At 74.0% G+C, this 57,671-nt stretch carries 45 protein-coding genes and 1 pseudogene (1 of these 46 running past the window's edge); 23 read left to right on the forward strand and 23 right to left on the reverse strand.

The features are described from left to right. Nucleotides 1–285 (reverse strand): annotated as a pseudogene (locus ABZ951_RS14800) (esterase); the annotation flags it as partial. A 190-nt stretch (nt 286–475) separates the two neighbouring features. Here ABZ951_RS14800 and ABZ951_RS14805 point away from each other — a divergent pair. Beyond that, a complete protein-coding gene (locus ABZ951_RS14805) occupies nt 476–1,447 on the forward strand; it encodes a LuxR C-terminal-related transcriptional regulator (RefSeq protein ID WP_344092112.1) in 972 nt (323 codons plus the stop codon). A gap of 168 nt (nt 1,448–1,615) precedes the next feature. Next, nucleotides 1,616–3,841 (forward strand): NACHT domain-containing protein, encoded by a 2,226-nt coding sequence (locus ABZ951_RS14810; protein ID WP_344092110.1) that lies wholly within the window; start codon nt 1,616–1,618, stop codon nt 3,839–3,841. A gap of 281 nt (nt 3,842–4,122) precedes the next feature. On the opposite strand, the gene ABZ951_RS14815 is transcribed toward ABZ951_RS14810, so the two are convergent. Continuing rightward, nucleotides 4,123–5,250, reverse strand: a complete 1,128-nt coding sequence (locus ABZ951_RS14815; RefSeq protein WP_344092108.1) for an NADH:flavin oxidoreductase — start codon at nt 5,248–5,250, stop codon at nt 4,123–4,125. Between the two features lie 646 nt (nt 5,251–5,896). Here ABZ951_RS14815 and ABZ951_RS14820 point away from each other — a divergent pair. From ABZ951_RS14820 to ABZ951_RS14835, 4 genes are all read left to right on the forward strand, one after another. Next, the gene (locus tag ABZ951_RS14820) at nt 5,897–7,324 is read left to right on the forward strand and encodes a family 2B encapsulin nanocompartment shell protein (RefSeq protein WP_344092106.1); all 1,428 of its coding nucleotides are present in this window, start codon (nt 5,897–5,899) and stop codon (nt 7,322–7,324) included. Between the two features lie 34 nt (nt 7,325–7,358). Next, complete coding sequence (locus ABZ951_RS14825; RefSeq protein ID WP_344092104.1) at nt 7,359–8,567, forward strand: family 2 encapsulin nanocompartment cargo protein terpene cyclase; 1,209 nt, start codon at nt 7,359–7,361, stop codon at nt 8,565–8,567. 55 nt (nt 8,568–8,622) lie between these two features. After that, nucleotides 8,623–9,480: a geranyl diphosphate 2-C-methyltransferase gene (locus ABZ951_RS14830; protein WP_344092102.1), complete on the forward strand. Its 858-nt coding sequence runs from the start codon at nt 8,623–8,625 to the stop codon at nt 9,478–9,480. Nucleotides 9,481–9,573: 93 nt separating this feature from the next. After that, nucleotides 9,574–10,167 (forward strand): DUF4291 domain-containing protein, encoded by a 594-nt coding sequence (locus tag ABZ951_RS14835; RefSeq protein WP_344092100.1) that lies wholly within the window; start codon nt 9,574–9,576, stop codon nt 10,165–10,167. Between the two features lie 155 nt (nt 10,168–10,322). Here the strand turns inward: ABZ951_RS14835 and ABZ951_RS14840 are convergent, their stop codons facing one another. The 7 genes from ABZ951_RS14840 to ABZ951_RS14870 all read right to left on the reverse strand — a co-directional run bounded on the left by ABZ951_RS14840 (nt 10,323) and on the right by ABZ951_RS14870 (nt 19,289). Continuing rightward, nucleotides 10,323–10,682, reverse strand: a complete 360-nt coding sequence (locus ABZ951_RS14840) for a hypothetical protein (protein ID WP_344092098.1) — start codon at nt 10,680–10,682, stop codon at nt 10,323–10,325. A gap of 279 nt (nt 10,683–10,961) precedes the next feature. Then, entirely contained in the window at nt 10,962–13,295 is a 2,334-nt protein-coding gene (locus tag ABZ951_RS14845) for a collagenase (protein WP_361279962.1), read from the reverse strand. A gap of 333 nt (nt 13,296–13,628) precedes the next feature. Beyond that, a complete protein-coding gene (locus ABZ951_RS14850; protein WP_344097817.1) occupies nt 13,629–14,609 on the reverse strand; it encodes an ABC transporter ATP-binding protein in 981 nt (326 codons plus the stop codon). Continuing rightward, nucleotides 14,606–15,616: an ABC transporter ATP-binding protein gene (locus ABZ951_RS14855; RefSeq protein WP_344097818.1), complete on the reverse strand. Its 1,011-nt coding sequence runs from the start codon at nt 15,614–15,616 to the stop codon at nt 14,606–14,608. Before ABZ951_RS14855 ends, ABZ951_RS14850 begins: the two co-directional genes overlap by 4 nt. Continuing rightward, nucleotides 15,616–16,602: an ABC transporter permease gene (locus ABZ951_RS14860; protein ID WP_344097819.1), complete on the reverse strand. Its 987-nt coding sequence runs from the start codon at nt 16,600–16,602 to the stop codon at nt 15,616–15,618. The genes ABZ951_RS14855 and ABZ951_RS14860 overlap by 1 nt, the downstream gene beginning before the upstream one ends. Next, entirely contained in the window at nt 16,599–17,528 is a 930-nt protein-coding gene (locus ABZ951_RS14865) for an ABC transporter permease (protein ID WP_344097820.1), read from the reverse strand. The genes ABZ951_RS14860 and ABZ951_RS14865 overlap by 4 nt, the downstream gene beginning before the upstream one ends. A gap of 12 nt (nt 17,529–17,540) precedes the next feature. Next, complete coding sequence (locus tag ABZ951_RS14870; RefSeq protein ID WP_344097821.1) at nt 17,541–19,289, reverse strand: ABC transporter substrate-binding protein; 1,749 nt, start codon at nt 19,287–19,289, stop codon at nt 17,541–17,543. A 130-nt stretch (nt 19,290–19,419) separates the two neighbouring features. Here ABZ951_RS14870 and ABZ951_RS14875 point away from each other — a divergent pair, with 130 nt between their 5' ends. From ABZ951_RS14875 to ABZ951_RS14920, 10 genes are all read left to right on the forward strand, one after another. Then, nucleotides 19,420–20,790, forward strand: coding sequence for an aminopeptidase P family protein (locus ABZ951_RS14875; protein ID WP_344097822.1), 1,371 nt, complete (start codon nt 19,420–19,422; stop codon nt 20,788–20,790). A gap of 58 nt (nt 20,791–20,848) precedes the next feature. Further along, nucleotides 20,849–21,997, forward strand: a complete 1,149-nt coding sequence (locus ABZ951_RS14880) for an FAD-binding oxidoreductase (RefSeq protein ID WP_344097824.1) — start codon at nt 20,849–20,851, stop codon at nt 21,995–21,997. Between the two features lie 36 nt (nt 21,998–22,033). Continuing rightward, nucleotides 22,034–22,348 carry a (2Fe-2S)-binding protein gene (locus tag ABZ951_RS14885; RefSeq protein ID WP_344097825.1) on the forward strand — a complete coding sequence of 105 codons (315 nt, stop codon included), beginning with the start codon at nt 22,034–22,036 and terminating at the stop codon, nt 22,346–22,348. Continuing rightward, nucleotides 22,329–23,792: an NAD(P)/FAD-dependent oxidoreductase gene (locus ABZ951_RS14890; protein WP_361279966.1), complete on the forward strand. Its 1,464-nt coding sequence runs from the start codon at nt 22,329–22,331 to the stop codon at nt 23,790–23,792. The genes ABZ951_RS14885 and ABZ951_RS14890 overlap by 20 nt, the downstream gene beginning before the upstream one ends. Nucleotides 23,793–23,835: 43 nt before the next feature. Further along, entirely contained in the window at nt 23,836–24,744 is a 909-nt protein-coding gene (locus ABZ951_RS14895; protein ID WP_344098201.1) for a dihydrodipicolinate synthase family protein, read from the forward strand. Nucleotides 24,745–24,774: 30 nt separating this feature from the next. Then, nucleotides 24,775–25,779: a proline racemase family protein gene (locus ABZ951_RS14900; protein WP_344098202.1), complete on the forward strand. Its 1,005-nt coding sequence runs from the start codon at nt 24,775–24,777 to the stop codon at nt 25,777–25,779. Beyond that, on the forward strand, nt 25,776–27,152 hold the full coding sequence (locus tag ABZ951_RS14905) for an aldehyde dehydrogenase family protein (RefSeq protein WP_361279969.1): 1,377 nt from the start codon (nt 25,776–25,778) through the stop codon (nt 27,150–27,152). Before ABZ951_RS14900 ends, ABZ951_RS14905 begins: the two co-directional genes overlap by 4 nt. A 57-nt stretch (nt 27,153–27,209) precedes the next feature. Then, nucleotides 27,210–27,929 carry a GntR family transcriptional regulator gene (locus ABZ951_RS14910; RefSeq protein ID WP_344095806.1) on the forward strand — a complete coding sequence of 240 codons (720 nt, stop codon included), beginning with the start codon at nt 27,210–27,212 and terminating at the stop codon, nt 27,927–27,929. A gap of 233 nt (nt 27,930–28,162) precedes the next feature. Further along, entirely contained in the window at nt 28,163–28,780 is a 618-nt protein-coding gene (locus ABZ951_RS14915; RefSeq protein WP_344095808.1) for a helix-turn-helix domain-containing protein, read from the forward strand. 124 nt (nt 28,781–28,904) lie between these two features. Further along, nucleotides 28,905–30,254: an FAD-dependent oxidoreductase gene (locus ABZ951_RS14920; RefSeq protein ID WP_361279971.1), complete on the forward strand. Its 1,350-nt coding sequence runs from the start codon at nt 28,905–28,907 to the stop codon at nt 30,252–30,254. 39 nt (nt 30,255–30,293) lie between these two features. Here the strand turns inward: ABZ951_RS14920 and ABZ951_RS14925 are convergent, their stop codons facing one another. Further along, nucleotides 30,294–30,656, reverse strand: a complete 363-nt coding sequence (locus tag ABZ951_RS14925; protein WP_344095812.1) for a helix-turn-helix transcriptional regulator — start codon at nt 30,654–30,656, stop codon at nt 30,294–30,296. A gap of 171 nt (nt 30,657–30,827) precedes the next feature. Between ABZ951_RS14925 and ABZ951_RS14930 the strand changes: the two genes are divergently transcribed. The 4 genes from ABZ951_RS14930 (at nt 30,828) to ABZ951_RS14945 (ending at nt 34,831) form a co-directional block, all read left to right on the forward strand. Next, entirely contained in the window at nt 30,828–31,928 is a 1,101-nt protein-coding gene (locus tag ABZ951_RS14930) for an NADH:flavin oxidoreductase/NADH oxidase (RefSeq protein ID WP_344095814.1), read from the forward strand. Between the two features lie 105 nt (nt 31,929–32,033). Beyond that, nucleotides 32,034–32,711, forward strand: coding sequence for a uracil-DNA glycosylase (locus tag ABZ951_RS14935; protein WP_344095816.1), 678 nt, complete (start codon nt 32,034–32,036; stop codon nt 32,709–32,711). Between the two features lie 31 nt (nt 32,712–32,742). Next, complete coding sequence (locus tag ABZ951_RS14940; protein WP_344095818.1) at nt 32,743–33,783, forward strand: BadF/BadG/BcrA/BcrD ATPase family protein; 1,041 nt, start codon at nt 32,743–32,745, stop codon at nt 33,781–33,783. A gap of 106 nt (nt 33,784–33,889) precedes the next feature. Beyond that, entirely contained in the window at nt 33,890–34,831 is a 942-nt protein-coding gene (locus tag ABZ951_RS14945) for a hypothetical protein (protein WP_344095820.1), read from the forward strand. 115 nt (nt 34,832–34,946) lie between these two features. Here the strand turns inward: ABZ951_RS14945 and ABZ951_RS14950 are convergent, their stop codons facing one another. The 3 genes from ABZ951_RS14950 to ABZ951_RS14960 all read right to left on the reverse strand — a co-directional run bounded on the left by ABZ951_RS14950 (nt 34,947) and on the right by ABZ951_RS14960 (nt 38,702). Then, entirely contained in the window at nt 34,947–36,020 is a 1,074-nt protein-coding gene (locus ABZ951_RS14950) for a lactonase family protein (protein ID WP_344095822.1), read from the reverse strand. A 95-nt stretch (nt 36,021–36,115) separates the two neighbouring features. Beyond that, the gene (locus ABZ951_RS14955) at nt 36,116–36,631 is read right to left on the reverse strand and encodes a pyridoxamine 5'-phosphate oxidase family protein (protein ID WP_344095824.1); all 516 of its coding nucleotides are present in this window, start codon (nt 36,629–36,631) and stop codon (nt 36,116–36,118) included. A 31-nt stretch (nt 36,632–36,662) separates the two neighbouring features. Next, nucleotides 36,663–38,702 (reverse strand): APC family permease, encoded by a 2,040-nt coding sequence (locus ABZ951_RS14960; RefSeq protein WP_344095826.1) that lies wholly within the window; start codon nt 38,700–38,702, stop codon nt 36,663–36,665. Between the two features lie 331 nt (nt 38,703–39,033). Between ABZ951_RS14960 and ABZ951_RS14965 the strand changes: the two genes are divergently transcribed. After that, on the forward strand, nt 39,034–40,542 hold the full coding sequence (locus tag ABZ951_RS14965; protein WP_344095828.1) for an FUSC family protein: 1,509 nt from the start codon (nt 39,034–39,036) through the stop codon (nt 40,540–40,542). A 163-nt stretch (nt 40,543–40,705) separates the two neighbouring features. Continuing rightward, nucleotides 40,706–41,371, forward strand: coding sequence for a class I SAM-dependent methyltransferase (locus ABZ951_RS14970; protein WP_344095830.1), 666 nt, complete (start codon nt 40,706–40,708; stop codon nt 41,369–41,371). A gap of 69 nt (nt 41,372–41,440) precedes the next feature. Here the strand turns inward: ABZ951_RS14970 and ABZ951_RS14975 are convergent, their stop codons facing one another. Together ABZ951_RS14975 and ABZ951_RS14980 are read right to left on the reverse strand one after the other, a co-directional pair. Further along, nucleotides 41,441–42,364, reverse strand: a complete 924-nt coding sequence (locus ABZ951_RS14975; protein ID WP_344095832.1) for an RNA polymerase sigma-70 factor — start codon at nt 42,362–42,364, stop codon at nt 41,441–41,443. Nucleotides 42,365–42,504: 140 nt separating this feature from the next. After that, nucleotides 42,505–42,981: a carboxymuconolactone decarboxylase family protein gene (locus tag ABZ951_RS14980; RefSeq protein WP_344095833.1), complete on the reverse strand. Its 477-nt coding sequence runs from the start codon at nt 42,979–42,981 to the stop codon at nt 42,505–42,507. 247 nt (nt 42,982–43,228) lie between these two features. Between ABZ951_RS14980 and ABZ951_RS14985 the strand changes: the two genes are divergently transcribed. Then, a complete protein-coding gene (locus tag ABZ951_RS14985; protein ID WP_344095835.1) occupies nt 43,229–44,197 on the forward strand; it encodes a helix-turn-helix transcriptional regulator in 969 nt (322 codons plus the stop codon). 40 nt (nt 44,198–44,237) lie between these two features. Here the strand turns inward: ABZ951_RS14985 and ABZ951_RS14990 are convergent, their stop codons facing one another. The 8 genes from ABZ951_RS14990 to ABZ951_RS15025 all read right to left on the reverse strand — a co-directional run. After that, a complete protein-coding gene (locus ABZ951_RS14990; protein ID WP_344095837.1) occupies nt 44,238–44,588 on the reverse strand; it encodes a darcynin family protein in 351 nt (116 codons plus the stop codon). 183 nt (nt 44,589–44,771) lie between these two features. Continuing rightward, entirely contained in the window at nt 44,772–45,836 is a 1,065-nt protein-coding gene (locus tag ABZ951_RS14995; protein WP_344095839.1) for a DUF4034 domain-containing protein, read from the reverse strand. 46 nt (nt 45,837–45,882) lie between these two features. Then, on the reverse strand, nt 45,883–47,502 hold the full coding sequence (locus ABZ951_RS15000; RefSeq protein WP_344095841.1) for a M48 family metalloprotease: 1,620 nt from the start codon (nt 47,500–47,502) through the stop codon (nt 45,883–45,885). A gap of 146 nt (nt 47,503–47,648) precedes the next feature. After that, a complete protein-coding gene (locus ABZ951_RS15005; protein ID WP_361279978.1) occupies nt 47,649–50,825 on the reverse strand; it encodes a DUF4157 domain-containing protein in 3,177 nt (1,058 codons plus the stop codon). A 4-nt stretch (nt 50,826–50,829) separates the two neighbouring features. Next, nucleotides 50,830–53,910 carry a hypothetical protein gene (locus ABZ951_RS15010; RefSeq protein ID WP_344098027.1) on the reverse strand — a complete coding sequence of 1,027 codons (3,081 nt, stop codon included), beginning with the start codon at nt 53,908–53,910 and terminating at the stop codon, nt 50,830–50,832. Beyond that, nucleotides 53,907–54,833, reverse strand: coding sequence for a hypothetical protein (locus ABZ951_RS15015; protein ID WP_344098028.1), 927 nt, complete (start codon nt 54,831–54,833; stop codon nt 53,907–53,909). The genes ABZ951_RS15010 and ABZ951_RS15015 overlap by 4 nt, the downstream gene beginning before the upstream one ends. Then, on the reverse strand, nt 54,830–56,389 hold the full coding sequence (locus ABZ951_RS15020; protein WP_344098029.1) for a hypothetical protein: 1,560 nt from the start codon (nt 56,387–56,389) through the stop codon (nt 54,830–54,832). Before ABZ951_RS15020 ends, ABZ951_RS15015 begins: the two co-directional genes overlap by 4 nt. After that, nucleotides 56,386–57,671, reverse strand: partial view of an AAA family ATPase gene (locus ABZ951_RS15025; protein WP_361279981.1) — the 3' portion only. 736 nt of this gene lie beyond the right edge of the window; 1,286 of the gene's 2,022 nt are visible here — the last part of the coding sequence; its start codon lies beyond the right edge, outside the window; the stop codon is at nt 56,386–56,388. The genes ABZ951_RS15020 and ABZ951_RS15025 overlap by 4 nt, the downstream gene beginning before the upstream one ends.

Below are 57,671 nucleotides of genomic sequence, written 5' to 3' on the forward strand. Positions count from 1 at the left end.
CACCGGGTAGCGCTTGCCGGGGTTGTCCGCGTAGTCGCGCGGCAGCAGGATCCGGATGCGGTGCTCACCGGCGACCTCCGGAGTGGTCACGGTGATCACGAAGTTGGTGGCGGAGCCGGTGGCGGCGCCCACCTGGGTCAGGCCGAAGCCGTCGGCCGTCTTCGGCGGGCGCGGGGCCGGCTCCTCGGCGTGCGCGGAGGGTGCGCCCCAGAGCAGGAACGCGGCGGCCACGACGGCTCCCACCGCCTTCACGCGCAGGAGCCGGGCGGGCAGGGCTGATCTCATCGGGTGTCCTCGGGGTGGGCTGGGTGCCGGGGGACGGGCGGTGCGGCCGGTCACCGAAAATCTCATCGCAGCACTCCGCGTGACGCCATACGGGACGGGTGGCGCACGTGGGCCGTTGGCGCACGTGCGCCACCCGCCCAGTAGGCTCCGGTGGCCGGGCGGGCCGGCACCGGTACGGGGAGGGGAAGCCGTGCACGACGTGTTGGACCCGGACTCCGACCGCGGGCGGGTCTACCGGTCGCTGGTCGGCCATCCGCGCGAGCCCGTGGGCCGGTTGGCGGCCCGGGCCGGGCTGAGCGAGACCGCCGTGCGGGCGGTGCTCAAGGAACTCGCCGCCGCCGACATCGTCACGACGGCGGATCCGGACGCCGAGGACGCGTCCTGGGAGGCGGCACCGCCCGGCCAGGTGGTCGAGGCGCTGCGGCAACGCGACGCCGCCCTGTGGACGGCCCTGCGGCAGACCGGGGCGGAGCTGGAACGGCTCTACCGTTTCGCCAGGAGGGACACCGGTCACTACGGCGCGCTCGAAGTCGTCGAGGACGCCGCGCGCGTCCTGGCCGTCAGCCGGCAGCTCCAGCAGTCGGCGCGCCATCAAGTCCGCGTCATCGACGTGCCGCCGTACTCCGGAACGTCCGACTATTACTCGGAACAGGAAGTGCTGCAGCGCGAGCGCATGGCCGCCGGAGTCGTCTACCGCGCCATCTACCACGGGTCCGCGTTCGACGACCCCGTCTCCTGGCCCAACATGGCGCGCATGATCGAGGCCGGGGAGCAGGCGCGGACCCTGGACGACCCGCCGATGAAGCTCGCGATCGGCGACGACGAGCTGGCGGTGGTCACCCTCGCCGCCGACGACCGGCCCGGTGTCGTCTCCCTCCTGATCCGTCCGTCCAGCCTGTTCCAGGCGCTGTCCAACGTCTTCGAGTCCCTGTGGAGGCTCGCCGTTCCGGTGTCGGCGACGGGCATCGGCACCCAGATCGACGCCCGGGACCGGCAGATCCTCACGCTCATGGCCAGTGGCGCGACCGACGACGCGATCGCCCGGCGCCTGGGCCTGGGGCGCCGCACCGTCGTGCGCCGCGTCTCCGCCCTCCTGGCCATGCTGGGCGCCACGACCCGCTTCCAGGCGGGGGTCCAGGCGGCCCGGCGCGGCTGGCTCTGAGAGCGGCGCACCGGTTCGTTCACCGGTTCGCCCACCGGTTTGTCCTTCCGACCCCGGTGCACCTTCCCGGAGAGCCGCCAAGATGGTGCTATGTGGGGCCCTTGGGGAGACCGGCGTCCGGGATGGGTACTGGCGGGGCTGGCCGCCGCGTCGGCCGCTGTCGCGGCCGTGGCCTGGAGGATCTCGGACAACGAGACGGCGGAGTTCGTGGTGGGCGCCGTCTCCATGGTGTCCGGGGTCGCGGCGGTGTGGCTGGCGTGGGCCGGCTTGCGCGGCGTGAACCGGGCGAAGCCGACGGCGGCGGCGATGGCGGACGAGATCGCCGTGGCGGTGCGCCGTCGCTGGGAGGCCGAGGTGGAGCTGCGGCGGGTGAACGACCCGTACACGATCCCGGTGAGCTGGGAGCCGGCCGACGCGGCCCTGGTCCCGGACTGGTCGTCGCTGCGGCGGACCGCCGGTTCGGCGGGCTGGCCGGTGCCGGACCGGTCGCGGTGGGCGGCCGGGCCGGGCGCGCTGGCCGGCAGCGGCGACAGCATCGCCGAGGTGCTCGGCCGGGTGCCGAGCGGCCGGCTGCTGATCCTCGGCGAACCGGGCGCCGGCAAGACCATCCTGGCCGTCCGGCTGGTGCTGGACCTGCTGGCCCGGCGTGCCCCGGGCGGGCCGGTGCCGGTGCTGGTACCCCTGGCCTCCTGGAACCCGCAACGCGAGCACCTGTGGAGCTGGTTGGAGCGGCGCCTGTGCCTGGACCACTCGGCGCTGCGGGCCCACGCGCCCGGGGCCCGGGGCACGAGCTGGGCCCGGGCCCTGTGGGACGCGGGCCTGTTCCTGCCGGTGCTCGACGGCCTGGACGAGATCACCGGGCCGGCCCGGTCCCTGGCGATCGCCGGGCTGAACGAGGCGCTGCGGCCGGGGGTCGGGCTGGTGGTGACGGCCCGGACGGGCCCGTACCGGGCGGCGGTGGGCGCCGACGACCACGGGTCCGGCGGCGTACAGCTCTCCGGTGCCGCCGGCATCCGGCTGCGTCCTCTCGACGCCGGTGTGGTGGCCCACTACCTGCGGGCGGCGGCGGGCGGGCCTGCGCGCCGGGCGCTGTGGGGTCCGGTCCTCGCGTCCCTGGCCGACCCGGCACACCCGTTGGGGCAGACGCTGACCACGCCGCTGATGGCCGGCCTGGCGCGGGTGGTGTACGGCCCGCGTCCCGGCGAGCCGGCCACCGGTCTGCCCGACCCCGGCGAACTCCTCGGCGCCGGGCTCGACAGCCGGGACGCGGTCGAGCGGCACCTGTTCGACGGGTTCCTCCCGGCGGTCTACCGGCCGCACCCGGACCCGGCGTTCCGCTGCCCGTGGCGGCCCGCCGACGCCGAGCGCTGGCTGGTCTTCCTCGCCGGTCACCTGGAGTACCGCGCGGGGGGCACCACCGATCTGGCGTGGTGGCAGCTGCACAGCGCGGCTCCCCGTTCCCTCGCCGGCTCCGGGGCCGGGGCTCTGGCCGGGGTTGCGGGCGGGATCCTCGTCGGGCTCCTGCTCGGACCGGTGGTCGGGCTCTGGTTCGGGTTGCTGTTCGGGTTCACGTTCGGCGTCCCGGCGGTGTTCATGGGGGTCCCGAACAGACCCGCGCAGGGCCTGCGCTGGTCCCCCACCCGGGGCGGGCTCGTGGCGGGGGTCGTGGCCGGACTCGCGGGCGGGCTCACGGCCGGACTCGTGGCCGGGTTCTCGGTGGGGCCCGTGGCCGGAGTCGGCGGCGGGCTCGGGCTCGGCCTGGCGGCCGGGCTCGGGGCCACGCTCGTGGGCGGACTCGGTCCCCGCCTGCTGGAGCCGGCGAAGGCCGCCGACCCGCACACCGTTCTCGGCCTCGACCGCAGCGCCTTCCGCAACATCGTGCTCGCGTTCGTCCTCACCGGCGGGGCCATGGGCCGGCTCGCGGGCTGGCTCGCGGACGGGTCCGCGGCCGAGTCCGCGAGCGGGATCATGATCCAGGTCACGGTCGGGCTCGCCGGCGGTCTGGTGGCCGGGCTCGCGGCCGGGCTGGTGGGCGGGCTCGCCCCCGGGCTGGCGGCCGGCCTCCCCGCCGGCCTCGCGTGCGGGCTCGTCGGCGGGCTCGTGCCGGGCTCCACCTACGAGTTGGTGCCGGGGTTCGCGGGCGGGCTCGCGGGCGGACTCGCCGGAGGACTCGCGGCGGGCCTGGCGGCCGGGCTGTCGCAGACGGCGTGGGGACGGTACACCGCCGCCCGGACCTGGCTGGCGCTGCGCACCCGGCTGCCCTGGCGCCTGGCGGGCTTCCTCGCGGACGCGCACCAGCGGCGGGGCGTGCTGCGGCAGGCCGGCGCGTCCTACCAGTTCCGCCACGCCGAGCTGCAACGGCACCTCGCCGAAAGGGCCGGCCCGCGGGCTTAGCGGGGATCGCACGGGAGCGGGGGCCGACTGACGGCCGGAGTCCGGCTGAGGGCCGGGATACGGCTGAGGGCCGGGATCCGGCTGGGGGCCGGGGCCCGCCCACCGGGGCCGCCGCGGCTGCCGTGGTGGGGCCGCGCCGTGCCGGGAGGCGGCCCGCGCACCTGACGGTGCATTAGGCCACTCGCCAACGGGGCGGCCGGGCCGAACGCGCCCGGTGCCGAGCGCTCGACTCCCCCACCCGCCTCTCCGGCACATCTCCGGCACATCTCCGGCACGGGACGCTAGCTCAGCGTCTTCAGCGCCGCCGCGTCGTACGGCTTCAGCTCCCCGACCCGGCCCGCCAGGACCTTCGCCGCCCACTGCGGGTCCTGGAGCAGGGCGCGGCCGACGGCGACCAGGTCGAACTCGTCGCGCTCCAGCCGGTCGAGGAGGTTGTCGATGCTGCCGATCGCGGCGCCCTCACCCGCGAACGCGCGGAGGAAGTCGCCGTCGAGGCCGACCGAGCCGACGGTGATGGTCGGCCTGCCGGTGAGCTTCTTCGTCCAGCCCGCCAGGTTCAGGTCCGAGTCCGCGAACTCCGGGAGCCAGTAGCGGCGGGTGGAGGCGTGGAAGGCGTCGACGCCTGCCGCGGCCAGCGGGGCCAGGACCGCCTCCAGCTCCTCCGGGGTCCGGGCGAGCCTGGCGTCGTAGGCTTCCTGCTTCCACTGCGAGTAGCGGAAGATCACCGGGAAGCCGGGCGAGACGGCCTCGCGGACCGCGGCCACGACCTCGGCCGCGAACTTCGTGCGGGCCACGAGGCCGCCGCCGTAGGCATCGGTACGACGGTTCGTCCCCGCCCACAGGAACTGGTCGATGAGATAGCCGTGGGCGCCGTGCAGTTCGACGCCGTCGAAGCCGATCCGCTCCGCGTCCGCGGCGGCCTGCGCGAAAGCGCCGATGACATCGTCCAGGTCCTTGCGGGTCATCGCCTTGCCGGCGCCCTCGGTGCCGTCCACGCGGATGCCGGAGGGACCGACGGCGGGGGCGTCCGCGTAGGGTGCGTCACCCTGCTTGCGCACCATGCCGATGTGCCACAGCTGCGGGACGATCGTGCCGCCCGCCGCGTGCACGGCCTCGGCGACCTTCGCCCACCCCGCCAGCTGTTCCTCGCCGTGGAACCGCGGCACCCGGTCGCTCTGCCCGGCCGACTCGTGGCCGACATAGGTCCCCTCGGTGACGATCAGGCCCACGCCCGCGGCGGCGCGGCGGGCGTAATACGACCGCACATCCTCACCGGGGACGCCCCCCGGGGAGAACATGCGCGTCATCGGCGCCATCACGATGCGGTTCGGGACGGTCAGGCCGTTCAGCGCGACGGGCCGGGAGAGGATCCCGGCCGCGCGGGAGGCGGAGGACGCGGTGGCGGTCACGGTGGTGCTCCTCGCAGTACTTAAAGACCTTGATGGTTAATGACTCAAACAACAAGACGGTAGATATAAATATTTTAGATTGTCAAGCTTTCTGGCGTACGCCGCTCGCGGCAGCCCGAAGGGGCCTGATCGACGACCGAGGACCCGCATGAACGTCCCCCCCTGCCACCCCGCGCGCGATCACTCCCTCGGCCGACCACGTCACCGTCTCCCCGAACGCGACGATGACCGGCCCGGCGGCCCCCCGCCGTGGCACCCGCGAACCGCCCCGGGCCCGGTGACCGCCACTGCCGCGCACCCGAGCCGACCGTCCTCCCCGACGGGACGTTATCGGCCACCTCGGACCCGGCACAGCCACGTCAACAGACGCGGCAGCTCCGCCCCGGCTTGTTCGACATAGCAGGTCATCGCCGGTATAGCGGGCGTGATCACCGTCTCTGGCCGCCCTTCGCCGATCCCGCGGGCCGGTGCGTCCCGCCTCACCCCGTCCCGCCCCGTGGCGCGAATGCATCGGTGCCACCCCGGCCGTCTCGACCAACATCATTAAGCGCTGATTCACTGGCGCCTCGGGAGCCCCTGAAACCGCTCGATCGGGCGATTTCAGGGGCTCCCTCTTGACGCATGTGCCCCAAGAGGAGGGACCGGGATGTCGACCGCAGCGCACCGGCAGCAGCCGGAGCAGTTCGAACAGCACGCCGGCCGGGCCCAGCTCGGCCTGGGGATCGCCGCTGCGCGGAACCTCGCGACCACCACCAAGAGCGTGCCGCAGATGCAGGGCATCAGCTCGCGGTGGCTGCTGCGCATGCTGCCCTGGGTGGAGGTGAAGGGCGGCACGTACCGGGTCAACCGGCGTCTGGCGTACGAGGTCGGCGACGGCCGGGTCACGTTCGTCCAGGAGGGGGCCGCGGTCAGGGTCGTCCCCGCGGAGCTGGGGGAACTGCCGCTGCTGCGCGGTTTCCACGACGACGAGGTGCTGCGGGCGCTCGCCGAGCGGTGCCGGCAGCGGGAGTACGCGCCCGGCCAGGTGATCGCCGAACGGGGCCGGGCCGTCGACCACGTCTATCTGATCGCGCGCGGCAAGGTGGAGAAGGCCGGCGCCGGACACTACGGCGAGGAGACCCGGCGCGGCATCCTGGCCGACGGCGGCTTCTTCGGCGGGGAGGCGGTGGCCGAGGAGCCGGGCGCGTGGGGGTTCACGGCGCGCGCGATGACCTCGTGCACCGTCCTGGCCCTGCCCCGCGCCGCGTACGAGGAGGTGGCGGCCCGCAGCGAGGGCCTGCGCGCCCACGTCCGGCGGCGCGAGGCCGAGAAGGCACAGCCGCAGAACCGGAAGGGGGAGGCGGACATCGCCCTCGCCGCCGGCCACACCGGCGAGCCGGTCCTGCCGGGCACCTTCGTCGACTACGAGCTCGCCCCCCGCGAGTACGAACTGAGCGTCGTCCAGACGGTCCTGCGGGTGCACAGCCGGGTCGCCGACCTCTACAACGACCCGATGGACCAGGTCGAGCAGCAGCTGCGGCTGACCATCGAGGCCCTGCGCGAGCGCCAGGAGTCCGAGCTCGTCAACAACCCCGACTTCGGTCTGCTGCACAACGCCGACCACAGCCAGCGCATCTCCACCCACTCCGGGCCGCCCACCCCCGACGACATGGACGAGCTGCTGAGCATGCGCCGGGGCACCAAGGCGTTCTTCGCCCACCCCCGGGCCGTCTCCGCCCTCGCCCGCGAGTGCAACAAGCGCGGCCTGTCCTTCGACAGCGCCGAGGTGGGCGGCCACCCGGTCCCCGCCTGGCGGGGCGTGCCGATCCTCCCCTGCGGCAAGATCCCCGTCTCGGACGCGGGCACCTCCGCCATCCTCGCCATGCGGCTGGGCGAGGCGGAGCAAGGGGTGGTCGGTCTGCGGCAGACCGGGATCCCCGACGAGTACGAGCCGGGCCTGAACGTGCGGTTCATGGGCATCAACGACCAGGCCCTCATCTCCTACCTGGTGAGCACTTACCACTCGGCCGCCGTGCTCGTCCCCGACGCGCTCGGCGTCCTCGAGAACGTCGAGGTCTTCCACACCCCGTCCTGACGGGCACCACCCCCAGGAACGGAGGGAAGAACCTGTGTCACTGCTGTCCCGGGTCACCGCTCCCCCGGCCCGCCACGACGTGGCGCGGCTGGTGGCCACGCTGCTCACCCACCACCAGGGCGCGCGCCGCCCCGCGCCGCGGACGCTGCCCGGCACCGGTGCGCACCCGGTGCGCGCCGCCCTGCCCACCGGCGCCCTGCCCACCGGGCCGACGGGCCTGGGTACCTCGGCCGCCCGCATCACCGCCGGGAAGACCGCCGGGGGCGCCTCCGACGGGCCCGGCACCGGTGTCCCGGAGCTGTACTGCCCGCCTGCCCTCCGGGACGACCCGGCCCTCGGCGGGGAGGTCAACGACCGGCTGGTGGAGTGGGCCGGCGAGGTCGGCATCTACGCCGGACGGCTCGACCGCGTCCGGGCCGCCGACTTCGGGCGCCTGATGATGCTGGCCCACCCCGACACCGACGACCCGGACCGGCTGCTGGCGGCGGGGAAGTGCGCGCTGGCGGAGTGGTCCACGGACGACTACTACTGCGACGACACGACCGTGGGCTCCGCGCCGGACCTCCTCGGCTCGCACCTCGGCCCGGCCTACGCGGCCCTCGACCCCGCCCACCTCCCGGCCCGCTACGCGCCCGCGTGGGAGCGGGAGATGCGCAGCGACCCGGTGCGCGTCGCCCTGCGCTCGGGCCTCGCGCACCTGGCCCGGTACGCGGAGCCCTCGCAGGTGGCCCGGCTGCGGCACGAGGTCGCCGTCCTCTTCGTGGGCTACGGCCAGGAAGGCTCCTGGCGGTCCCGCGGCCACCTGCCCGGCGTCGCCGAGTACCTGGCGCACCGTCAGATCAACAGCTTCCTGCCCTGCATCGCCCTGACCGACGTGGTCGGCGGCTACGCGCTGCCCGCCACGGAGTACGCCGATCCGCGGGTACGCCGCGCCGTCACGACGGCCGCCACGGCGAGCACGCTCGTCAACGACCTGTACTCCATGACGAAGGAACACGACTCCTCCGCCGTGGAGTTCAACCTGCCCCTCGTGATCGCCGCGGAGGAGCGGTGCTCGCCGCGCGAGGCGATCAAGCGGAGCGCGGAGATCCACGACGAGCTGGTGCGCGCCTTCGAGGCAGAGGCCGCGGCCCTCGCCCTCACCGGATCGCCCGAGCTGCGCCGGTTCCTCGCCGGGGTGTGGGCCTGGCTCGGCGGCAACCGCGCCTGGCACAGCGGCAGCCCCCGCTACAACGGCACGTAAGCCCCGCCTTTCTTCGATACCGCACACTTTCTTCCGCACGTCCAAGGAGCACCCCATGACGACCACGCCCGCGTCCGCCGGCGTCCTGCGCACCGCCTACCAGAAGTCCGTGGCGGAGTACTGGAACAACGAGAAGGACCCGGTCAACCTGCGCCTGGGGGACGTCGACGGCCTCTACCACCACCACTACGGCCTCGGCGACTACGACCCCGCCGTCCTGGAGGGCCCCCTGGAGACCCGGGACGAGCGCGTCATCGAGGAGCTGCACCGGCTGGAGTCGGCACAGGCCGACGTCCTCCTCGACCACCTGGGCCCCATCACCCCCGACCAGCGGCTGCTGGACGCCGGCTGCGGCCGGGGCGGCACCAGCATCATGGCCAACGCCCGCTTCGGCTGCGAGGTCGACGGCCTCTCCATCTCCCGCGCCCAGGTCGACTTCGCCAACGAGCAGGCCCGCAAGCGCGGCGTGGACGACAAGGTCCGCTACCACTTCGGCAACATGCTGGACACCGGGCTGCCCTCCGGCGCCTTCCAGGGCATCTGGAACAACGAGTCCACCATGTACGTGGACCTGTTCGAGCTCTTCGCCGAGCACGCCCGTCAGCTGGCGTACGGCGGCCGCTACGTCACCATCACGGGCTGCTCCAACGACGTGACGGGCCTGCGGTCCAAGGCGGTCAGCCGCATCGACGAGCACTACACCTGCAACATCCACCCCCGCAGCGCCTACTTCAAGGCCATGGCCGCCAACGGCCTCGTGCCGATCAACGTCGTCGACCTGACGGCCGCCACGATCCCGTACTGGGAGCTGCGTGCGCAGTCCTCCCTCGCGACCGGCGTCGAGGACCCGTTCCTGACCGCGTACCGCGAGGGCAGCTTCCACTACCTCCTCATCGCCGCCGACCGCATCTGACAGCGCGCCACCGGGGGCGGGGCGCGGGCGCCGCCCCCGGGCGGCACCGTAATTCGATGGCGCGTGCCGGGCGGGATGTCCATCCTGATCACCGTGTCAGAACCCCAGCATCGCATCCGCGCCCTCCACACCGCCTCCACGATCACCGTCTACCAGGCGTACCGACGGGAGATCGGCCTGCCCGCCGCCCGGGACGGCCGGTTTCCGGCGGCGTGGTCACGGGACCGGATGACATGGATCAAGCCCTCGTTCCTCTGGATGATGTACCGCTCCGGGTGGGGCACCAAGGAGGGGCAGGAGACCGTCCTCGCCGTCGAGATCACCCGTGAGGGCTTCGAGTGGGCGCTGGAGCACTCCTGCCTGTCCCACTACGAGCGCGGCCTGCACTCGGACCACGACAGCTGGAAGCGCCGGTTGAAGCGGGCCCCGTCCCGGGTGCAGTGGGATCCCGAGCGGGATCTGTCCTTGCAGCCGCTGCCTCATCGGTCACTCCAGCTCGGCCTCACCGGCGAGGCCGCGCACCGTTATGCCGACGAGTGGATCGTCGGCATCACCGACGTCACCGCGCTCGCCCGTACGGTCCACGCCCATCTGCGGGACGGGGAGCCGGACGCCGCCCGGCGGCTCCTGCCGCGGGAGAGCCCTTACCCCGTGGACGCACGGCTCCTGGCCCACCTCCACCGGTGAACCGAGAGGGTGCCGTCCGGTCCGGCACCGGGAAGCAGGTGGCGGACTCGACGGGCCGTGGGGGGGGGACCGGGCCGACGCGCGATGCTCGCGCCCGAGGTCTTCGGCCTCACCGCACGCCCCGGCGGGCGACCGGGTGAGCGGGGACAGGCGCGTCAGGCGAGCTGGTCGCTGTACCCGCACACCCAGGCGAGGGCGTCGTGCGCGCCGCGGACGTACTCCCGGTTGCTGTCCTGGCCGGTGCGGTCGTCCAGCTGCACCACCGCCGCGTCCACTTCGGCGGTCAGCAGGTGCAGATCCGGCTTCCCCGGGGCGCTGGCGCCGGTGACGGGCGAGGAGTGGGCGCGGCCCGCGGCCCACCGGTAGGCGGCCGACGCCCCCGCGGAGAAATGGGGTGACCGGTCCCGCCCGGCTTCGGGGGCCGTGAGGCTCTCGGCCGCCAGCTCGACCTCGGCGTAGGCCCGCACGCCCACCCGTCGTACGGCTCCCTGCTGTGACTTGCCTACCGCGGTCACGGTCACTCACCCGCCCTCACTCGCGTCTACCGGTGTGCTGCCGGCCGGGCCCGCCGTACCGTCCCGGCGGTCCCCTCCGTCGCGCCCGTCGCGTCCTTCGCGTTCGGTTACCCGCGCGGTTTCCCGGCTCCGCCGGCCGATCCGGCGCACCGGCCTTGTGACTGCCCTTTTGCCCCGGCTTCGGCAGACCGAAAACAGGCACGCGCCGCGGATGTGCGGCCACGCCCGGCACCCGGGACCCGGCGGCTGCCGGGTCCCGGGTGCGCGCGGCAGGGGCCGTCAGCCGCGGAGGGGGCCTTCACAGGTGTAGTCCGCCGAGCCCGCGGGGCGGTCGGGCCAGAGGTCGACCGTGCCGAACGAGCAGTTCATGTCGGCGAAGTTGTTGGTTCCCTTCGTCTTCGTCCGGCCGAGGATGAAGTAGTCGACCGTCGCGGACATGTCCTTGAAGACCCGGTCGGCGTCGCCCGGGCTGCTCAGGTTGGCGGTGATGCGGCCCGTGCAGGTGAACCGGGGGCGTTCCGGCGCCTCGTTGGTGCGGCACTCGGGCGTGATGCCGGTCGTGGCGGCGAAGGACGCGCGGACCGTGGCGGGGTGACCGGCGTCCAGCCGGCCGACGGGGGTGAACGTGGTGTCCGGTACGTACAGGTCCTTGACCTTGGCGATCTGCTGGTCGAGGAAGGTGTCGTAGGCGCGCTGCGTCCCGGGGTCCCCGCCGAGCCGGGCGCGCCAGGCGTCGAAGCCCGCCACGTCGTTCGCCCGGGTGTAGCCGTACATCTCCTTGAGCTGCGCCGGGCGCTCCGTCCAGAGGAACTCGAAGAACGTCCCGGCGTACGAGTAGAAGCGGAAGCCGTCGCCGTCGTAGGTCGCGTGCAGCAGCCGGTTCACGCTCATGCGCGGCTTCGTGCCGCCGGCCGTGTCGTTGATGATGCTCTGGACGAGGGATTTGCGGACCTTGACGCCCTGGTCGCGGGTGGCGCCGTCGAAGAACTCCGCCGTGCCCTCGTCCATCGCGGTGGTGCGGTCGCCCTGGTACCACGGGCCTTCGCCGAAGAGGCCGGGCACGGCCCAGCGGCCGTTGAGGTAGTGCGTGTACTCGTGGCGGAACAGCTCCTCCAGGGTGAGGGTGGAGTCCTGCGGGACCCGGCGCTCGTAGGTGTAGAAGGTGGCGCCCTTCTCGATGTAGATGCCGCCGTTGTCCGTGCTCATGCCGGTGAGCAGCGGGTGGTAGGTCTCGTAGTCGGAGCGGGAGGCGTACAGCACGATGTTCAGCGAGGTGTTGGTGTCGCCGGCCAGCGGCTGCTCGGTGCCCAGGACGCGGTGGAACTGCGCCTTGACCTGCTTGCCGGCGTAGTAGAGGCGGTCGACGGTGGTCCGGGGCAGGCCGGTGCGGACCTTGATGCCGGCGTTGTCGTACGCGTAGGCGCCGGGGAAGAGGCGGCGCTCGATGTCGGCCTTGCAGACGCCGTGCCGCTCGCAGGCGCCGAATTCGTTCAGCCAGGTGACGACCTTGGCCCAGGGCTGGCTGCCCTCGCCGAAGTTGGCGGTGACGGTGGCCAGCAGGGTGCCGAGGCCGGTGGTGATCTCGTCCCGCAGCGGGTCGATCTGGCCCATGCGTCCGTACTCGCTGACGGCGTCGCGCACCACCCAGGCGTTGGCCGTGCCCTTGAGGTGGGTGTGGCCGGCGAAGGCCCTGAAGGCGGCGCGGTAGGAGGGGTCGGCGGTGACGGCGGCGTGGAAGGCGCTGTCCTGGTTGCCGGGGTAGACGCCGAGGTAGTTGAGGGAGAGTGCGGCGAGCGCGGCGCCGCCCCAGGAGGTGTCCCCGGCGGTGCCGGGGTGCGCGGCGTCCATGGTGACGAGGACCCGTTTGACCAGCGGGAGTTGGTGGTGGCGCAGGCCGGGGGCGCCGGCGGCGTAGAGGGCCTCGCGCAGGGTTTCGGCGTTGGTGCGGGTGGGGTCGAAGGTGCGGGCGGCGCCGCCGAAGGCGTCGACCGCGCGGCGTATGGCGCCCGCGGTCGGGGCGTCGGTGGTGTCGATCTCGTCGCGGGAGAAGTCGTGGTAGGCCACGGCGTGGAGGTAGGTGAACATCTCCAGCAGGTGGCCGCCGTTCTTGCCGTCGTGTGCGGAGGCGAGTCCTTGGGCGCGCCGGGAGACGGCCTGGACGTGGGCCTTCGACATGACGGGGACCAGGCGCTGGTCCCAGGTCCAGACGAGGCCGCGCAGGCAGCCGTCGGCGGTGACGGCCGGCGTGGCGAGGAAGTCGGCGAACTGCTCGGGGGCGAGGCCCGTGACGCCGTCGAGGGTGCAGGGGACGGCGGCGCCGCCGAGCGTGGCGCGGGGGGTGGGGGGGCCGGCCGCCGGCTGGTCGGTGCGCGGGCCGGGCACGCGCCCGTCGGTGAGGCCGCCCGGCGCGGCCGGGGCCTGGAGGGCGGGGTGCGGGGCCCTGGCCAGGCGGGTGACCTCGTCGAAGGGGTGGTGTGTGCGGGTCTCGGGCCGCGGGGTCGGGGCGGGGGCCGGGGGCGGGGCCGCGTGGCCGGGCTGGACGGCGGTGGCGCAGAGCGCCGCTGTCACCGCGGTGGTGAGCAGGGCTCTGCGCAAGGTTCTGGAGAGGGACACCGGTCACTCCTGTGTGGGAGGTGTGGGGTGGGGCGCACGCGAGTAAGGCGGCGTGCGGGGCGGCCGTGGTGTGAGGAGCTTCCGCGCTCCGACGGGCGGTACGTGGGGGACCACAGCCGCGCTATGTGATGCGTAACGTAGTAATGTGAAATGTTACTGACAACCCCTCAGCCACCGTGAGTTCGGCGGGGCATCAACTGGACGACACCATTCCGGGGGCTGTCCGCCCGGAGACCGGGCCGTCGGCGAGGGCAGCCGGGCTCGCCCCCGCGGGGTGACGCGGCCGGGCCCTGGGTCCCCCTGTCGATCCAGGGGCCGGCCGCCCTGCGGCGCTCAGGCGGCCTCGGGGAAGTGACAGGCCACCTCGCGCGCCTCGCCGGGCGTCGCGATCCGCAGCAGCGGCGCCTCGGTGCGGCAGACCTCCCGCGCCTTGGGGCAGCGGGGGTGGAAGGCGCAGCCGGGCGGGGGCGCCGCCGGGCTCGGGGGGTCGCCGGGCAGGGTGATCCGCTGCCGCGTCCGCTCGGCGACCGGGTCCGGCAGCGGGACGGCGGAGAGCAGGGCGCGTGTGTACGGATGGGCCGGGGCCGCGTACACCCGCTCCTTCGCCCCGACTTCGACGATCCTCCCCAGGTACATCACGGCCACCCGGTCGCACACCCGTTTCACCACCGACAGGTCGTGGGCGATGAAGAGGTAGGCGAGGCCGAGTTCCCGTTGCAGCCGTTCCATCAGGTTGACGATCTGGGCCCGCACGGAGACGTCGAGGGCCGAGACGGGTTCGTCGGCGACGATCAGGCGGGGCCCGGTGGCGAGGGAGCGGGCGATGCCGATGCGCTGTGCCTGTCCGCCGGAGAACTCGTGCGGGTAGCGGTCGGCGTGCTCGGGGATGAGGCCGACGAGCTCCATCAGCTCGGCCGCCCGCTCGCGCGCCTGCGCCGCCGGACCGCCCCGGGCCAGCAGGGGGTCGGCGATGATCCGGGCCACCGTACGGCGGGGGTTGAGGGAGGAGTGCGGGTCCTGGAAGACCATCTGCAGCTCCCGGCGGAGCGGCTTGAGCGCCCGCTGCCCGAGGCGGCTGATGTCCCGGCCGCCGTAGGTGATCGTTCCGGCGGTCGGCTCCAGGAGCCGCACGATCATGCGGCCGGTGGTGGACTTCCCGCAGCCGGACTCGCCGACCAGTCCCAGGGTCTCGCCGGGCGCCACGTCGAAGGAGACGCCGTCGACGGCCCGGACCGGCGCCGCACGGCCCCGCTTGCCCCGGAAGGTCATGGAAAGGTCCCGGACCGAGAGCAGGGGCCGGGCGGTCGCGGTCATCGGGCGCCTCCGTGGGCGGGGGTGTGCAGGGGAAGGTGGCAGGCGACCAGGCGGCCTTGTGCGGCCTCCGGTTCGGGCCTGGTGTCCGCGCAGCGCGCCCGGTCGGCCGGGGGTGCGGCCGCGGCCCGGGGGCAGCGCGGCGCGAAGGCGCAGCCCGGGGCGGGGGTGAGCAGGGAGGGCGGGCTGCCGGGGATCGCCCGCAGGGGCGCGTCGTCGGCGTCGTCGAGGCGGGGCAGGGAGTCGAGCAGGACCCGGGTGTAGGGGTGGGCGGGCCGGGCGAACAGGGTTTCCACCGGCGCCTGTTCGGCGGCCCGGCCGCCGTACATCACGAGCACGTCCTGGGCGACGCGGGCGACGACGCCCAGGTCGTGCGTGATCATGACGACGGCGAGCCCGCGCTCCTCCTGGAGCCGGGCGATCAGTTCCAGGATCTGCGCCTGGACGGTGACGTCGAGGGCGGTGGTCGGCTCGTCGGCGATGAGCAGGTCGGGTTCGCAGGCGAGCGCCATGGCGATCATCACCCGCTGGCGCATGCCGCCGGAGAACTGGTGCGGGTACTCCCCCGCCCGGCGGGCGGGCTCGGGGATGCCGACCTCGCCGAGCAGCTCGACGGCGCGGCTGCGGGCGGCCGCGCGGCGGGAGCCGAAGTGGACGCGGTGGTGTTCGGCGATCTGCTCGCCGGCGGTGTAGGAGGGGTGGAGGCTGGAGAGCGGGTCCTGGAAGATCATCGCCATCCGGCGGCCGCGCAGCCGGCGCAGTTCGCGTTCGGGGAGGCCCACGAGTTCCCGGCCGTCGAGGACGACGGAGCCGGTGACCTCGGCGCCGGTGTGCAGGCCCATGACGGCCAGGGAGGTGACGGACTTGCCGGAGCCGGACTCGCCGACGATGCCCAGGGTCCGGCCGCGGCGCACCGTCAGGGCGAGGGAGTCCACGGCCCGTACGGGGCCGTGCGGTGTGCGGAAGGTGACGGTGAGGTCCCGCACGGAGAGCAGGGGCGCGTCGGCCATCAGTACCTCACTCGTGGGTCGACGACGGCGTAGAGCAGGTCGACGGCCAGGTTGGCGGCGACGATGAAGGCGGCGGCGAGCAGGGTGACGCCGAGGATGACCGGCTGGTCGCCGGTGGACAGCGCGCCGTAGAAGAGCCGGCCGACGCCGGGCAGTCCGAAGATGGACTCGGTGATGACCGCGCCGGCGAGCAGTCCGCCGAGGTCCATGCCGAAGAGGGTGAGGACCGGGGTCATACCGGCCCGCAGGCCGTGTTTGACGACGACGGTACGGCGCGGCAGGCCCTTGGCGCGGGCGGTGCGGATGTAGGGCTCCGCCATGGTCTCGATCATCGAGCCGCGGCTCTGGCGGGCGTACATGGCGGCGTACAGCACGGCCAGTGCCAGCCAGGGCAGGAGCAGGTTGGACGCCCAGTCCAGGGGGTCGTGTCCGAAGGGGACGTAACTCGGGTAGGGCAGCAGTCCGGCGACCCGGATGAGTCCGTAGATCAGCATCATCGAGGTGAAGTAGACGGGCAGGGAGGCGGCGGCGACGGCGCCGACCATCAGGGCGCGGTCGGTGAGGGTGTCCTTGCGCAGGGCCGCGGTGATGCCGGCGCCGAGGCCGAGCAGCAGCCAGAGCACGGCGGCGCCCAGGGCGAGGGACGCCGAGACCGGCATGCGGTCCATGAGCAGGTCCCAGACGGCCTCGGAGCTCTCGTAGGAGTAGCCGAGGCAGGGGAACTCGCAGCGCAGGGCGTACGAGCCGCTGCCCATGGTGCGGCCGGTGAAGATGCCGGTGACGAAGTCCGCGAACTGCCGCCACAGCGGCTGGTCGAGGCCCATGTGGGCGCGGATCGCGGTCAGCCGCTGCGCGCTGCACGACTTGCCGCAGGCGGCGGCCGCGGGGTCGGAGGGCAGGACGTAGAAGATGGTGAAGGTGACGGCGGCGACGGCGAGGAGCACCCCGGTGACGGCGAGGAGCCGGCGGCCGATGTAGAGGATCATGTGCGGCCGCTCCTGGGGTCGAGGACGTCGCGCAGCGCGTCGCCGAGCAGGGTGAAGGCGAGGACGGTCAGGAACAGGCAGGTGCTCGGGATGACGAAGTACAGCGGGTCGGTGTCGTAGAAGGCGACGCTCTCAGCGATCATCTGCCCCCAGGAGGGGGTGGGGGGCCGGACGCCGACGCCCAGGTAGCTCAGGGCCGCCTCGGTGGAGATCATGCCGGGGACGATGAGGGTGGTGTACGCGAGGACGGGCCCGAGGACGCCGGGGAGGATGTCGCGCGTGAGGATGCGCCAGGGTCCGGAGCCGCCCACGCGGGCGGCGTCGACGTACTCGCGGTGGGTGAGCGAGAGGGTCTGGCCGCGGACGACGCGGGCGATGCCGGGCCAGCCGAACAGGCCGATGACGGCGGTCATCAGCAGGATGCGGTTGACGTCCTTCGCCACCGACATCATCGCGATCATGAAGATGAGGGACGGGAAGGACATGGTGAGGTCCATCAGGCGGGAGAGGACGGCGTCGGTGCGGCCGCCGAAGTAGCCCGCGGCGATGCCCGCGGCCGTGCCGGCGGCGACGACGATCGCGGTGGCGGTCAGGGCGATGAAAAGCGATACCCGGGCGCCGTGGACGATGCGGGCGAAGAGGTCGCGTCCGGTGACGGGTTCCACGCCGAGCCAGTGGTCGGCGGAGATCCCGCCGAGCGGGCCGAGGGGCTGCCCGCCGAGGTAGGGGTCGACGGCGGTCCGGTCGAACTCCTCCGGTGCCCAGCCGCCGAGCGAGCTCAGCAGGGGGGCGCCCGCCGCCATGAGCAGGAAGAGCGCGACGAGGAGGAGGGAGACCTTCACGGCAGGGCGGCGGCGCAGTTCGGCGCGGGCGAGCCGCCAGGGGCCGCCGCTGCCCGGGGAGACGGCCGTGTGCGGGGTGGTCATGGCGCGCCGCCCTCAGCCCTGGCTCCGGGCGGGGTCGGCGAGGCCGACCGTGGCGTAGTCGAGCTGGCCGCCGAAGGAGGTGTGCCCGTGGGCGCCGGCGATGTTGGTGCCGAGGACCAGCGGCCACCGCCGGATCAGCACCGGCACGGCCGGGGCCTTGGTGAGGATCTCGCCGTCCAGCCGCTGCCAGGCCCGGCCGGCCTCTCCGGCGTCCGTCAGGGCGGCGATCTCGTCGATGCGCTTCATGGTCGTCTCGTCGCGGAAGAGCGAGTGGTTGCCGGAGTTGCCCTTCTCCTTGATGAAGCGGGCGTCGAAGACGAAGGGCAGGAAGGTGGAGCCGGAGGGGTAGTCGGGGCACCAGCCGGTGTAGACCAGGTCGGTGCGGTTCTTGGTGTCGCCGATGGTGGCGTAGAACGCGGACGGGTCGACCGTCTCCAGGGTGACCTTGATGCCGGCCTTCGCGAGGGACTGCTGGACGGCCTCGGCCCGGCCCTTGTCGCCGGAGGAGACCGTCATCCTGGTCGAGAGGCCGTCCGGCTTGCCCGCCTCCTTCAGCAGGCGTCCGGCCTTCGCGGCGTCGCCCGTGGCGGGGATCCGCAGGGTGTCCGGCTGGGTGCCGCCGAACAGCGCGGCCGGCATGTAGGCGGTCGACAGGTCGTTGAAGGCGGGGCCGCCGGAGGCGGTCAGGACGGCGTCCCGGTCGAGGGCGTACTGCACCGCCTGCCGCACCTTCACGTCGTCGAAGGGGGCGCGGCCGGTGTGCATCTGGACCATGTCGGTGCAGTTGGTGGACTCGGCCAGGAGCCGCTTGCGCACCTCGGCCCGGGGCAGCACCTTGGCAGCGCTCTCCGGCCGCAGGGCGCCCCAGGAGACGGCGGAGGCGTCGGCGCCCCGGCTCGCTATGAGCCGGTCGTCGATCTGGTTGGCCTTGAGCCCCATGACGACGACCAGCTTGTCCGGATACGCCTTGCGGACATCGTCCGTCGCCGGGTCCCACCGGTCGTTGCGCACGAGGACGAGCTTCTTGCCCCGGTCGTAGGAGGCGATCTTGTAGGGGCCCGAGGAGAAGGGCCGGTTGTCGTACCGCGGGCCCGTGTCCCGGGCTCGCGGTACGGGTGCGAAGGTGGGCATCGCCGTGGCGTTGGGGAACTCCGCGAAGGGGGCGCGCAGCCGGAAGACGAGGGTGTGGTCGTCCGGGGTGCTGACGGAGTCCAGGTGCTTGCCCTGGGCGGGTCCCCGGTAGCCCTCCGCGCCGGCGAGGTAGCGGGCCGCGTAGTCGGCGCCGCCGGGGAGGTCGGGCGAGAAGGACCGCTCGACGTTGTACTTGACGTCCCGTGCGGTGACGGGTGAGCCGTCCTCGAACTTCACCCCCCGCTTGAGGTGGAACGTCCAGGTCCGGGCGCCGTCGGAGGGGGTGCCCAGGTCGGTGGCGAGGTCGGGCACCAGGTGGCCGCCCTGTTTCCCGGGGGCGGCCTTGTAGGTCACCAGGGTGCGGTAGAGCAGGCGGGTCCCGAAGTCCATGTCGTTCATGACCCAGTTGCGGGCGGGGTCGAGGTGGGTGAAGTCCTGGTTGGACAGCACCGTGAGCGTGCCGCCTCTCTCGGGGGTGCCGCCGATCACGGACCCCTCGGTGGCGGGCCTCCTGCCGCCGTCCCCGCCACCGCCTCCCTGTGCCCGCTGTCCGCCGGAACAGCCGGCCGCGCCGAGTGCGAGGGGCGCCGCGAGGAGGGCGGCGAGAGCGGTACGGGTGCGCTTGTTCATCAGTGGTCACTCCGTGAACGGTCGAACAGCCGGGCACTGACTGGAATGTGACCCGTAACATAGTAATGTGAAATTGCACTGACAAGCCGTCAGTCACGCCGTTATCCACCTGTGTCCGAGGAGGAACCCCATGAACGATCCGGCGGCCACCGGGATCCGCACGGTCAGCCACGACCTGCCCGTCTCACCGGAGTTCGAGACCTTCATGGCCGGCGGCTGGGCGCCGACCCCGCTGCCGGGCGACGCCCGGCTGTCCGTGGCCGATGCCACGGCCGCGCGCCGGGAACGGCTCTCCGCCCTCTTCCCCGGCGAGCGACTGATCGTGCCCGCCGGGGAGTTGCGGGTCCGCTCCAACGACATGGACCACCGCTTCCGCCCGCACAGTGCCTACGCCTGGCTGACCGGGCTGACCGGCGAGGACCAGGCCGGCCACGCGCTCGTCCTGGAGCCGGCCGGGCCGCACCGGCACGAGGCGGTGCTGTACGCGCGGCCGCGCTCCCCGCGCGACGGCACGGAGTTCTACCGCGACCGGCGCTACGGCGAGTTCTGGGTCGGCCGGCGCCCCGACCTCACCGAGGCCGAGCGCATGACCGGCATCCGCTGCGCCCACCTGGACGCCGCCGGCCAACTGCCGCCCGGGCGCGACGCGTCCCGCGACCCCGGGCTCGCCACCGCCCTGAGCGAACTGCGGCTGGTCAAGGACGCGTGGGAGATCGGACAGCTGCAACGGGCCGTGGACCACACCGCCGCCGGATTCGCCGACGTCGTCCGGGCCCTGCCGCGCGCCCTGGCGCACCCGCGCGGCGAGCGGTGGATCGAAGGCGTCTTCGGCCTGCGCGCCCGCGCGGAGGGCAACGGCACCGGCTACGAGACCATCGCCGCCTCGGGCGCCCACGCGTGCGTGCTGCACTGGATACGCAACGACGGACGGCTCGACCCGGGCGACCTGCTGCTCCTGGACGCCGGCGTGGAGACGGACACCCTCTACACCGCCGACATCACCCGCACCCTGCCGCTGTCCGGGCGCTTCTCGCCCGTCCAGCGACAGGTCTACGAACTCGTCCTCGCCGCCCAGGACGCGGGCATCGCCGCGCTCCGACCGGGGGCCCGCTTCCGCGACTTCCACCGGGCGGCCATGCGGGTGATCGCGGAGGGTCTCGCGGAGTGGGGTGTGCTGCGCAGCCCTGAGGGCGATCTCCACCGCCGCTACACCCTCTGCGGCAGCGGTCACATGCTCGGCCTCGACGTCCACGACTGCGCGCAGGCGCGGGCGGACGTCTACCTCGACGGGGTTCTGGAGGAGGGGCAGGTGCTGACCGTCGAACCCGGGCTCTACCTCCAGAGCGACGACGAGACGCTGCCGGCCGAGCTGCGTGGGATCGGGGTGCGCGTCGAGGACGACCTGGTGAACACCGCCGACGGGGCCCGGCTGATGTCCGGGGCGCTGCCGCGCACCCCGGACGCGATCGAGACGTGGATGGGCGAACTGCTGGAGAACTGAGCGGGGTTGTCCGGGGAGAACCCTTGGCAGCACCAGTGCAATGTGAAATATTACTGCGGTGCCCCTGAGGAACTCCCCGGACGTCATCGTCGTCGGAGCGGGCGTGATCGGCGCCGCCTGCGCCTATTACGCCGCCCGCGCCGGCCTGTCCGTCACCGTGATCGACCGTGGTCCCGTCGCGGGCGGGACCACCGGGGCCGGCGAGGGCAACCTGCTGGTCTCCGACAAGGCGCCCGGCCCCGAGCTCGATCTCGCCCTGCTCTCCACGCGCTTGTGGTCCGAGCTGGCCGAACGCCTTCCGCCGGGCATCGAGTTCGAGGCGAAGGGCGGCCTGGTCGTCGCCTCCGACGGCCCCCGCGCGGACGCGCTGCGCACCTTCGCGGCGGCGCAGGCAAAGGCGGGCGTCACGGCCGTCGACGTCCCGGCTCCCCTGCTGCGCGAGCTGGAGCCCCACCTCTCCCCCGGCCTCGCGGGCGGCTTCCACTACCCGCAGGACGCCCAGGTCCAGCCCGCCCTGGCCGCCGCCCACCTGCTGCGCGCCTCGGGCGCCCGGCTCCGCACCGGCGAGGAGGTCACCGCGGTCCTCACCGGCCCGGGCGGCGCGGTGCGGGGCGTGCGGACCCCGGCCGGCGCGGTGCACGCGCCGTACGTGGTGAACGCGGCCGGCACCTGGGGCGGTGAACTGGCCCGGAGCGCGGGGGCGTTCCTGCCCGTCCTGCCGCGCCGGGGCTTCGTGCTCGTCACCGAACCGCTGCCGCGCGTGGTGCGGCACAAGGTGTACGCGGCCGACTACGTCGCCGACGTGGCCAGCGGCTCGGCGGCCTTGCAGACCTCCGCCGTGGTCGAGGGCACCCCGGCCGGGCCGGTGCTGATCGGCGCCAGCCGGGAGCGGGTCGGCTTCGACCGCGCCCTGTCACCGACGGCGCTCCGCCGCCTCGCGGCGGGCGCCACCGCCTTGTTCCCGGTGCTGGCCGGGGTTCGGGTGATGCGGACGTATACGGGGTTCCGCCCCTACCTGCCCGACCACCTGCCCGCGATCGGCGCCGACCCCCGGGTGCCCGGCCTGCTGCACGCCGGCGGCCACGAAGGCGCGGGCATCGGACTCGCCCCTGCCACGGGGCTGACCGTCGCCCGGCTGCTGACGGGCGGGGAACCCCCGCTCGACATCCGGCCGTTCCGCCCAGGACGCTTCGCACCCGCCACCTGAACACCCCGTGCCCCCGCACCCGAGAGGAGCCCCGCAGTGGCCCGTACCCCCACCGGCCTGGTCCGGGCGGAGCCCGGTCCGCCGTTCGAGATCACCTTCGACGGCCGTACGGTCACCGCCCTGCCCGGCCAGTCCCTCGCCGCCGCGCTGTGGGGGGCAGGCGTCCTCGCCTGGCGCACCACCCGCGACGGCGGCCGCCCGCGCGGGGTGTTCTGCGGCATCGGGCAGTGCTACGACTGCCTCGCCACCGTCAACGGGCAGCCCAACCGCAGGGCCTGCCTGGTGCCCGCCCGGCCCGGCGACGCGATCACCACCCAGGAGGGACACGGCCGTGCCGAGCTCGGTGTCTGAGCCCTACGACCTCGCGGTGATCGGCGCGGGCCCCGCCGGCCTCGCCGGCGCCGTCACCGCCGCCGGACTCGGCCTGTCCGTGGCCCTCCTGGACGCCTCCGGGCAGCCCGGCGGCCAGTTCTTCCGGCACCCCACCCCGGCCCTGCGCGCCCGGCGGCCGCAGGCCATGCACCACGGATGGCCCGCCTTCACGGAACTCCGCCGACGCCTGGAAGCCAGCAATGTCGTCCAGTTGACGGAGCATCACGTCTGGTCGCTGACCCGGGAGGCCGGCGGCCTGTGGAACGCGCACGCCCTCACCGGGCCCGACGGCGACGGTGACCGCCCGGTCCGCGTACGGGCCCGCGCGGTGCTCCTGGCCACCGGCGCCTACGAACGCCACCTGCCCTTCCCCGGCTGGACCCTGCCCGGCGTCGTGGGGGCCGGGGGCACCCAGGCGATGCTGAAGTCGGGGCTCGTCCTGCCCGGCAGGCGCGTCGTGGTCGCGGGCAGCGGGCCGCTGCTGCTCGCCGTCGCGTCCTCCCTGGCCGGCGCGGGCGCGGAGGTCCCGGCCGTCGTCGAAGCCTCCGGCTATCTCGGCTACGCCCGGCACCCCCGGGCCCTCGCCACCAACCCGGGCAAACTCCTCGAAGCCGCCGTCCACGGCGCGGCGCTGCTGCGCCACCGGGTCCCGCTGCGCACCCGCAGCGCGGTCACCGAGGCGCACGGCACCGACCGCGTGGAGGCCGTCACGGTCTCCCGCCTCGACCGGCACTGGCGGCCGGTCCCGGGCACCGGCCGCCGGATCGCCTGCGACGCGCTGGCCGTGGGACACGGGCTGATCCCGCAGATCGAGCTCGCCACCGGCCTCGGCTGTGCCACCCGGCGCACCCCCGACGGAACGTACGCCCTCGTCCTGGACGGCCACCAGGAGACCTCGGTCCCGGGCCTGTGGGCCGCCGGGGAGACGGGCGGCGTCGGCGGCCGGCAGCGGGCCCGCGCCGAGGGCGAGGTGGCGGGCATCGCCGTGGCCGCCCGGCTGCGGGGCGAGCCGGCGCTCCTTGCCGGCCGGCGCCCGCGGGAACTGCGCCGCCGCCGCGACCGCATGCGGGCCTTCGCCGACGCGATGGCCGCGGCGCACTCCCCAGGCCCCGGCTGGAGCGACTGGCTCGCCGACGACACGGACGTCTGCCGCTGCGAAGAGGTGACCGCCGGCCGTATCCGCGAGGCGGTCACCGACCTGGGCGCCCGCGACGCGCGCACCGTCAAGCTCCTCACCCGTGCGGGCATGGGCTGGTGCCAGGGCCGGACGTGCGGCCCGGCCGTGGCGTGCCTCGCCGGCCCGGGCCCGGCGGGCGGGCCCGCGCCCGCCGACCGCAGACCGCTCGCCGTGCCCGTCCCCCTCGGCGTGCTGGCCGCCCTGGACGAGCCCGGGCCGGCCGACGAGACCGCCGGCCGCCCGTGAACCTCACCCGCCGCACCTCACCTTGCTCAGAAGGGTTACCGGCATGACCGCCACCTCCTGGACCACCGCCCGCCCCTGGCGCGGCATCATGGTCGCCACCACGCTCCCGCTCCGCCCCGACCTCGGCGTCGACTACGACGCCTACGCCGAGCACGTGCGCTTCCTCCTCGCGCACGGCTGTGACGGCGTCGTCCCCAACGGCTCCCTCGGCGAGTACCAGACGCTCACCGACGAGGAGCGCGACCGGGTCGTCCGCACCGCCGTGGAGGCGGCGGGTGACGGCGCGCGGGTGATGCCCGGTGTCGCCGCGTACGGCAGCGCCGAGGCGCGCCGCTGGGCCGACCGGGCCGCCGAGGCCGGCTGCGGCTCCGTCCTGCTGCTGCCGCCGAACACCTACCGCGCCGACGAGCACGCCGTGCGCGCCCACTACGCCGAGGTCGCCGCGGCGGGGGTGCCGGTCGTGGCCTACAACAACCCCTTCGACACCAAGGTCGATCTGGTCCCCGCCCTCCTGGCCCACCTGCACGGTGACGGCAGCATCGTGGCGGTCAAGGAGTTCAGCGGCGACGTCCGGCGCGCCTACGAGATCGCCGAACTCGCCCCGGAACTGGACCTGCTCGTCGGCGCCGACGACGTCCTGCTGGAGCTCGCCACCGCCGGCGCCGTCGGCTGGATCGCCGGCTTCCCCAACGCCTTCCCCGCCGCCTGCGCCGAGCTCTACCGCGCCGCCGTCGCCGGGGACCTGGAGACGGCCCTGCCCCTCTACAGGTCGCTGCACCCGCTGCTGCGCTGGGACTCCAGGACCGAGTTCGTCCAGGCGATCAAGCTCACCATGGACCTCGCCGGCCGCCACGGCGGACCCACCCGCCCGCCGCGCTCCCCCCTCACCGGGGAGGCCGGGGACCGGGTGCGCGCCGCGGCCGGGAAGGCCGTCGCCGACGGCCACCGCTGACCACAGAAGGCACCCGCCGAAAGGACGTCCGTGCGTACCCGTCACGTCTTCCACGCCGTCGACTCGCACACCGAGGGCATGCCCACCCGCGTCGTCACCGGCGGCGTCGGGGTGATACCCGGCACCACCATGGCCGAGCGCCGGGCGCACTTCGCCGAGCACCTGGACCACCTCCGGACGCTCCTGATGTACGAGCCGCGCGGTCACGCCGCGATGAGCGGCGCGATCCTCCAGCCCCCCACCCGGCCCGACGCCGACTTCGGGGTCCTCTACATCGAGGTGTCCGGGCTGCTGCCCATGTGCGGGCACGGCACCATCGGGGTCGCCACCGTGCTCGTCGAGACCGGCATGGTAGCGGTCACCGAGCCCGTCACCACCGTGCGGCTGGACGCCCCGGCCGGGCTGGTCACGGTGGACGTCCGCGTCGAGGACGGCGCGGTGAAGTCCGCCACGCTCACCAACGTGCCCGCCTTCTGCGCGGGTCTGGACCGCACGGTGGACGTGCCCGGGTACGGGACGGTGACGTACGACCTCGCCTTCGGCGGCAACTTCTACGCCTTCGTCGAACTCGGGGCGCTGGGCCTGCCCTTCGACCGGGGCCGCAAGCACGATCTCCTGGCCGCCGGGCTCGCCGTCATGGACGCGGTCAACGCCTCGCCGGACCGGCCCGTCCACCCCGAACAAAGCGGGATCAACGGCCTCAAACACGTCTACCTGGCCGCGCCCGGCTCGGACGCGTACCGCTCGCGGCACGCCATGGCCATCCACCCGGGCTGGTTCGACCGCTCTCCCTGCGGCACCGGAACGTCCGCCCGGATGGCCCAGCTGCACGCCCGCGGTGCCCTGCCGCTCGGCCGTGACTTCGTCAACGAGTCGTTCATCGGAACGGAGTTCACCGGCCGGCTGGTGGCCGAGACGGTGGTCGGCGGGCTGCCGGCGGTCGTGCCGACCATCACCGGCCGCGCCTGGATCACCGGCACCGCCCAGTACTTCCTCGACCCGGACGACCCCTTCCCCGGAGGCTTCCTCCTGTGACCACCCCGAGCACGCCCCCGCCCTTCGCATCCCGCAACCCGGCCGACCCCTCCGACGTCCTCGCCGAATTCGCCCCGCCCGGCCCGGCCGCCATGACCGCCGCCGTCGAGCGGGCCCGCGCCGCCCGGCCCGGCTGGCTGCACGGCGGCGCGGCCGCCCGCTCCGCGGCCCTCGCCGCGGCCGCCGGGGCGATCGAGGCCGCCGCCGGCGAACTGGCCGCACTCGCCGTGCGGGAAGTGGGCAAGCCGATCACCGAGGCGCGCGCCGAGGTCGCCCGGACGGCCGCGATCTGGCGGTTCTACGCCCAGGCCCCCTACGCGCCCACGGGCGCCGTCCACGAGACGGCCGCCGGCCCCGGGCTGCTGCTGACCCGGCGGCGCCCGCACGGCGTCGCGGGCCTGATCACCCCCTGGAACTTCCCCTTCGCCATCCCGAGCTGGAAGGCCGCGCCCGCCCTGGCGGCCGGCAACACGGTCGTCCTCAAGCCCGCGCCCGAGGCCACGGCCTGTGCCCGGCGCCTGTCCGAGATCGTCCGGCGGGCGCTGCCGGAAGGGGTGTTCACGGACGTGCCCGGCGGGCCCGTCGAGGGCGGTGCCCTGCTCGCCGCCGCCGATGTCGTCTCCTTCACCGGCTCGACGGCCGTGGGCAACGCGGTCGTGGGGGCGGCGACCGCCCGGGGCATCCCGGTCCAGGCCGAGATGGGCGGGCTCAACGCGGCGATCGTCCTGCCCGACGCCGACGTCGAACGGGCCGCCGCCCACATCGCCGCGGCCGTCGCCGGCTACGCGGGGCAGAAGTGCACCGCCACCAGCCGGGTGATCGCCGTCGGCGCGGCCCTGGCACCCCTGCGCGAGGCCCTGGCCGAGGCGGTGCGCGCGCTCCGCGTCGGCGACCCGGCGGATCCGGCCACGGTGTGCGGGCCGCTCGTCTCCGCCCGGGCCCGCGACCGGTGCGCGGCGGCCCGCGACGGCGTCCCCGTCCTGGCCGCCGGCCCCGCCCCGGACGGGCCGGGCTGGTACGCCGCCCCGACGCTGGTCGAGAAGGTGCCGCCGGGCCACTGGCTGCTGCGGGAGGAGGCCTTCGGGCCGATCGCCGTCCTGCTGCCGGCCGAGGACCTGGCCGGCGCCGTTCGGATCAGCAACTCCGTCCCGTACGGGCTGGTCACGTCCGTCCACACCGCGGATCTGGGCGCGGCGCTGCACGGTCTCGACGGGCTCGACACGGGCATGGTGCGCGTCAACGCCCCGTCCACCGGCGTCGACTTCCACCTGCCCTTCGGCGGCGCCAAGGCGTCCGGGCACGGGCCGCGCGAACAGGGCTTCGCGGCAACGGAGTTCTTCACGTCGAGCCGGACCTACACCCTGACCCCCTAGTCGTAATGTGACATTGTACGCTGGTGGTCCAGTCCATCAGGGCGCGAAAGGGACACCATGGGGCACCTCAAGCAGCGCAACCTCATCACCGCCACCGAGCGGCTGCGCGACCAGGTCGCCCACGCCCTGCGGGCCGCCCTGATCTCCGGTGAACTGCGCCCCGGCGAGGTCTACTCGGCGCCGGGGCTCGCGGAGGACTTCGGCATCTCCGCGACCCCCGTGCGCGAGGCCATGCTCGATCTGGCCCGCGAGGGTCTGGTCGAGCCGGTCCGCAACAAGGGCTTCCGGGTGACGGAGGTCAACGAGCGCGATCTCGACCAGTTCACCGAGATCCGCACCCTGATCGAGGTGCCGATGACGGGCCGGATCACCCGCACCGCCGCCCGTGAGGACCTGGAGGCGCTCCGCCCGGTCGCCGAGGAGATCGTCCGCGCCGCGCGCGACCACGACCTCATCGGCTACCTGGAGGCCGACCGGCAGTTCCACCTGTCGCTGCTGGCCCTCTCCGGCAACGAGCGCCTCGTCGAGACCGTCAGCGACCTGCGCAAGCGCTCCCGCCTGTACGGGCTGACGGCCCTGGACGAGCGCGGCGAGCTGATCCACTCGGCCGAGGAGCACCTGGAGCTCCTGGATCTGATGCTGGCCGGTGACGCCGAGGGGTCCGAGAAGTGCATGGACCGGCACCTCGGCCATGTGCGCTCACTGTGGGCGAAGAGCGCGAACGGCGAACCGCCGGCCGCGGACCGGAAGGGGCGCACGGCGGCCGTCCGGCACTGAGGCCGTCCTGAACTCCGTGGTGACATGCGCCTGTTGGGCCCGGTGCCGTGCGAGGCGGCCTGGGGCTCCGAGGCCGATTCCCGGCCGGAGGTGAGCCGTTCGCCGAACGGGCGGTCCCCCGCTCCGCCCGTTCGGCGAACGCACCGGAGCCGCATCCTGCCCGACGGCGGGAAGGACAACCGGAGACCCCCTGAGTATATTGGCCGGGAGCCAGTCAACGCAGGAGTTAGCGCATGTCCCCGCGAAGCGCGTCGGTCAACGAGGAGTTGCGCCGCCGGTCCCGCGAGCGCCTCCTCCAGGCGACGGTCGAACTCGTGGGCGAGCGGGGGTACGAGGCGACGACGCTCGCGGACATCGCGGACCGGGCGGGCACGGCCCGCGGCCTGGTGTCGTACTACTTCCCCGGCAAACGGCAGCTGTTGCAGTCGGCGGTGCACCGGGTGATGCATCTGGAGCTCGCCGCGGGGCTGGAGCGCGACCCGCGCACCCAGGACGGGCGCGAGCGCCTGGCGCGGGCGATCGACGCGGTCCTGGGCCTGGCGCGCGACCGCCCGCTGCTGATGCGCACCCACATGGCAGGGATCCTCCAGGCCCAGGGCTTCGTCCAGTGCCCCGAACAGCAGCGGCTGGCCCACCTGCTGCGCGACACCGTGGCACGGTACGGCTCACCCGACCCGGACACCGATTATCCGCTGCTGCGGGCGCTCCTGATGGGCGCGGTGGTGGCGATCCTGCTGCCGGGCGCGCCGATGCCCCCCGAGCGGCTGCGGGCCGAGCTGTTCCACCGGTACGGGCTGTGCTGGGGGCTCGGCGTCCCGCCCGGCCCGGAGCCGCCGCCCGCGGGCACCTGAACCGGCCGGAACCGCCCCACGGCCCCCGCGCCTCTCCCGCATCCCGTCTCCCGGTGCGATCCTGGAGGCAACTGCGGGACGCCTGCGGGACCCCGCGGGACCCGTGCGGGAAGGGGTGCCCACCGTGCTTCGCGTCGCAGTCGTCGGATCCGGTCCGAGCGGGGTCTACACCGCCCAGGCCCTGGTGCAGCAGCGGGACGTCCCCGGAGTGACGGTCGACGTCCTGGACCGGCTGCCGTGCCCGTACGGCCTGGTGCGCTACGGGGTGGCGCCGGACCACGAGAAGATCAAGTCCCTGCAGAACAACCTGCGGGCGGCGCTGGAGCACCCGGCGGTCGCGTTCCTCGGCAACGTCCGGGTGGGCGAGGGACCGGGTGCGGTCACGCCCCGCGGGCTGCTGGATCTCTACCACGCGGTGGTCTACTGCGTCGGGGCGGCGACCGACCGGCGGCTCGGCGTCCCCGGCGAGGACCTGCCCGGCAGCTTCTCGGCCACGGAGTTCGTCTCCTGGTACAGCGCGCACCCCGACGCGGCCCCGGGCGGTTTCGTGCTCGCCGCGCGCTCCGCGGTCGTCATCGGGGTCGGCAATGTGGCGGTCGACGTGGCGCGCGTCCTGGCACGCGGGGCGGAGGAGCTGCGGCACACGGACGTGCCCGACGCCGCCCTGAGGGCACTCGCCGACAGCCGGGTGACCGACGTCCACATGGTGGGCCGGCGCGGGCCGTCCCAGGCGAAGTTCACCACGAAGGAGCTGCGCGAGCTGGGGTCGCTGCCGGGCGCCGAGGCGCTGGTGCGGGCCGGGGAGGCGGCGCTGGACCCGGCGTGGGCGGACCCGTCGGGGCTGCCGGCGGTCGGCCGGCGCAATGTGGAGGTCCTGCGCGGCTGGCCCGGTGAGCCGTCCCTGGCGCGGGCGCGCCGCGTGCGTCTGCGGTTCTTCCTGCGTCCCGTCGCGCTGCTGGGCGAGGAGGCGGTGCGGGCGGTGCGCTTCGAGCGGACCGTGCCGGACGGGCGGGGCGGTGTGGTCGGCACGGGGCGGTTCGAGGAGATCGAGGCGCAGCTGGTCCTGCGGTCGGTGGGCTACAGGGGGCTGGCGATCCCGGGGCTGCCGTTCGACGCGGAGCACGGGACGGTGCCGCACGCGGGCGGGCGGGTCCTGCGGGACGGGGCGGCGTCCCCCGGGGAGTACGTCGCCGGGTGGATCAAGCGCGGGCCGACGGGCGTGATCGGCACCAACCGTTCGTGCGCCAAGGAGACGGTGGCCGCCCTGCTCGCCGACGCCGAGGCCCTGGCGGCGCGGCGGCCCGCGCGGGACCCGCGCGCGGCGCTGCGGGCGGCGGGCCTGGAGCCGGTGGAGTGGCCGGGCTGGCTGGAGATCGAGGCGGCGGAGGCCGCCCTGGGGCAGCGGCTGGGGCGCGGGCGGGTGAAGATCCCGGACTGGGACGGCCTGCTGGCCGCGGCCCGCGCGCAGCGGTAGCGGACGCCCGCCGCCGCTCCCGCGGCGCGCGGCCGCCGTTCACCGCTCGCCGAGGCGCTCCGCCTGGCGGACGGCCGCCGTCAGGACGCTGTCGAGCAGCCCGGGGAAGAGCTCCTCCAGGTCGGCACGGCGCAGGGCGCTCATCTTCGCGGTGCCCCGGTAGACCTGCTCGATCACTCCGCTCTCGCGGAGCACCCGGAAGTGGTGGGTGGTGGTGGACTTGCTGACCGGGAGGTCGAAGTACGAACAGGGCTGTTCGTCACCGCACTCGGCGAGGTAGCGCACGATCGTCAGGCGCATGGGGTCGGCGAGCGCGTGGAGCACGCCTTCGAGGCGGATCTCCTCGCGGGCGGGGTGTTCCAGCGAGCGGCCGGCGGCCGGGGGCCGGGTCTGCGGCGGCACGGCTGCTCCTCGGGGTCGGGGTCGGTGGGGCGCCGGGCGGCATCGCGCGCGGCTGCGGACAGGTCTCCATAGTACGAGAGGCTTCGTAGTTTGACATCCACCGTAATACGATGGGTATCGTACGAAGCACCTCGCCGCGGGGCGGGGCCGTGATGTGAAATGGAGCCTGTCGTGAGCGAGAGCGCACTCTTCGAGCCGTACACCCTGCGGTCGCTGACCATTCCCAACCGCGTCTGGATGGCCCCCATGTGCCAGTACTCCGCGGAGGTCTTCGGGCCGAACGCGGGCGTCGCGCAGGACTGGCACTTCGCTCACTACGCCGCCCGCGCCGTCGGCGGGGCCGGCCTGATCCTGGTGGAGGCCACGGCCGTCTCACCCGAGGGCCGGATCAGCCCCGCGGACCTCGGCATCTGGAACGACACCCAGGTCGAGGCGCTGCGGCGGATCACCGCCTTCCTCAAGGAGCACGGCACCGTGCCCGGCATCCAGATCGCGCACGCCGGGCGCAAGGCGGCGACCGAGCGGCCCTGGCGCGGCAGGGGGCCCGCCGGTGCCTCGGAGGCATGGCAGCCGGTGGCCCCGAGCGCGGTCCCGTTCGACGAGGCCCACCCGACGCCCGACGAGCTGACGGTGGAGCAGATACAGGAGATCGTCGGCCGATTCGGGGAGGCCGCCCGGCGGGCGCTGGCCGCGGGCTTCGAGGTGGTCGAGGTGCACGGCGCGCACGGCTACCTCGTCCACGAGTTCCTCTCCCCGCACAGCAACCACCGCACCGATGCCTACGGCGGGTCCTTCGAGAACCGCGTCCGCTTCGCACTGGAGGTCGTCGACGCGGTGCGCGCGGTGTGGCCGGAGGACCGGCCGGTCTTCTTCCGGGTCTCGGCCACCGACTGGCTGTCGGAGAACGCCGACGACGCGCGCGAGGGCTGGACGGCGGACGAGACGGTCCGGCTGGCGCGAGAGCTGCGCGCCCACGGCGTGGACCTGCTCGACGTCTCCACCGGCGGACTCGCCCCCGGCACGGCCATTCCCACCGGCCCGGGCTACCAGGTGCCGTTCGCGAGCCGGGTGCGGGAGGAGACCGGGCTGCCCACCGCCGCGGTGGGCCTGATCACCGACGCCGGGCAGGCCGAGAAGATCGTCGCGGGCGGCGAGGCCGACGCGGTGCTGCTGGGCCGCGAACTCCTGCGCGACCCCCACTGGCCGCACCGCGCCGCCGCCACCCTGGGCGCCGACAAGCGCGTGCCGGACCAGTACGCCTGGGCGGTCTGAGCCCCGGCGCCGGCGCGGCGGAGCCGGCCGGGGGACCTCCGACCGGCCCCCGCCGCGCCGCGTGCGTTCGCGCGGAGCGGGACTGAGCCAGTAGGGTGACGCCCCGTGGCTGCACGACCTTTGAACGAGATCGTCGAACCGGGCTGGGCCAAGGCATTGGAGCCGGTGGCCGGGCGGATCGCCGCGATGGGCGACTTCCTGCGCGCCGAGATCGCCGCGGGCCGTACCTATCTGCCCTCCGGCGCGAATGTGCTGCGCGCCTTCCAGCAGCCGTTCGACGACGTAAGAGTGCTGATCGTGGGTCAGGACCCGTATCCGACCCCCGGGCACGCCGTGGGGCTGAGCTTCTCCGTCGCGCCCGAGGTGCGGCCGCTGCCCGGCAGCCTGGAGAACATATACCGCGAGCTGCACACCGACCTCGCCCTGCCCCGGCCGTCCAGCGGGGACCTCACCCCCTGGACGCGCCAGGGCGTCCTGCTCCTCAACAGGGCCCTGACCACCGCCCCGCGCAAGCCCGCCGCGCACCGGGGCAAGGGCTGGGAAGAGGTCACCGAGCAGGCGATCCGGGCCCTGGTGGAGCGGGGCGGGCCGATGGTGGCGATCCTCTGGGGGCGCGACGCGCGCAATCTGCGTCCCCTGCTGGGCGCGGTGCCCTCCGTGGAGTCCGCCCACCCCTCCCCCATGTCCGCCGACCGCGGCTTCTTCGGGTCCCGGCCCTTCAGCCGGGCCAACGAGCTGCTGGCCCGTCAGGGCGCCGCCCCCGTGAACTGGCAGCTCCCTTGAGCCCTCTCCTCACCCCGCCCGGGTGACGTCCATGGCCGGTCCGGTCCTGGGGATCGACTCGGGCGGTTCGGGGCTCCGGGTGGCCCTGGGCCCCGCTCACCGCGGCGGCCCGCCGCTGACCTGGTCCTCCCCCGCCCCGGCCGTCATCGGTGCGGCGGGGATCGATGCCCGTGGCCTCCTCGACCAGGTGCTGCCCGCCGCCCGGGAACTGCTGGGCCGGCTGGGCGCCGACCGCTGCGAAGCCGTGTGCGTGGGCGCCGCGGGGATGGCCGGGCTCGGCGGCGAACTGCAAGCCGTGCTGCCGGGCGCGCTGCGCGACGCCCTCGGCGTGCGGCGGCTCGCCCTCGCCGGTGACGGTGTGACGGCGTACGTGGGCGCTCTCGGCCAGCGGCCGGGCGCGGTCGTGGCCGCCGGCACGGGGATGATCGCGCTGGGCACCGACCTGACCCCGGAAGGCGGTTGGCGGCGCGCCGACGGCTGGGGCCATCTGCTCGGCGACTGCGGCGGCGGCGCCTGGATCGGCCGGGCCGGACTGGAGGCGGCGCTGCGCGCCCACGACGGGCGGACCGGCGGGTCACAGCTGTTGCTGGCGCGGCTGCACACCGTGTTCGGCCCGCCCGCGGAGCTGCCCGGCCGGCTGTACCCCCGCGCGGACCGGCCCGCCGTGCTCGCCTCCTTCGCGCCCGAGGTCGGCCGGTGCGCCACCGCCGACCCCGTCGCCGCCGGCATCCTCCGCGAGGCCGCCCGGCACATCGTCGAGGCCGCCGCGGCGGTCTGCCCGGCCCCCCGCCGACCGGTGGTTTCCGGCCGGGCGGACCGGTGGGCGGCCGGCTTCCAGGAGACGGAAGAGGCTGCTGCGACCTGTGAAGTGGCATTCACCGGTGGTCTCTTTCGCCTGGGTGAGCCCCTGCTCGCACCCGTGCGCGAAGAATTGCAAAAGCAACTACCGCACGCGCGGTCGGTCGACGCTGCGGGCGACCCCCTGGACGGCGCGTTACACGTGGCGGGAGCGCTGATGAGGGGCGATCTGCGGGTGCCCGCCGACCCCGCGATGTTGCGTATTATTTGCTGAACACCTTCACGACAGTCGCATGCGTAGGCGAATAAATCCGGACAGAGGCCACCCGGATGCACCCACCCGAACGTCCCGGTGCGATGAACGACTAACATGCGGCGCCATGAGCTCCCCCACAGGGCCCGCGCCCGGCCTGCCTGTACGAATGCCGCAACCCCGTCAGCCCGGACGGCACCGGCGGCCGGAGCCAGCGGCCGCACCGGTGGGTGCACCCCCGCTGGTTCTCGCCGTGCCCGGCGCCCCCGACCCCCTCACGCGGCGCATCGCCGAGGAGATCCTCAGCATCGCCCGCTCCGAGCTTCCCGGCCTGGACGCGCGCATCGGCTACGTGGACGCCGACGGCAGCGAGGGCTACCCCGCGCTGGAGTCCGTCCTGGCCCACGCGTCCGCCCAGCGCACCGCTCGCGCGAGCGAAGCCGCCGCCTCCGCCACGGCGCCCGGCGAGGAGGCGCCCTGGGACCGGTGGCCGACGGCCGTCGCCGTACCGCTGCTGGCCGGCCCCGACAACGCCCTCCTGCGCCGGATACGCCAGTCCGTGATGAACAGCGGTTCCGTCACCGAGCTCAGCGACACGCTCGGCCCGCACCCCCTGCTGGCCGAGGCCCTGCACGTGCGCCTCTCGGAGGCCGGTCTGGCGCGAGCCGACCGTGCCCGACTGTTCACAGTTGCAACTGCCGCGGACGGAATCGTCCTGGCGACGGTCGGCGGCGAGGAGGCCGTGCAGGCCGCCGGCATCACCGGCATGCTGCTCTCCGCGCGCTTGGCCGTGCCCGTGCTGGCCGCCGCGCTGGACGAGGAGGGCGCCATCGCCCGGGCCGCTGACGAGCTGCGCGCGTCCGGCTCCCGGAACCTGGCGCTCGCGCCGTGCCTGATCGGCCCCGAGGTGGCGGAAGGTCTCGCGGCCGAGGCGGCCCGGGAGGCCGGCTGCGCCGCGGCCGAGCCGCTCGGCGCCTACCCGGCGATCGGCAAGCTCGCCCTGGCCAAGTACGCGTCCGTCCTGGGCATAGCCACGCAGCCGTCGCTGCAGGGCGTACCGGCCCGCTGAGCCGGCCCGCACCCGCGGGCCCCGCGTGCCGCGCGGAGGGCCCGTGCGAGAACAGGAACACCATCCGGAAGGGGCTCCCGCGCCGCGGGGGCCCCTCCGGCCGTTCCGGGCCGGCTCAGGCGAAGAGCACGCAGGACGCGGCGGGCGCGGAGAGGGAGCCCCCGAGCCGGGGCAGGCCCGTGCCGGGGTCGACGGTGAACCAGGTGACGTCACCGGAGCGCTCGTTGGCCGCGTACAGGTGGCGCCCGCCGGGACCGGCCGTCAGATCGCGGGGCCAGGTGCCGCCGCAGCCGACGGCGCCCCGGAACGCGAGCTCCTCACCCGACGCGTCCAGGGCGAAGGTGACGATGCTGTCGTCCCCCCGGCTGGCCGCCCACAGGAACCGCCCGTCGGCGGAGACGACCGGCTCCGACGGATAGCGCGGCCCCCGCGTGCCCGGCGGCGCCATCGGCTGCTCGCCCACGGGCTCCAGTGCCCCCTCCGCGGCGCTCCAGCGGCAGATGGTGACCGTCGGGTCCAGCTCGTTGAGGACGTAGGCGCGGTCACCGCGGGGGTGGAAGGCGAGGTGCCGGGGGCCCGTCCCCGGCCGCAGCTTCGTCTCGCCGTGCGGGCGCGGCAGCCCGCTCACCGGGTCGAGGGCGTACGTCCGCACGGAGTCCGTGCCCAGGTCCACGGCGAGGAGCCAGCGGCCGGAGGGGTCGGGCAGGACGGCGTGCGGGTGCGGCCCCGCCTGGCGGTCGGCGACCGGACCGCCGCCCCGGTGCGCGAGAACCGCCGCGGGCGCGCCGGGCACGCCGCCCCTGCGCACCGGGAGGGCGCTGACGCTGCCCGACCCGTAGTTGGCGGTGAACAGGTGCGGCCCGGCGAAGGCCAGGTGGGTGGGCCCGTCCCCGCGCACGGGAACGGGTGCGCCGAGGAGCTCGGGCCGGGCGGGGTCGGCGAGGGAGAAGGCGGCGACCGTGCCCTCGTCGGTCTCGCTCACCGCGTAGAGCACGTCGGCACCCGGGGAGAGCGCGAGGAACGCGGGGTTCACGACGGCGTCGGTGGAGTGGAGCGGTGTCAGCGCACCGGTGCCGGGGTCGGCCGCGGCCACCGTCAGGCCCTTGCCGCCGGCTTCCGTGAAGGACCCGATGTAGGCGTAACGCCCCTGCCCTCTTTGCCGGCCCCTGTTGCTCAACGTGCCGTTCACCGTGCCCGCCCTCCCCGCCGAACCACTGGGCACCCGACGCTACACGGCGTCCCCGGTGGCCCCGCGGCGGCCTCCCGGCCCGGCCCGCCGGTCCGTCAGGGGAACTGCCAGCGGGTCTGGCTGTAGGGCTCGCCCTTGCCGAAGCCGAAGGCCGTGCGGGGGGCGACCTCGAAGACCAGCGCCGCGCCGGCCTCGGGGTTGACGAACGCCCCGTCCCGCACGTCGAAGTGCCACGCGCTGCCGTACTTCGCCTCCCATGCCGCGGCGAGCCGCCGCAGCCGCGTCTCGTCCCGCACGGCCACGGCGTCGCCCTCGACGACCAGGTCGTAGCCCTCCGCGAGGCTGTTGCAGCCGGTGGTGAGGGCGACGTGGGGGTTGCCGCGCAGGTTCTTCGCCTTCCGCTCGTCCGCGCCGGTGCAGAAGTGCAGCGCGCCGTCCGCCCAGACGCCGATGAGCGGGGTGACGTGCGGGCGCCCGTCGGGTCGTACGGTCGTCAGCCAGTAGACCTCCGCCCGGGCCAGCCGGGTGACGGCGTCCGGCCACGCGACCGCCGCCGCCCGCTCGCTGCTGTAGCGCTCGTCGAGTGCGGTGCGGGGTTCCTTCTCGGCCATGGGTGTCCTCCTGGGTGACCTGGAGCGGGGGTCAGGCGGGCGGGCGGTGTCCGACGGGGTCGGGGGCGGGCTGCGGTGGTTCGCCGCGGCGGACGGCGCCCGGGGCGCGCGGGACCGGGCGGCGGGCGCGGGCGGAGGAGCTGAGCTGCCAGGGGACGCTCATCACCATGACGCCCGGGGTGAACAGCAGGCGGCTCTTCAGCCACAGCGCGGTCTGGTTGTGCAGCAGTTGTTGCCACCAGTGGCCCACGACGTACTCGGGGATGACGACGGCGACCGCCCCCCGGGGACCGGCGTTCCGGATACCGCGGACGTAGGCCACCACCGGGCGGGTGATCTCGCGGTAGGGCGGGTCCAGGACCGTCAGCGGTACGTCGAGGTCGAGGTCCGCCCACTGCCTCTCCAGTTCCGCGGCCGCGTCCCGGTCGACGGCGACGGTGAGGGCCTCCAGGCCGCAGGGGGCGAAGGCGCGGGCGTAGGCGAGAGCCCGCAGCGTCGGTCTGTGGACCGTGGAAACCAGGACGACGGTCCGCACGTCGCTCGGGGGCATGAGGTCGGAGCGGGGGTCGGTGACCGCCAGTTCGGCGGCGACGGCGTCGTAGTAGCGCCGGACGGCCCGCATCGTCGTCCACAGGACGATCGCCGCCAGCACCGCCAGCCAGGCGCCCTCGGTGAACTTGGTGACCAGCACGATCACCAGGACCAGGCCGGTGACGACGGCGCCGAGCCCGCCCAGGACCCGGGCCCCGCGGCCGTGGCGGCGCGCCGCCGGGTCGGTCTCGGTGCGCAGGACGCGGTTCCAGTGCCGGACCATGCCCGTCTGGGAGAGGGTGAAGGAGGTGAAGACGCCCAGGATGTAGAGGTGGATGAGGCTGGTGACGTTCGCCTTGAAGAACCACAGCAACAGGCCGGCGGCGAGGGCCAGGGCGAGGATGCCGTTGGAGAAGGCGAGCCGGTCGCCCCGGGTGTGCAGCTGGCGCGGCAGGTAGCGGTGCTGCGCGAGGATCGAGGCGAGCAGCGGGAAGCCGTTGAAGGCGGTGTTCGCGGCCAGGACCAGCACCAGGGCGGTGGCCGCCTGGACGAAGTAGAAGCCGAAGCTGGTGTCGCCGCCGAAGACGGCGGAGGCCAGCTGGGCGATGACGGTGCGCTGGGTGTGCGCGGAGCAGTCGCCGCTCAGCCCGGTGAGCCGGCAGGGGTCCGCCGCGATGTGCACCTCGGCCACCAGCGCGAGCGTGGTGACCCCGGCGAACATCACCACGGCGACCGCGCCCATGACGGCCATCGTCGTCGCGGCGTTCCTCGGCTTCGGCTTGCGGAAGGCCGGCACGCCGTTGGAGATCGCCTCCACCCCCGTCAGCGCCGTACAGCCGCTGGAGAAGGCGCGCAGGCACAGCATGACCAGGGCGAAGCCCGTGAGGCCGGTGTCGGCGGGCGCGGCCTCGACGCCGTACGCGGCGCTCTCGGCCCGGGGCGCGTCGCCGAGCAGGGAGCGGAGCAGCCCGGTGCCCACCATGATCAGCACGCCGGTGATGAAGAGGTAGGTCGGGGCGGCGAACGCCCGGCCGGACTCCCGGGTGCCCCGCAGGTTCACCCCGGTCAGCAGGACCACGAAGCCGACGGCCATCGGCACCCGGTACGCGGCCAGCCCCGGCAGCGCCGAGATGATGTTGTCCACGCCGGAGGCGACCGACACCGCCACGGTCATCACGTAGTCGACGAGCAGGGAGGCGGCGACCACCAGTCCGGCCGAGGGGCCGAGGTTCGTCCGGACGACCTCGTACGAGCCGCCGCCGCTGGGGTAGGCGTGCACCACCTGCCGGTACGAGAGCACCACCACGGCCATCAGGGCGACGACGGCGGCGGCGATCCACGGGGTGAAGTGCAGGTAGGCCAGCCCGCCGAGGGTGAGCACCAGCAGGATCTCCTGCGTGGCGTAGGCGACCGAGGACAGCGGGTCCGAGGCGAAGATCGGCAGGGCGAGGCGCTTGGGCAGCAGCGTCCCGTGCAGCTCTTCGCTGCGCAGGGCCCGGCCGACGGCCAGCCGCTTGAGGAGCTCGGTGACGGGGAGCACCGGTCGAGCGTAGGCACCCCCCGGGGTGTGCCTACGGGTACGCAACGCCGGGAGCGCCGGATGGGCGCGGGTGCGCGTGATCGGGGACTCCGATGGCGTACGCCGGGGCGGGTGACCGCTCCGGCCGGGCGGTGGGAGCGTCGAGAGCGGGGTGGTGCGGCCATTGGCCTCTTTCCGGCCCGGGCCGGGCGGGTTTGAGTGGGCCATTGGCACAGTATTTTCGGCCTCTCTTGAGCCATCAGTCGAAGGGGTGGTGTGATGAGGGTGTCGATGGCGCTGCGGATCTCCGCGGCGCCTTTTTCATGTCGGACCACTGAAGGGGCGGGATGCAGTGCTGAAGAGGGCGTTCGTGGCACCGGATCCGGGTCGGGTCAGGCTGCGGACCGCCGCCCGTGCCGTCGTCGGCGTGGGCTTCGCGGTCACCGTCGTAGGACTGTCCGGACTCCCGCTGGCCGCCTCCATCACCGGTGGGCTCGCGGCGCTGCTCGCGCTGTTCACGGTCGCCGACCCGACCGTGTCCCGTCAGGTGGTCACCACCGCCCTGCTGCCGGTCGTCGGCTTCCCGGTCCTGGCGCTGGCGGCGGCGCTGCACGGGCAGCCGCTGGTGCGGGACGCGGTGTTCCTCGCCGTCGTCCTGGCCGGCGTCTACGCCCGGCGCTGGGGCCCGCGCGGGAACGCGCTCGGCATCTTCGGCTTCATGATGTTCTTCGCGACGCAGTTCCTGCACGCCGTCCCCGCGCAGCTGCCGCTCCTGTACGCGGCCGTGATCATGTCCCTGGCCGCGGCCGGTCTCGTCCGGTTCGGGCTCTGGTGCATCGAGCGGCGCACCCCGCCGCCCGCCGGGCCGCCCCCGCTGGCCGCCCGCGGTCTGGCGCGCGTCACCACCCGGCAGGCGTTCCAGGCCACGTTCGCCTGCGGGCTGGCGCTCGCCGTCGGCCAGGCGGTCTCGGACGAGCGCTGGTACTGGGCGGTCGGCACGGCCTGGTGGATCTTCGTCAACACCGCCTCGCGCGGTGAGACCCTCGTCCGGGGCTTCCGCCGGGTCGTCGGCACGGTCCTCGGCATCGGCACGGGGATGCTCGTGGCGATCCCGCTGCACGGGGCCGCCCTGCCCACCGCGGTCCTCATCGCGGCGTGCGTCTTCGCGATCTTCTACACGGCCGCCGTCTCCTACACCTGGATGATGTTCGCCGTGACGGTGATGGCCGGCCTGCTCTACGGGCTGCTGGGCGTCCTGGACGCGGAGCTGCTCGCCCTCCGCCTGGCCCAGACCGGCGTCGGGGCGGTGGGTGCCTCCCTGGCCGTCCTCGTCCTCCTGCCCGTGACCACGCACGCCGCCACCGACGCGTGGATCCGGCGCGCGCTGCGCTGCGTGCACGCCTGCGCCACCGAGGCGGCCGCGCGCCTGGCCGGCTCGGAGAGTGCCGACCCCGGTCCGCGCGTCGCCGAGCTGGAGCTGCTGCTCGGCAGGGTGCGGCTCTCGCTGGCGCCGCTGGTGCACCCGCTGAGCCCGCTGCGCGCCCGCAAGGAGAAGGCCCGCCGGGTGCTGGCGCTCCTGGACGACTGCGCCCGCGAGGTGCGGGGGCTGGCGGCCATCGCCGCGGACCCGGTGGCCTCCCACGACGACCGCCTGGCCGCCGCCTGCTGGCGCGTGGAGGCCGCCGTGGAGGCGCTCACCACGCCGGGGAAGGCGCGCGAGGCGCAGGGCGCGGCGACGGCCGCCGCCGAGCACCCGCTGACCGAGCCCGCGCTCGCCCACCTGCACGGCCTGGAGAGGGCGCTGGCCGACCTGGCCGTACCGCTGCGCAGCTCCCGGCGCTCGCCGCTGGTCGGAGCCTGACCGGTGGGGGCGCGCCCGCACCGGCACGGCGGCAGGTAATGCTCTCCCCGCCAGGCCGTGAGGTGCGGGCATGACGGGGGCGGGGTCCGGGGCTGACAGCAGCGCCCACGTGCTGGGGGCCTCGCCTCCCGCCCGGCGCCGCCCACGGGTAGGGTGCCGGGTCATGATCGACTCCGACTTCCTGCACACCACCCGGACGTTCTACGACGCTGTGGCCACCGATTACGCCGACCACTTCCGCGATCTGCTGGCGGCCAGTCCCCTGGACCGTGGGATGCTCGCCGCTTTCGCGGACCTCGTGCGGGCCGAGGGGGCCGGGCCGGTGGCCGATCTCGGGTGCGGGCCCGGCAAGGTGACGGCGCACCTGCACGATCTGGGGCTGCCGGTCTTCGGCATCGACCTGTCCCCGCGGATGGTCGCGCTGGCCCGGGAGGCCCACCCGGCCGTCCGGTTCGACGAGGGCTCGCTCCTGGACCTGGACCTTCCCGACGGCACCCTCGGCGGGGTCGTCGCCTGGTACTCGATCATCCACCTCCCCGAGGAGCGGCTACCGGAGGCCGTCGCCGAGTTCCACCGGGTGCTGGCCCCCGGCGGCCACCTCCTGCTCGCCTTCCAGGTCGGTGACGAGCCCCTGCGCCTGGAGCAGCCCTTCGGGCATCCGGTGTCCCTCGACTTTCGCCGGCGACAGCCCGACCACATCGCCGAACTGCTGCGCCGGGCCGGACTGACCATGCAGGCGCGCATGGTGCGCGAGCCGGTCGAGGACGTGGAGTCGACCCCGCAGGCGTACCTGCTGGCCCGCAAACCTCACGACACCGCCGGCGCCTGACGCCCGCGGGCGCCTTGCCGGTGCCGCCGAGCCGGGCGGTGATCGTGCCGGCCGGCGCCCGCCCCGGCGTCAGTTCGGCTGCCGGCGCACCTGCTTCAGCTCGTGGTGGAGGGCCCAGGCGTCGGCCACCGGCCCGATGTGGTCGAGCTTGTCGGGGTTGCTGATGCCGCGGATGGTCTGGATCCGCCCGTCGAGCACGTCGAGGACCAGGGTCTGGAGCACCTTGCCGTCCCGGTCGCGGAAGATCGCGCCGGGCTGGCCGTTGACCTCGTGCGGCTCGCACGTCACGTCGATCCGGAGCAGCCGGGGGTAGAACGCGCCCAGCAGGCGGGCCGCGTTCTCCGCGCCCACGACGGTCCTGGCCAGCTGCGGGGCCTTGCCGCCGCTGTCCCCGACCAGTTGCACGTCGGCGGCGAGCAGGCTCTGCAGCCCGCTCACGTCGCCGTTCTTCAGGGCGTCGAAGAACCGCGTCGCCAGCTCCTGCCGCTCCTGGCGGTCCGCCGCGAACCGCGGCCGCCCGTCCTGCATGTGCCGCCGCGCCCGCACCAGCAGCTGCCGGCAGGCCGCCTCCGAACGCCCCACCGCCGAGGCGACCTCGTCGAACCCGAAGCCGAACACCTCCCGCAGCAGGAAGACCGCCCGCTCCAGCGGGCTGAGCCGCTCCAGCAGCAGCAAGGCCGCCATCGACACCGAGTCGGCCAGCTCCACCGACCGCGCCGGGTCCTGGTACGGGTCACTGAGCAGCGGCTCGGGAAACCACGGGCCCACGTACTCCTCGCGGCGCACCCGTGCGGAGCGCAGCACGTCGATCGATATCCGGGTCACCGCGGCCGACAGGAACGCCTTGGTCGACGTGGGCCGGGTCGCCGAGCCGTCGAAGCGCAGCCATGTCTCCTGCACCGCGTCCTCGGCCTCACCCACGCTGCCCAGAATCCGATAGGCGATCGAGAACAGCAGCGGCCGCAGCTCCTCGAACTCCTCGACCTTGCTCATGCCTGGTTCCTCCCCCTGAAAAGCCTTCTTCACCTGGCCGCACTCGCCGGCGCGGGCGGCCCGCCGATGATCATCTCGCTCGCCGGCGGGCCGGATCAACGCCCTCGGGCGCGGGCCCCCGGGCCGGTTGCCGCCGCGGTTCAGTGCGGGAACTGCCCGGCCTCGTAGTTGCCGGCCGGCTGCTGGGTGATGACGTTCAGCCGGTTCATCGTGTTCATGACGGAGATCGTCATCACCAGGGCGGTGAGCTGCTCCCCGTCGAAGTGCTCGGCAGCGTTCGCCCACGCCTCGTCGCTGACCCCGCCGGCCCCGTCCGCGATCCGTGTCCCCTGCTCCGCGAGCTCCAGCGCGGCACGCTCGGCCTCGGTGAAGACGGTGGCCTCCCGCCACGCCGCGACCAGGTGCAGCCGCACCGGGGTCTCGCCGGCGGCGGTGGCCTCCTTGGTGTGCATGTCGATGCAGACGGCGCAGCCGTTGATCTGGCTGACGCGCAGCGCCACCAGCTCCTGCGTCGCGGCGGGCAGCGGCGATTCCTGCATGGCCTTGCCGATCGCCAGGAAGTGCTTGAGGATCTTGCCGGCGATCGGGTCGGCGAAGAGGTCCAGTCGCGCGTCCATGGTGTGCTCCTTGGTGGTCGTCAGTGGCTGCTACATCCCTTGAGACGAGGCAGCCCGCCGCCCTGTGACATGGCGGTATGTGACGTGGGTCTCCCGGCGGCGGCCGGGTCGGCGGGCCCCCGGTTCACCCGTCGGGCCCGGCCGCTGAGCGGCAGAGTGCGTCGATGTCCTCGCCACATGCGAGGATCGGCTCCGGTTTTGATCTCGGAAATGGCGGGTTATGGGGGATGGCGTGCTCCTGAGCTGTTTGGGAGTCACTGAAGAGGAAGAGCGGGTCTACCGGTTCCTGCTCCGGAACGAGCAGGGCCTCATCGGGGAGAGCGGCCCGGTGGCGGCCATGAGCCAGGAGGGCGTGAAGTCGTCCGTCCGCCGGCTGGTCGCGCTCGGTCTGGTCCGTGTCCGGGATGACGGAAGCGTCGTCGCCGTCGACCCGGCCATCGGCGTCGAGCGGCTCATCGAGGACACGCTCTCCGGGCTGCGGGCGCGGATGCGGGACGTGGATGCCGCGCGGTCGGCGGTCTCGGAGCTGGGGCGGGAGTTCCAGCGGGGGACGCGGGTGGCGGCGGCCGACATCGAGCAGGTCCTCGGCGGGCGCGAAGTGTGGGCCCGGCTGGACGAGCTGGCCTTCTTCGCGCACCGGGAGGTGCTGGCCATCCACCCCAGCGCGCCGTGGAAGGGCCGGAACATCGAGGCCGCCCGCCCGCTGGACCTGCGGTGTCTGCGCCGGGGGCTGACGTTCCGGATGGTGGTCGTGCGGGAGGCGCTGCGGGACGCCCTGACCCGGGCGTACGTCGATGAGCTGGTGTCGGCCGGGGCGCAGGTGCGCTGCGTCGGGGAGCCGGTGCAGCGGACGATCGTCTACGACCGGAGTCAGGCGGTCGTGCCGCTCGACCCGGGTGAGACGCGGCGGGGCGCGGTGGTGGTGCGCCAGCCCGGTCTGGTGACCGGCCTCGTGGATCTCTTCGAGCGCACGTGGGAGTCGGCGGCCGACATCGCGACGCTGGAGGGTGGTCCCGGCGGGGAGCACCCGCTGTCCGAGCTCGACAAGCAGGTGCTGGACGTGCTCTCGCGGGTCGACAAGGACGAGGTGGCCGCCCGTGAACTGGGCGTCTCGCTGCGGACGTTCCAGCGGTACGTGGCCCAGGTGATGGCCCGGACGGGCGCGAACAGCCGGTTCCAGGCGGCGGTGCGGGCGAAGGAGCTCGGCTGGCTGTAAGGGCTGCCCGCACCGGTGCGGACACCGGTGCGGGCAGCGGTCACGGCCGGGCCTCCCGGCCGGCCCCGGTGAGCTCCTCAAAGGCGCGGTAGCCGCCCTCGACGCCGATCCGGACGTCGGTGAAGGCGAGGTACCGGCCGCTGATCAGCGGGGTGTCCCGGAGTTCTTCGACGAGGTGGTAGTACGCCTCCAGGTCCTCGGTCTCCAGCAGGGCGAAGTCCGTGTGCTGCGCGTGGAACGCCTCGGCGTCGAAGAAGCGGGCGGCGACCCGGTCGGCGTACTTCGCGAACACCGGCTGGATGTACCGCTCTTCCATGGCGTTGCGTTCGCCCCGGGAGAGGCCGAGCCAGGCAGGGGTGAAGGCGTAGCTGAGGATGACGGTGTAGCGCACGACGGCCTCTTTCAAGCGGCTGGGAACCAGGCAGAACGAAAGAGTGCCCGACGAGGGCGGCCCGGGGGCGGGAAAGGAGCGCCGGGAAGACGCCACAGACGTGGCGTCTTCACGACACCGGCGGCACCTTCACACCCCGGGAGCCGGGTCCCCCTCGGAGGGGGACCCGGCTCCCGGGGTGACTCAGCCGGCGAGCCGCGACGCCGCCGCGCCCCGGAGCGCTACGTCCCTGACGGCGCAGTAGACCTCGGCCGGGCTGTCGTAGTAGCGCCACGGAAGGGCCTCCACATAGCCGTCCACCAGCCGGAACTGCTCCAGCGCGGCCTCGTGGCTGCCCTGCTTGGTCAGGCAGTAGGCCAGCAGATGCCGGACCTCCGCGACCCTGGGGTGGTCCGGCCGCGCCGCGGCGACATCCGCCAGGGCGGCCTCGGTCAGCGCCCTCATCTCCGGCCAGCCGTATGCCTCGTCGGGGGCCTCATCGTCGTTGTGTTCGTACCAGCTGACCAGCGGGAACATCGTCAGCAGGCTGCCGCGCGGGGCCGTCGCCGCGGCCTGCGCGGCGAAGTTGCGGGCGATCTCCTCGGAGCCGCGCCACTTCGCGCTCCAGTACTGGAGCGCGCGCCAATGGGCCTCGTAGTGGTACGGGGCGCGGGCGGTGACCTGGCCCCACAGCTCGTGCATCGCCTCGTGCGGGGCGCTCAGGCCCATGTACAGCGGGATCTGCAGGAGGTACGGGGTCGGGTCGCCGGGGTCGGCCAGGGACACGGCCCGGGCGAAGTCCTCCCTGGCCTCCTTCAGCACCCGGTGGAAGCCGGCGAACCGCTCGGCCGAGGTGTCCTTGGCCCAGCCCCCGCCGCGGATCTCCCAGGCCACCGACACCTTCGCGTCCGCGTGGACCACGGCCGCGTCCGGATCGTCGGGGCGCGCGGCCTGCCAGGCCCGCAGCCAGGTGTCGTCGTCGGCCGCCCGCCCCGCGATGACACCGACGAGGTACGAGCGGCGTTCCCAGTCGGTGCCCGCGGCGGTGAGGGCCTGGGCGGCGGGCAGCCAATCGCCCCGGGAGAGGGCCTTCAGCACGGCTTCCGCCTCCGGGTCGGCGTACGCCCGGTTCGTGTTCTGGCGCTCCGGCGGCAGCAGGTCCGCGCCGATTTCGGCGGCGAGTCTCGCCGCGCCCTTGGCGCGCCTCTTGGACCGCAGCCAGAAGCAGAGCATGACGACGACAATGATGAGCGGGAGGATCCCGGACATGGTTTTCTACGGTCCGATCGGTCGTGAGTTCAGTAGTGTGCGGAGCTCAGTGGGCGAGGAGCGCGCGCAGTGGCGCGGTGTCCGGGGCGTCCGCGGTGGCCGCGCGTACGGCGGCGGTCAGCGCCTCGTCCGTCTCACCGGGGTGCGCGGTCCCCGGCAGCCGTAGCCGCACCTGCTCCGACCAGGAGAGCTCCCAGTACGCCCCCTTCTCCACCAGCGCCAGTTCCGCCAGCCGGTATGTCCCGGTCTCCAGCGCCGGCCGCAGGAATTCCCTTGCCGCCCTGCCCGTCGCCTGTGCCGCCTCCGACGACTTGGGCAGGTGCCCCGCGACCGACCACAGTTGTCCCGCGTCGGCGGAGTCCAGCAGGGCGGTGAGGTCGTCCGCGGCGCTGCCCGGGGCGACCCCCGCGGCGGCCAGGGCCGTCCGCAGCGGACCGGCGGCGGATGTCGCCAGCGCGTGCATTCCCCTATGTGCCAGTTCCGGCCATTCCGCCCGCCCCATGGCCAGTGCCTCCGGCGTGAGGAGGACGTCCTCCAACTGGGCCAGCACCTGCTCGGTGTCGCGCAGCAGCGCCAGCGCGGGCCGCACCGGATCCGCCCCACGGCCGTCGTCGGGCTGCGCCTCGATCAGCCGCACCCGCTCGGCCACCGGGGGGTGCGAGTCGTAGGGGGACGGCTCGTCCGCCGGCAGTTCGCCCCGCAGCTCCGCCAGGTCGGACCGGCGCCGGGGGTCCGCGAGCAGGTGGCGCAGACCGCCGAAGACCTCGCCGCGCGGCGGGAGGAGGCCCGCCTCGACGCCCAGCAGGGCGTACCGGCTCTGGTAGAAGTCGTGGGCGGCGTCGAGCGCGGCGATCTCCCGCAGCGCCGAGGCCGTGGCGTCCCGGCCCGCGACCCGGACCGCCATCCGGTCGGCGGCGAGCTCCTGCTGCCGGCCCACGCCACTGCTGGCCCGCAGGTAGAAGAGCGCGTACGCCTGGAACGGCTTGGCCATCAGCCGGTACCGGAGCCCGGTGCGCCCGGTGTCCACTCCCCTCGCCTGCTTGCCCTTGCGCAGCCGCTTGGCGTCCGCCTTCTCCTGCCGGGACGCCTCCTTGCCGATCCGCTTGCGCTCCTGCTCCTGGAAGGCCGCGACGGTCCGCAGGACGCAGTCACGGCCGCGCCGCGTGATGCCCGCAAGGCGGGTGTCGGCGTTGCCGTAGTGGCCCAGCTCGTGGGCGATCACCGAGTGCAGCTGCGGCTCGTTCAGACCCGTCAGCAGCGGCACGCCGAGGTACAGGCGACGGCGTCCGGGCAGCAGGCCGAGCAGTCGGGCGTCCTCGGAGACCGCGGCGTTCACCTCCCCGGTGAGGAGGATCTCGTCGGGCGGCCGGGTCCCCGAACGTTCAGCCAACGAGCGTACGGCCGCCCACAGTTCGGGCTGGTCGGCCTCGGTGACCGGCAGTGCTTCCTTGTCGCCCCCGGTGCTCGCGCCCAGCGCGAAGGCGCCCCGCAGGACCGGGTATCCGAGCAGGGCGGAGAAGACGGTCACCTTGACGGCGACCGGGGCCGGCGCCCAGACCCAGGCCGCGACGTCGGCTCCGAGGAGGACGCCGAGCACGACGAGAGCGACGAGATAGAAGCCGGCCAACAGAACCAACGCGCGCAGCGCGCGCGGAGATGCGCTCACAGAGCAGAGTCCCCCGCATGAAGAAGAATATGAGTGGGAGGATCATATGTGCGAATCGTGCATGGACTGGATCATTTTCGCCGGAAGGTGAACGGTCTCCCGAGACCGGACGGACCGGGTGCGGCCGTGACGAGCGGGCGCGGCCGCTACTCCGGAGGCAGGACCGGGCGCTGAAAGTAGCTGCTCGGGGGCGGTGCCACCGCGGGCCCTCGGGCGTAGGCGGCGACGGCCTCGGCGGAGACGGGCTCCAGGTCCGAGCGCTCGACCCAGAACTGGCGCAGCTCACCCAGGGCCACGGTGAACATCTCAGGATTCTTCGGGTCGCGCATGTATCGCGTGATCCCGAGTGGCGTCGACTTCTCATCGCTCGGGGTGAACTCGTCAGCCACGAAACGTTCCACCCTCTCGCTCTCCTTCTTTTCGGGTTCGCGCTGGAGAACTCGCCGGTTGGCTGCGACCACCTCGCGGTACACCGTATCGATGTCCTCCTGCAGCTGGTACACGGCATTGCGTGCGGCCTGGGCTGCCGCGGCATTGGCGGGCTCCACCTTGACGCGGTCGTAACCCCAGAGGCGTGAACGGTAGCTCGGCCCCACCTCCCGCACCCAGGAATTGGCGTCGAACATTTCACCGGAGCGGACCACGGGCACCTTCCCCGAATACCGGTAGATGGTCACGTCCTTGGAGCGCAGCCGGAAGATGTTGCCGCCTTTTTCGGCAGCCTGCTTGCGCATCTGCTCATCGACGCCGCGCAAGGTGGTGGCGCGAATCTGCTCGACGGTATCGGTGATGTCATGCTCTCTCATGAAGTACCGGGCGCCAACGTGGTCGATCGTGTTCAGCTGCCTGGCGGTCTCCAGGAAGAGCACCAGGCTCTGGATGTCGGGGATGAGCGAGGGAAGGTGCCGACGCAGTGCTTCGATGTCGATGCTGACGATGTGCGGTTCTTTGTGGCCGAATACCAAACCGGTCTCCGGCTCGCTCCACGGGACCCGTTGCCCAGTCTTCTCGTCGCGCATTTCCCAGCGTGGATCGGCCCCGAACTCGATGTAGAAGCGGATCTGCCTCTGCACCTGCTCGATACGCTTCTGCTGGGCGGTGAGCGCCGCACCGAACGGCGCGAGCAGCTCGTTCGCGACTGTGATGACCCCCAGGGCCCCGGCGAACGCACGCGCGGCCGGTCGGAGGGCCACCGCGGGAGGCTGTTCGTACGGGGTCATCTGCGCCAGCGCCGGGCCTTCGGGAGTGAGGATCCGCCGGACCGGTGCGGGTGAGCCGGTCGCGGGATCGATCTCCGGCAGTGGTTCACCACCCGGGCGGATGATCCGGATCCAGATCTCCCCGTCCTGGTACCCCGTCACGGGCCGGCCCTGGGCGTCACGCACGATCTCGTCGATGACCAGGAATTCGCTTGTACCCAGACCGGTGATGTAGGGCACACCGCCCCCTGCGAAGGGCACCGAACCGCGCTGGAGCTCCGCTGCCGACCGCAGCCGGGGGAGGGCCGAGGGAGGGGGCAGCGACGGTGGCCCCTGAGCCGGTGCGGGCTGCGGTGCCGGTGCGAGCTGCGGTGCCGGCGCGGGCTCGGAGGGTTGCGCGGGGCCCAGCAGTCCGGCCGGAGCCGGGCCCGGCAGCAGCTGAGGTGGCGGCGGCACCGGCGCCGTCCCTTTCGGGAAGACGAACGCCAGCGACACCACCGGCTGCTCGCTGACGAGCAGTTGCCCGTTGGTCTCCGTCAGGCGGTACAGGCGCTCCGATGTGGCTGCGAGCCCGTTGTGCTCCGTAAGAATCTTGCGCACCCGGTCCGGTGTGATGAAGTCCGCGGTGGACTTGAGTTCATACACTGTGCGGGTCCCGTCTTTGAGCTTGTGCAGTTCCGCCCGGACGGCGAGCGACTGCAGCGTAAAGGCGGCAAGATAGCGCAGTTGCTCTGGTGTCCACGGCATGTCGATCCGTTCCACAGATGCCCCGACTCCCATCGCACCGCCGCCGCCCAACTGGGAGACACCTCGCGCCGTGATGATCGTGTGATGCGCCGACGCGAGACCCGTCACGGTCCGGCCGACGCCCTCCGGTGCATAAGTGAAGGAACGTCCGTCCCGCAGCACGGTCACATGCCCGTCCTCGAGATACTTCTCGATCTGCCGGTGGATCTGCTCCGTTCCCTCCTGCCCGCCACGCTTGCCCGCCTTCACCTCGAATACTTCCCACACCTGGAGGCCGCTGCCGATCAGCTCCCCGATCATTCCGTCACGGAACAATTCCGAGGCGCCGTGCTGAGGTTTGCCACCCGCCGAGCCGACGACTCTCTTGGCCCGGACGCCGAGGAACAGCTTTGCTCGGGGGTGCCCTTGCTGTTGCCACATCCGGAGTTTGGCTTCCATGACCGGCCGCGCGAGGATCTCACCGACGTTTCCCACGGCGATACGGAGATACCCGATGGACACTTCTCCGCCTGCCAGCTGTTCCTCCGGGATACGGGAAAGCCTCTCCTCCAGTTCCTCGGGATATCGGCTGAGGAAATCCACGTCCCGTGCGAAGTCCTCCGGGTCATAGCTCGCCGGCCGTTGGAGTTCGCCCAGCCGGAGAACGTCCGCCTCCCCCGGGCTCTTCGGCTCGATCTCCTTGCCCAGATTCGGGCCGAGCACGGTGAGCAACAGCTTGCGGTTGGATCCGCGGGCCAGTCGGAACCACCGTTCCGGGGGCGCCGGGGCGGAAGACGTCTTGAAGTAGTGGTGGTACGCCTCTTGGAGCTTCTGGTACTCGGGGCGGAACGACTTGCCGTCCTCGGTCAGCACCTGTGCCGCGGTGGGAAAGGACGCCTGCGGCGGAGGGTCCTCGCCGCGTTGGAGGCGCGGTCCGAGCACCTGTTGCTGGGCAACGTGGGCGAGCTCGTGGCCCAGCAGCCCCGGCGATGCCCCGGCTTCCCCCATGACGATGTGCTCGCCCAGCGTGAACGCGGCCGCGCCGGCCGCGCGCGCCGCCGCCGGGTCGACGTGGACGCGTACCCCCCGGAAGTCGGCGCCCAGCAGCCGTTCGCCGACCCGGCGGGACGAGGCGTCGAGAGGGCCGGGCTCCCCCGCGCCGGCGGTCCCCGGCGCCTCCCTGCCGAAGGCCGCGCCCAGCCGGTCCGCTTCCTGTTCCAGCGGGTCGTCCCGGGGGCCGCCGGCCGACTTCGCCTGCACCGCCCGCCGGCCCAGCCCGGCGTGCCGGGCGGCCGGGGGCTCCGGCGCCGCGCCGGGGCCCGGATCGGGCGCCCGGCGGGCCCGCTCGGCGGGCGCGGCCGCATCGGCCTTGCGCTCGGCGTCGGGCGCGTCACCCATCAGCTCAGCCGACCGGCATGAGGGAGTAAAGGATCAGCATCGCCTGGCGCTCGTCCGAGGCGAGCGGAACGTCCACGACGCGGTTACCGATCCGGAGTTCCTGCGGGTGTTCCTGCCCCGTCACGCGTCCGACCAGGTCCCTCGCCTGTCTGATGAGCAGGTCGGCCGTCTCCTGCTCGCCGTTCCTCCAGTCCGGGTCGATCCACAGCACCGGCGTCGCGTCCACGATGTCCCTCCCCCGCACCGCGTCGGAGAGCGCGGCCAGTGTCGTGTCGAAGGAGTTCCGGTCAAGGCGCCCGTCGGTGAGTCGGACCGTGCCCAGCACACGGGCCTGCATGTCGATGACACCGGGTTGCCGCTCGGTGATGGCCTCCATCAGACCCGGATCCGCCACATGCGGATTGCTCAGCATGACCACCCGCAGGAGGCCCCGCCCCGTGGGCCCGGACGGGTAGGCGATCAGGAAGACGCCGCCATCCGTTTCGGGTTCGAACAGGCCGGCTGGTGCGCTCACTTGAGTGACACGGGCCTGCGGGTCCAGTACGGCAGCGGAGGGCAGCGCGGTGGCGATCGCCATGGCGCGGTCGAAGCCGGCGGGCACGGGGCCCGCCGCGCCGAATCCGACGTGGTGGATCGCCTTCGGGGCGTCGGTGGCGACGTAACTGCGGCGCAGTTCCTCGGCGCTGGTCCTGGCCTTGGCCGTGTCGGGGTCGAACAGCACCGACCGGACCCGCTCCCAGGGAAGCTCGTCGGCGGTGCCGCGCTTCAGGAGCGCCGCCCATTCGGCCGCCTGGTCGCGACTGGTCGCCGCCGCCACCCACACCACGACACCACGCGGAGCGAGCCGTTCTGCGGGTCGGTCGGGCCGACGGTGCCGGAAGGCGACCCAGTCGCGGGTCGGGGTGACGCCGGTGGCTCCCGGCTCGCTCTCCCGGGAACCGAACAGCTCGGCGCGGGCCCGGTCGTAGAAGTCGCTCTTCCCCGAGTGCGCGCCGCGCAGCAGGCCCAGCGAGATCTCGGCGAGCGGGCGGAGCGGGTGGTCCGGGTCCAGGGCCCGCGGATCCTGGCGGAAGTCGGCGGTGAAGCTGCGGTCGGGCAGTGTGACGCGTACGGAGCCGTCCTCTTCGAGCTCCACCGTCGTGGTGGGGCCGCCCTCGGGCCGGTGGCGGATCGTGAACTCCCGGGAACCCGACCGCTCGGTGAGCGTCACCGAGACGGCGAAGGACACGGGTCGTGCCGAGCCGGGCCCTTCGCCACCTCGCCCGAGGCTGACCGTGCCGTTGAACCGGAACCTCCGGGGGGCCTCGGTGCCGTCCGTGAACGGGGCGACCTCCACCCTTCCGAACAGCTCGAACAGGGCGGCTGCGGGGCCCCTTCCCTGCCCGTCCTCACCCTGACCGGCCCGGTACGGCGCGTAGACGTCGAGCTGCGCATTGACGCTCGCCGGCTCGCCGGGCCGCAGCCGCCACGGGTCACGGTCGCACGACAGGGACCCCCGGAGCGCGATCGGTTTGCCTTCCTCGTCGTCGAAATCGGCGGAGAACAGCCGTGGCCCGCCGTCGGCCCCGGCGGAGAACCGGCCGGCCTCCTCGGAGAGCTGCCGGAGGTGGTCCAGCCTGAGCCGCCGTTCGTTGGGGTCGGGGACGGTGAGCTGCGAGCCCTGCTCCTCGACGGCGGCGGCCAGCAGCTCGACCACATCGATTCCGTCCCGTTCGGTGGAGACCGCGCAGAGACCGGCTGTCACCAGGGAGAATCCGGCAGTGCCGACGGGCAGCCGCGCAATGCCGGTGCAGCTCACCGACCCTCCGGTGCGGGCCAGCCGCAGGTGGGCCGTGCGGCCGCGCCCGCTCGGGCGGGACGCCGACGTGAGGCGTCCGTCCGGCACCAGGATGTCGACGTCCGGTCGCGCCGAAGGGTCGTCCATGCCCGCGAGCAGGGAGATCCGGTCGCGGTGCCGGACCTCCTCCACCTCGTGCGGCATCTGGTCGGCGGGGACGGGCAGGAACCTGAGGTCGACCCCGGGCCCCAGCAGGCGGCGCACCTGGCGGTCGAGGTCTCCCGCGGGGTCGACCGGCAGATAGCCGGCCGGCGGCAGCTCGATCACACCCGCCCCGACGAGCGACCCTTCGGGCACGCCCTCCAATCCGGCGAGCTGACACTGGAACTGCGCGATCTGGGCGGCGAAGACGCTGTGCGGGCGCCTCCCCAGCCGGCCGTCCGTGAAGCAGCCCGCCGGGGTCTCCAGCAGTTCCCGCCGGGCGGTCCAGACGTCGGCGAACAGGGTGGTGCGGCCGGAACGCGCCAGGACCGCGAGGGGCACCTCGTTCCCGGCCGGGCCGGGAGCGCCCCGGCACCAGGTCGGAGAGGAGAGGAAGGAGGCCGACATGGGCGGCCCCGCCGCGGCTCGTTCGTCCGCGAAGTACGCCGCCGCTACCCGGGACCTGAGGTGCCGCGCCTCCAGGAGTACCGACGTGCCGCCCGGCAGAGCGCTGCCCAGCGCGAGGGGTCTCAGCCGCAGGACCACGCCGTCGATGCGGTAGGGACGCGCCGTTTCCGGGGCGCAGGCCCGTTCACAGGGGACCCCGTACACCTCGGTGGTGCCGCAGAGCCCCTCGGCCCACGCGAGGGTGAGCAGGTAGAGCGCGGTGCCCTCGGCGGCGTCGGCGGTGGGCGCCGTGCCGTTCGCCTCGCACGGGGCGAATCCCGCCCGTCCCGTGTCGGACGCGGAGGCCGGGGTCACGCCCCGGGTGGCGTCGAGGACGGTGTCGACCGTGGTGGAGACGGTGGCGGGCAGGAGCAGCACCCTGCCGCCGGGGTCGATCGCCAGGCCCGGTGCGAGGGTGAGCTTCTCACCGGAGAGCGCGACGTCGAGCCCGTGGGCGACACCGGAGCCGCCTGCGCGGCCGAGGGCGAACGTCAGTGCCCGCTGGGCGTCCTGTTCGGTGCTGAGGTCCGCGCCGCGCAGGAGCCGGCCGTCGAAGAAGTTGAGCCGCGTCAGCGGGGTCGGGACGGGGATCACGGCCTGCCCGTCCGCCGGGCGGGTGAGCACGACCGGGCCCAAGTCTCCGGACAACAGGTCCGTCATGAGCAGGCACCTCCCTGGGGGATCGCGCCGGCGGCAGCCAGCTCGACCAGCGTCGTGGTGTCCACGTGGGACGTTCTGGTGGCCACGTCGACGGCGCCGACGCAGGCGGTGGTGGCCCCGTCGACCGTGGTCAGCCTGAGGCCGGTCAGGTCGCCGAGGACGACGTCGGCGGGCTCGGCACCGGGCAGCAGGGCGGAGCCGTCCTGCCCGTCGAGGCCCGCGGGGCGGCGGTCCACGGTGTCCAGGGCGGCGCAGCGGCGCACCGCGTCCAGCCAGACGTCGGGCCGTTCGGATTCGGCGGCGTTCTCCGCCCGGGCCCGCAGCGGGTCCACTTCCCGGCCGACGGCCGCGTCCCGCTTGGCGTCGCCGGTGCCCGGCAGACCGAAGAGCCGGCGCAGGCGCGGGTAGCGCACGGTCCGGACGGACCGCTGCGGTACGAGGAGGAGCTCGGCGGTCTCCCTCAGCCGGGAGAAGGCCGTCTCGGCGTCGGCTCCCTCGCACGGGGAGACGAGCGCGGGTACGGGCCGTGCCAGGCAGGCGCGGAAGCGGGCCACGACGTGCGCGTCGAAGGTGTCGCCCTCGGGGGTCTCCCGCATCGTGACCCTCTCCCGGTTCTCCTCCAGCCACTGGGCGATGTCGAGGCAGCTGAGCGTCGGCAGGTGCAGTTCCCGGCCGAGTCCGTCGACGGCCAGCCCCGGGCTCACCTGTACCTCGCGGCTGGGGCCTTCGACGCTGATCCCGAACCCCCAGACGACTCCGCCGCCGTGCAGCCACGCGTTGTGCAACCGGACCTTCGCCCAGGCGTGCCCGACGACCGTTTCCAGATCGGCGACGCCGAGCAGCATGCCGAAGTGGGCGGCGAGCGAGGTGAACGGGTCGGCGGCGGGGAGCGTCGCGTTGCGGTCGCCGTTCATCGGCTTCACGCCTCCCCGCGGACGAGGGCGGCCCGGCGGGCCGTGGCGACCGCGTGCGCGGCCTCGGCATCGGCCGCCCGTGAGGTGAGCTCGGCGGTCAGCCGGTCGGCGGCGTCGGCGGCCTTCGACGCCTCGCGCAGCGCGTGGGCGAGGGCGTCGCGGGCGTCGTACACGTTCTTGATCAGCTTTTCGGCGTCGCCGTCGGTGCCGCCCGGCCCGTCGAGCGCGGCTTCGGCCGCGAGGAAGGTGAGGACCTGCTCCTTGAGGTCTTCCGGGATCGCCGCTTCCCAGCTGTCGAGGGCGGCCTGGGCCCCGGCGAGTTCCTCCCGCTTCTCGCGCAGTTCCCGCTCGGCAGCGGTGACCGCCTCGCGCTCCTCGGCGACGCGTGGGGACGTCTCCGCGTCGAGGTCCGGTTCGGCGTCGATCGCGGCCAGGACGGCGGTGTCAAGTGCCGCCTCGGCCTCGCGCAGATCCTGTGCGGCGGCGTACACCGCCTCCTCCTTGGGCGCCGCGGCCTGGGCGTTCCTGCGCAGGCGCTTGAGCTGTTCCTTCTGGGCGGAGGTCGGGCCTTGCGCGCGGGCCACGGCGTCCAGGCGGCTTCGTGCCTCGTCGTGCCGGGTGGACGCGCCTTCCGCGGCCGCCCGCAGTGCGGCGAGCGCGCCGGCGTAGGCGTCCTGTGCGCCGAGGAGGGCGCCGGCGGGGTCTCCCCGGTCGGCGAGTTGTTTCCGGCGCGCCCGGTGGGCGCGGTCGAGGCGGTCGGTGACCGCGGCCGTGCGCCGGCCGGCCTCCACGGCCCGGATCCTGAACAGCTTGAAGAGCGCGGCGCCGAAGAGCGCGTCGAGGCGGCCGCGCGCGCCGTCGAGGGACCCGTCGGCCGGTGGGGGCGCGGCGCCGTCCGGTCTCTGCGCCGCGCCGTCGGACGACTGTGCCGCCGTGCCGGCCTTCTGTGCCGGGCTCTCGGGCTTCTGTGCGGGACTCTCGTCCTTCTGGGCGGGACCTTCCGTCTTCTGGGCCGGTCCCTCGGTCTTCTGGGCCGTCGCGTCGGACGTACCCGCCGCGTCTTCGGTCTTCTGCGCGGCCCCGCCGCGCTTCGGATCCGTGCCGGGGGACGCCTTGCCGGCCGACCGCGCCCGCACGGCGCCGACCCAGGCCGCGACCTGGTCGGCGTCCTCCTGTGCCTTCTTCGCCGCGTCGGTGGCCTTGGCGAGTCTCCCCTGGGCGAGGGTCAGGGCGTCCGTGAGCGCGGTGCGTCCGCGCTGTACGGCGCCCAGGGCATCCGCGCTGCGGGCCGCCTCGGCGACCGCGCGCTGCCGTTCGACCAGCAGCTCTTCCAGGGTCCGGGCCAGTCCGTCGGCGTCGACCGGCAGCGGAGCGGCGCCGAGATCGCGGCGGATCCCGGCCTCCTCGGCGACGAGGGCCGCGAGGGCACCGGTGGCGTCCGCGGCCTCCCGTTGACAACGGGCGAGGTCGGTGTCGCAGGCGGCCAACCGCCCCGTCAGGGTGGTGACGGCGCCGGCGGCCCGTTCGAGCTCCTCGTCGGCGAGCTGCGTGAGGGGGGTCGTCACGGACACGGTGACTCCTTGGCTACGTGGACGGTGTGTCGGACGGGCTCCTGACCGGTCGCCGCGACGGGGGGATCGCCCGGATACGCGCGGCCCGCCTTGGCGTACTCCCGGCGGACCGCCAGGGCGAAGTGGGCGGGGCCGATCGGAGTGCCCTGCTCCGCGGCGAGGTAGGCGGCGGCCACCGCGGCGTTGCGGATCAGGGCTCCGGTCAGCGGGTAGAGCGCGGCGAGCTGCTCGAGGTCGACGCCGGGGCCGAGCGGCGCCCCCGGCGGCAGGTGGTGGCGCCACAGCAACGTGCGCTCGGGCTGCTCCGGCGGGTCGAACGGCACGATGAACTCCAGGCGTCGGACGAATGCCTGATCGATGTTCTGGCGGAGGTTGGTGGCGAGGACGGCCAGCCCGTCGAACGACGCGAGCCGGGAGAGCAGGTAGGAGGTCTCCAGGTTGGCGTAGCGGTCGCGGGCGTCGCTCACCTCCGTGCGGCGCCCGAAGAGCGCGTCGGCCTCGTCGAAGAGGAGGACCGCGTCCCCGCGTTCCGCGGCGTCGAACGCCTCACCGAGGTTCTTCTCCGTCTCCCCGATCCATTTCGAGACGGTACGGGAGAGGTCGACCACGAGCAGGTCACGGCCCGCCTCCCGGGCGAGCACCTCGGCCGCGAGGGTCTTGCCGGTGCCCGGCGGCCCGGAGAACAGCAGCCGGACGCCGCGCCGTCCCGGGCGCCCCGGGAGGAACCCCCAGTGGTCGAGCACCACCCGCTGCCGGCGGATCCGGGCGACGGCCTCGCGCAACTGCGCGATGCGGTCCGGTGGCAGGACGAGCCCGTCCCAGCCCGCCATGGGCCGCAGCCGCGCAACGCCGTGCGGGGCACGGTCGGCTTCCGGGGCGTCGAGCGCGGAGCGCAGATCGGCCGCGCGAAGGGGTGCGCCGCGCAGCCGCGCGCCGACCGCGGCGTTCCTGGCCGTCTCCCCGGCCGCTGCCGTGCCCAGCGCGGCGGGCATCGCCCGGGCGGCGCCGGGCAGCCCGGGGGCGAGCCGGCGCCACAACTCGCGCCGGTCCTCCGGGGAGGCCGGGGGGACGTCCACGGTCAGCAGCGGTCTGCCGGTGGAACCCAGGACGACTCCCCGCGGGGACGCGAGCACGGCCGGTGCGGGGACGTCGTCGAGCGCCCCGGCCCCGTCGGGCAGTTCGCCGGTGACGAACACAGGTGTGACGCCGTGGGCCATCGCCGTCAGGGCCGACGCGCGGGCGGTACGCCTGTCCAGCGTGGGGACGTCGAGGACGG

It is taken from the genome of Streptomyces sp. NPDC046215 (assembly GCF_040646215.1).
In the GTDB taxonomy this organism is placed as follows: domain Bacteria; phylum Actinomycetota; class Actinomycetes; order Streptomycetales; family Streptomycetaceae; genus Streptomyces; species Streptomyces stramineus.

Coding starts and splice junctions, on each gene's coding strand:
- ABZ951_RS14910 (WP_344095806.1), top strand. CDS start 27,210: ATGGGGCACCTCAAGCAGCGCAACCTCATCACCGCCACCGAGCGGCTG.
- ABZ951_RS14970 (WP_344095830.1), top strand. CDS start 40,706: ATGATCGACTCCGACTTCCTGCACACCACCCGGACGTTCTACGACGCT.
- ABZ951_RS14980 (WP_344095833.1), bottom strand. CDS start 42,981: ATGGACGCGCGACTGGACCTCTTCGCCGACCCGATCGCCGGCAAGATC.
- ABZ951_RS14850 (WP_344097817.1), bottom strand. CDS start 14,609: ATGACCGCGACCGCCCGGCCCCTGCTCTCGGTCCGGGACCTTTCCATG.
- ABZ951_RS14820 (WP_344092106.1), top strand. CDS start 5,897: ATGTCGACCGCAGCGCACCGGCAGCAGCCGGAGCAGTTCGAACAGCAC.
- ABZ951_RS15005 (WP_361279978.1), bottom strand. CDS start 50,825: ATGGGTGACGCGCCCGACGCCGAGCGCAAGGCCGATGCGGCCGCGCCC.
- ABZ951_RS14830 (WP_344092102.1), top strand. CDS start 8,623: ATGACGACCACGCCCGCGTCCGCCGGCGTCCTGCGCACCGCCTACCAG.
- ABZ951_RS15010 (WP_344098027.1), bottom strand. CDS start 53,910: ATGACGGACCTGTTGTCCGGAGACTTGGGCCCGGTCGTGCTCACCCGC.
- ABZ951_RS14860 (WP_344097819.1), bottom strand. CDS start 16,602: ATGATCCTCTACATCGGCCGCCGGCTCCTCGCCGTCACCGGGGTGCTC.
- ABZ951_RS14855 (WP_344097818.1), bottom strand. CDS start 15,616: ATGGCCGACGCGCCCCTGCTCTCCGTGCGGGACCTCACCGTCACCTTC.
- ABZ951_RS14895 (WP_344098201.1), top strand. CDS start 23,836: ATGACCGCCACCTCCTGGACCACCGCCCGCCCCTGGCGCGGCATCATG.
- ABZ951_RS14975 (WP_344095832.1), bottom strand. CDS start 42,364: ATGAGCAAGGTCGAGGAGTTCGAGGAGCTGCGGCCGCTGCTGTTCTCG.
- ABZ951_RS14945 (WP_344095820.1), top strand. CDS start 33,890: ATGAGCTCCCCCACAGGGCCCGCGCCCGGCCTGCCTGTACGAATGCCG.
- ABZ951_RS14870 (WP_344097821.1), bottom strand. CDS start 19,289: ATGAACAAGCGCACCCGTACCGCTCTCGCCGCCCTCCTCGCGGCGCCC.
- ABZ951_RS14955 (WP_344095824.1), bottom strand. CDS start 36,631: ATGGCCGAGAAGGAACCCCGCACCGCACTCGACGAGCGCTACAGCAGC.
- ABZ951_RS14995 (WP_344095839.1), bottom strand. CDS start 45,836: ATGTCCGGGATCCTCCCGCTCATCATTGTCGTCGTCATGCTCTGCTTC.
- ABZ951_RS14940 (WP_344095818.1), top strand. CDS start 32,743: ATGGCCGGTCCGGTCCTGGGGATCGACTCGGGCGGTTCGGGGCTCCGG.
- ABZ951_RS14915 (WP_344095808.1), top strand. CDS start 28,163: ATGTCCCCGCGAAGCGCGTCGGTCAACGAGGAGTTGCGCCGCCGGTCC.
- ABZ951_RS14875 (WP_344097822.1), top strand. CDS start 19,420: ATGAACGATCCGGCGGCCACCGGGATCCGCACGGTCAGCCACGACCTG.
- ABZ951_RS14865 (WP_344097820.1), bottom strand. CDS start 17,528: ATGACCACCCCGCACACGGCCGTCTCCCCGGGCAGCGGCGGCCCCTGG.